The following is a 57,671-nucleotide window of genomic DNA, read 5'->3' as shown; positions in this document are numbered from 1 at the left end:
AGAGATTAATAAAAGCAAGCTGGAATTCTTTACCAATATTTCCCACGAGTTTAGAACGCCGTTATCGCTAATCCTTGGGCCACTGAAACAAATAATAGAAAACTACCAGGGAAGCAGTAAAATGTACAAAAAGCTCCTTGTTGTTGAAAACAATGCTGGCCACTTATTAAAATTGATTAACAGGCTAATGGATTTCAGGAAGTACGAAAACAATTTGTACAAATTAAATGCGGCCGAGGGCAACATTGTCAAATTCTTGCGGGAAATATTCCTTTCCTTCAGCGAATATGCTAAAAATGGCCATTACAATTTCGAGTTTGTTTGTGCTGAGAAGGAAATCTTGGTGTATTACGACCGCCATAAATTGGAACGTGTGTTTTACAATTTGATATCCAACGCTTTTCGCTATACCCCAAAGGGAGGTAGTATTGTAGTACGGATAGAAGCGTTGGAAGATGCAATTAGGATTAACATCGAAGATTCTGGAGTAGGTGTAGCAAAGGAGTTTCAGGATAAAATATTTGAGCGCTTTTTTGAGGCATCAAACCAAAATAAGCAGGACAATGATTATACGAAGGGGACAGGAATAGGCCTTGCCATTGCAAAAAGTATTATCCAATTGCACAAAGGCACTATTAAAGTTGAGGATAACCCAACTGGGCAAGGTTCTATATTTTCGGTAACACTGCCATTAGGAAATGTGCATCTAGAGGCATCGGAGATCATTGAGGATTTTAAGTTTAGTGAAGACATATCCCAATATGTTTCTCAATTAGAGGCCTTAAATGCAACCAATGGAGATGAAATAAATGTAAAAGACCCGAATAAAAAAGAAACCATATTGGTTGTTGAAGATAATGCAGAGCTTAGACAATTTATCAGGGATGTACTAATACAAACGTATAACGTCATAGAGGCCGAAAACGGAAAGAAAGCGTTTAATCGAGCGAAAAAAGAGGCTGTAGACATAATAGTAAGTGATGTCATAATGCCTGAAATGACAGGGACAGAATTATGTTCAAAGATTAAAGGAGATTTAAAAACAAGCCATATACCAATTATACTTCTAACGTCAAGAACATCCTTAGTTTATAAATTGGACGGGCTCGAGAGAGGTGCCGATGACTATATAAGTAAGCCTTTCGATATTTCCGAATTTAAATTGCGTGTCCATAATTTGTTGAAGGCTAGGGCAAAATTAAGAGAGAAATTTACAACCAATGATGTTTTAAAACCTAACGACGTTATAATTTCATCACACGACGAAAACTTATTTAAGAAAGCCTTACACATAGTAAACGAAAATATAGGTAATGAAGACTTTGATGTTAGGCTTTTTTGTTCAGAACTGGGTGTAAGTAGGACGATGTTGTTTACAAAAATTAAAGCGTGGTCCAATTTTACCCCTAACGAGTTTATTCTACATTTTAGAATGAAACGCGCCGCTCAGTTAATGGAACAGGGAAAACTCAATATTTCTCAAATAAGTTATCAAGTTGGATACAAGGATCCCAAGTATTTTAGCAAGTCTTTTCAAAAAAAGTTCGGTGTAGCGCCTTCAAAATATACCGATAAATTTCATGAATAGTATTTTTTTGATATGTTAAAATATTGGTAATCAATAATCTGTATTTTTTTACCCCCTTTTTTGTATTTCTGTATCTGCGTTTTGTTTTAGTTTTAGGCTCATGAAAAACGAGAGGCTAAAATCTAAATACATTGAGATTATACTAATACTAGTAATAGTTGTATTTGGGTTGATTATTATTTATTTGATTTAATATTAAGTAGTGAACATTTACAGGAAACAACATAAGAATTTTTAAATTCAATAATAGTTGAATTCTCATCTGTCCAAGCGATATATACTCATATAGATATGAATTTTTAGCTTTTCATTTTTAAGTTTTAAATATTTGTTTATATTTGGTGAACCAATTTGGAAAACCAATTTGGTTCACCAAAAAATCAAATGTACAACATTTAGAATATTGAACTGCATAACACTCAAATCTATTCGATGGGGTATATGGATTTAATAACCATTTTAACTAAGATTAACTTAAAATTAAACTAATGAGGAAAACTAAGCATTTGAAAAACGCATTCTTACTTTTATTGAGTTTGTGTTTTGTACTCAGCGCCAACGCGCAGGAGAAAACAGTGAAGGGAACTGTAACATCCAAGTCGGATGGGTCAGCATTACCGGGAGTAAATGTTATTGTTAAAGGTACTACCACCGGTACATCAACAGATTTTGATGGTAATTATACCATTGATGTTAATGATGATGTAGTGCTCGTCTTTAGCTATGTAGGGTATGTAACTCTTGAAGCTAAAGTAGGTAGCTCGAATAAACTGGATGTACAATTAACAGAAGATTTAGCTGCTCTAGATGAAGTAGTAGTGGTAGGTTACGGCTCTCGAAGAAAAAGTGATGTAACCGGAGCCGTATCTTCGGTAAAAACAGAGGAACTTAATGCTTTTCCAGTGTTAGATGCAGCACAAGCGCTTCAAGGTCGGGCAGCTGGGGTAGTTGTTCAATCTAATAATGGAGGTGAGCCAGGAGCGCCTATCAATATCAAAATTAGAGGTAATACTTCTATTAATGCTAGTAGCGCACCTCTTATTGTAGTGGATGGTTTTGTTGGGGCGGTTATGCCACAACCAAATGATATCCAGTCCATAGAGATTTTGAAAGATGCATCTGCAACAGCTATATATGGTTCTCGTGGCTCAAACGGGGTGGTTATGGTTACCACAAAGAAAGGTAGAAGTGGTAGATTATCGGTTGAAGTCAATTCAAACTACTCTGTACAGAATACTGCCAATGAATTGGATTTGCTTAATGCCACCCAATTTGCTACTTATCAAACAGCAGTAAACCCAGGTTATTCTCCAGGAACAGCAAATACTGATTGGCAAGATTTGTTATATAGAACTGGAAGTACCCAAAACCACCAATTTTCTTTTTCTGGAGGAACTGATAAATTGAATTTTTATGCTTCTGCTACATATTTTAAACAAGATGGTGTTATTGTGAACTCTGAGTTTGAGAGAGTATCCTTCTTATCAAATATTGATGCCCAGGTTACTGATAAATTAAAATTAGGCATGAACCTTTTTGGTAGTAGAGGCGCTCAAGATGGTGTGCCAACACAATCTACAGGTGATACGGCAAATGGAGGTGGAGATGATGTTGTTTCGTTAATGTTCAGATTTGCACCAGATTTACCTCGATTTGATTCAAATGGTCAAAATACCATCAATAGTGTTGGTGATGACGTTGATAATCCATACGCCGTTGCTCTTGAATCCGTAAACGAAAGAAAAACAGATAATTACCGAGCTAATTTATATGCAAACTATGATATTTTAGAAAACCTTACGTTTAAAACGACTTTTGGTTTAAGTTCGACAAATGAAACTTTTGGTGTATTTAGACCATCTACATTAACAATTACTGCTGGTGGAATTGGTGGGTTAGCAATAATCGAGAATTTTAAAAGAACTAGTTTGCTAAGTGAAAATTACTTAACATACAAAAAAGAAATTGGTAAGGGAGATTTAACGCTTTTGGCTGGTTATTCTTATCAAAAAAATACCACGCAAAGATTTGATACAGGTGTGCAGGGTTTAACTTCTGATTCTTTTTCCTATCATAATTTATCAGGCAGCTCAGTCTCATTGATTCCTACCTCATCTTTAACACCCTCTGAAGTTCAATCCCAGTTTGGAAGATTAAATTTTGATTATGATGACAAGTACTTAATAACAGCAACAGTAAGGCGAGATGGTGCATCAAATTTTGCTGCAAACGAAAAATATGCCATTTTTCCATCAGGAGCTATTGGTTGGAAAATATCAAATGAAAACTTTTTAAAGGATCACGAAAAGATTTCTAATTTAAAGCTAAGAGCTAGTTACGGCTTAACAGGTAATCAAGCTATTACACCTTTCCAATCCTTGGCTCGTTTTGATAATGTCTATGCAGTTCTTAATGGAGAGTCTGTAAACAATGTAACACCTGATCAAGCAGCTAATCCAGATTTAAAATGGGAAACATCATATCAAACTAATATTGGTTTGGATTTAGGGCTTTTCAATAATGCAATTTCACTATCACTAGACTATTATAATATTGATACAAAAGATCTTATTATAGAGGATACCAGTCAGCCAGAGTACTTAGGCTTTTTAACACCTGCTAGTTTAAGAAATGTGGGAGAGGTGAACAATAAGGGTTTTGAAATTAACCTAAATACAAGAAACATAAGTAATGAAAACTTTACTTGGACAACAGATTTTAATTGGTCTACAAATAAGAATGAGTTTGTTGCCTTATTAGATGGTGAAGACATATTTGCCGATGCCTCTCCGGGTTATTTCAATATCGATCGTACTCATGTATTAAGAGAAGGTGAATCTGTTGGTACATTTTGGGGCTTTGAATACCGAGGCGTTTATCAAGGTGGTGCACTACCAGAAGGAACGGCACTTTTGGAAGGTGCTGAAGCTGGAGATCAATTGTTTACAGATTTAGATGGCAGTGGTGATATTACAACCGCCGATCAGCAAATAATCGGAGATCCCAATCCAGATTGGACAATGGGTATAACTAATAACTTTACTTATAAAAACTTTGATTTAAACATCTTTTTTCAAGGCGTGCAAGGAGGTGATATAATGAATCTTACTGCTGTTCAATTATTCAATGGAGATTCCAATGCTACAACGGATATATTAAACTCTTGGACACCATCAAATACAAATACCAATATTCCTCGTGCAAAGCTTAGAGGGAAACAAATTTCTTCTCGATTTGTAGAAGACGGTAGCTATATTAGACTTAAAAATATTGCAATAGGTTATACATTACCTTCAGATATTACTGAAAAAATAGGGATGCAAAGCGTAAGGCTTTCAATTAGTGCGCAGAATTTGTTGACTTTCACAGATTATTCTGGTCTTGATCCTGAAGTAAGTTATTTTGGAGCAGGAGGTGGAGACAACGCTGACAGCAATACTGTTAACGGATTTGATTTTGGAAATTACCCAACTGTTAAATCAGTTAATTTTAGTGCAAGTTTAAGATTTTAAAAGTAAATTAAAAGAAAAATATAATTATGAAAACATACAAAATTTTGTTCTTATTGGTAGGATTATCAATACTAGGATGTTCAGATTTAGAAGAAGACCCAGTAGGTGTGCTTGCTCCGGAAGGCTTTTTTCAATCAACAAGAGATATACAAACAGCAGTGAACAGTACCTATGGGCACATGGCTCATGAAGACTTTTGGGGGCGAAAAATGTCTTTAACAATTATGCTGCGCAGCGATATGGTAGATATTGGAGACCCAACTACATCTTCAAGAAGAATAGAACATAATGATTTTAATGTGCCTGATGATAATGGAATGATTTCGGGTTATTGGAATAGACTTTACCAAATTATAGCAGCCGCCAATAACGCCATTGCTGGAGCTGAACAAGTGGATGCGGCAGAGGGTATTAAAAACCCAATTACTGCACAGGCCTATTTTGTTAGAGCTTTTATCTATTTTCATTTGGTAAGACAATTTGGAGACATTCCTTATATTGATGCTCCAGTAACAGATGTAGATGCAGCAAGTTCTATAAGTAAAACTTCAGTAGCTGATGTGTACACAAACATTATCGCGGATTTAGAATTTGCTAAAACGTGGTTGCCTAATACGCAATCTGCAAGATCCATACCTGCAAAATCTGCAGCACACTCCTATTTAGCCTTGGTCTATTTAACAATGGGTGAGTATCAAAAAGCTTATGATGAAGCAAAGGGTGTTATTGATAATGAAGCAACCTACGGACTAGCTTTAGAGCCAGATTTTCAAGAATTATTTAATTCAGCAACTATAGACGGTTCAAAAGAGCCCATATTTGCTTTAGACTTTAATGGGTTTACTGATGGGGACGATGGTAGAGATTATCAACCGCCTTTAACTGGTCTGAGAAATGACGAACAATATGCTCCAGATATTGTTGGTGGAGGTTGGTCAGTAGCTGTGCCCTCTCTTGAAGTATTTAATACTTGGGATGACCAAGATTATAGAAAATGGGTAAGTTTTGACGATACAGCGGTTTTTAAATTTACAGATCCAGTTACAGAAGAGGTAACATTTGAAGAAAGGCCATATACTGTTTTTAAAGAAAGTGGAAGTAGTGGTAGAGGTGTAAACCGTCCTCATATAGCTAAATATACGCGTATGACAGGACCAACTGCAACAGGAAACGGTAGAGGTTCTAATCATAATTATTCTATGATGCGTTATGCGGAAGTATTGTTAATTGCGGCAGAGGCTCTTAATGAAGTTAATGGTGGTAGCGCGGAAGCTCATGGCTATGTAAATAGAGTTAGGGAAAGGGCAAGAAATGGAGCATTAGGCTCAATGCCTTCCTCATTTCCTGCTGATGTTGCTGGATTGTCTCAAGATGAATTCAGAACTATGGTGCTGGACGAGCGAAGATTAGAGTTGGCCTTTGAGTTTAAAAGATGGTATGACATTGCTAGAAGAAAAATGGGGTCTCAAGTGTTTAGTGCTTCTGGATTAGAGGGAGAAAAACCAAATTTTGACCCTAATCAAGATTACTTATTGCCATTGCCTGCAGATGAATTAGCAAGAAATTCTAATTTATTACCACAAAACCCTGGGTATTAAGTCAACGAATAGTTTAATGTTTAGAGTTTGGTTTTTATTAATTATCCTTGGATTTACATGTTTCTCATGTAAATCTGAGGATAAAAAAAATAAGGATACTTCAAAACTAACCATAGATGAGTTGCTTGAAGTTAGATATTCTAAATTTCTTGATTATGATCTAGATTCATTAGCCTTTGCCAGAAGTTATTCCCATAAAGAAAAGGCTATCAATAAACGACCTTCAAAAGATTGGACTAGTGGTTTTTTTGCTGGTAATTTTTGGCAAATCTATAAACTCAGTGGTGACGAAGCGTTTAAAGAGCGAGCTAAGGCATGGACGGCCTTTATGGAGCGTGAAAAGTTTAATGCCGGCACACACGATATGGGCTTTAAGATTTATTGCTCATTTGGGGAAGGTTTAAGTGTTGAAGATAATCCAGTCTATAAAGATATTATTGTCCAAAGTGCAAAAACATTGAGCACCCGATATAATCCGCATATTAAAAGTATCCGTTCCTGGGATTTTAATAAGGAAAAATGGCAATTCCCAGTGATTATTGATAATATGATGAATTTAGAATTGCTCTTTGAAGCCACTAAAATTTCTGGAGATAGTACTTACCACAACATTGCAGTAAATCATGCCAATACCACATTGAAAAATCATTTTAGGCCGGACCATAGTACATGGCATGTACTGGATTATGATACGATTTCGGGGCAAGTTAGGGGTCGCGTTACCCATCAAGGTTTTGGTGATGAGACGGCTTGGGCCAGAGGGCAAGGTTGGGCGATAAATGGTTTTACAATGGCCTATCGGTACACAAAGGATAAAAAATATTTGGATCGTGCAGAAAAAACGGCCAATTATTTTATTCACCATAAAAATATGCCAGAAGATGGGATTCCGTATTGGGATTTTGACCATCCCGACATTCCGAATACCTCGCGTGACGTGTCGGCAGCGACCATTGTAGCTTCGGCTTTAGTAGAACTATACGGATACACCAAAAATGAGGACTACAAGGATTATAGTAAAAAAGTGGTGAATAGTTTAAAATCCAAAAACTACATTCTTCCAAAAGATCTGGATGTTCCATTTATTTTAGACCACAGCTTTGGGGATTGGTCCCAACGTCATGAAATGGACGTGCCCATCGTTTACGGCGACTATTACTTCTTGCAAACCATGTTAAGGTTACAAGCTTTAAATTAGAACAATGAAAGAAAGGATTGCCTATATAGCTCTTATTGTCTTGTGTGTTTTGTCAATAGGGTGTAATTCGTCAACAGATGGGTTAGCAAAATCACGTTCCAAAATAAATATCAATAATGATTGGCTTTATTTAGAAAACAATTCCAATACTATTAATGATGTTTTGCCTGAAAATAATTGGCAAGAAATTAATTTGCCACATACTTGGAACGCACTTGATGCAACCGACATTGTCCCTGGATATAGAAGAAGCGCAAGCTGGTATAAAAAAGGCCTTACCATAGAGAATGTTGATTCAGGCTATTACTATCAACTTTATTTTGAGGGTGCTAACATAGAAAGTGAGGTATTTGTTAACGGTAATAAAGTTGGAGGTCATATTGGGGGCTATATGGGTTTTTCTGTTGATATTACGGATGTAATAAAAAGTGGAAGCAATGAAGTTTTGGTTAGAGTTGATAATAGTTATAATCCAGAGGTGATTCCTTCTCAAAAAAGCGATTTTTTCATTTTTGGAGGTATTACAAGGGATGTTTGGCTAGAAATGCTTCCAAAGCAACATCTTTCGAATTTAAAAATTTCAACCCCTAAAGTTTCTCAGGCTAATGCCGAATTATTGGCTGAAGTATCGGTGAATAATTCAGGTCTAAATTCAAAAGTAAAAGCTTCAATATTTGATAATGAAGGCAATGAAGTGTCATCCTCGTTTTTTGATGTTGTAGAGAGTAGGTCAAAAATTATGTTTAAAAATATTCTAAATCCCAAACTTTGGCATACATCTTCCCCAAATTTATATACCCTTAAAGTGGAATTGATGGATGGCAATGACACAAAGGATCAATTGTCTGAAAAAGTCGGTTTTAGATGGTTTGAATTTAAAGACCATGGAGCTTTTTACCTAAATGGTGAACGTTTGCTGCTAAGAGGTACTCACAGGCATGAGGAGCATGCAGGTGTTGGTGCAGCTATGAGTAACGCTCAGCATAAGGCGGACATGCAACTTATAAAAAGCATGGGCGCCAATTTTGTGAGGTTGGCGCATTACCCGCAGGACCCTGAGGTTTATAAGGCCTGTGACGAGTTAGGTTTATTGGTATGGGACGAACTACCATGGTGCCGTGGTGGTGTTGGCAATGAGGCCTGGAAAACCAATACCAAAACCATGCTAAAAGAAATCATTGAGCAGAATTACAATCACCCCAGTATCATATTATGGTCTTTGGGCAACGAGATTTATTGGTTGCCCGATTTTGAAGACGGAGACAATCCTGAAAAAATCAACACTTTTTTGAAGGAACTGAACGATTATGCCCACGAATTAGATCCTTCGAGAAAAACAGCGATTAGAAAATACTATGAGGGCGCAGATATTGTGGATGTGTTTTCTCCCTCGATATGGTCTGGATGGTATTCAGGTAGTTATAAAAGTTATCAAAAGGCCATTGATCAATATAAAAAGCAATATCCACATTTTTTACATGCCGAATACGGCGGATCCAGTCATGTAGGCAGGCATTCCGAAAACCCAATAACAGGCGAAGGTAAAATACAATCCGATGGCTGGGAAGAGGCTATAGTTCAGACTGATGTAGCCAATATTGCCCAAATTGGGGATTGGAGCGAAAATTATATTGTGGACCTGTTCGACTGGCATTTGAGGATTTCGGAGAACGATTCAACATTTGTCGGGAACATCCAATGGGCATTTAAGGATTTTGGAACACCTTTAAGACCCGAAAATGCCATTCCTTATATGAATCAAAAAGGCCTAGTCGATCGAGCGGGGAAACCAAAGGATGCCTTTTATGTCTTTAAGAGCTATTGGAGCGATGAACCCTTTGCCTATATAGAATCCCATACTTGGAAAGAAAGACAGGGGCCAAAGGGAAAGGCAAGAAATATCAGTGTTTATAGTAATTGCGACGAAGTTGAACTTTTACAAAACGGTAAAAGTTTGGGAGCTAGGAAAAGGAATACGCTCGAATTTCCGGCATCGGGGCTGAATTGGGACGTCAGCTTTGTTAATGGTTCAAACGGCTTTAAAGCAATAGGTAAGACTAGGGCAGGGGACACTGTTAGTGATACAATTAATATAAACTATAGGTACGTAAAAAACAGCAAAGCACGATCCTTAAAGCTAGATTATAAAGTCATGGATAACGGAAACTATCTCATTACCGCCACAGCAATAGACGGGCAGGGTCTAAGATGTTTGGATTATGAGGAAAAAGTATATTTTCAGTGCCTAAACGGCGGAGAGGCAAAAGTCAGTCAAGGCACCCCTACGGGGAGCGAAGTTATTGAAATGGCAAATGGGCAGGCGTCTATCGAAATCCTAAGACATTCAGAAGATAAGCAGATGCAGGTTATGGTGCTTAATCAAAGCTTTAAAGGGACTTATCTGAATATTGAATAAAAAAAATCAACTTTAGGCCCGAAGACTGAATTCCTTGTTTATTCCCTATCTTGTTATGGTATTTCGCCTTGAGTCCGTTTTATTTCATTTGCACTGGCTATTTCGAAACGTTTTGGAGCATTCTTGGAGAGCACTCACATCATTTAAAAGAAATTATTTGTATGCTACCAATAAGCTAAAGGTTGAAATAGACCTATCGACAATCCAGTTAAATCAAACTTAAAGAGTTGTTTTAGATATGAAACTGACCTCTACTCTTTTTACCTTTTCTTATTAAAGGGAGGGGATCGTTCTTTTAATCCTCACGACCAATAGTGGGGATTATCTGTTTTATTTTCTAAACTAAAGTTTTGCGGATTCTTCTCAGCCAATTTTTAGAGCTCCTAATTCTACAGCTTTCGTAACTACAAAGTACGTGTTTTTATCCAAGGGAATATCCAGTTTTTGTCGCACCCTTCGCATATAAGTAGAGATGGTTTTCTCGTTTAGCGGGTTACCATTTTTGTCAGTCATCTGTTTAGCAATGTCCTTGTTTTTTAATCCTTTAGCAGTTAGGCTGAGGGCCAATTGCTCGTTTTTGCTTAACTTTTTCATAGTGTTTTTTAAATATTTAATTCAGCTAAGTTAATCAACTTTTACTCGAGTTTCGCGATTTGCCAGTTCCCAAGCGGTATAAAAAATAAGTTGCGCCCTTTTTTCAAGTAAATCGTACCTGATTTTATCCGGGGTATCGGTCGGCTTATGGTAATCCTCGTGTACTCCGTTAAAATAAAAAATCACTGGGATATTGTGTTTCGCAAAGTTATAATGATCCGACCTGTAATAGAAACGGTTGGGGTCGTTTTCATCATTAAAGGTATAGTCCAGCTCCATATTTACCGTAACCTTGTTGATGGAGTCAGATACCCAGTGTAATTCTTTACTCAGTCTGTCCGAGCCGATAAGGTATACATAATTTGGTTGCTCGTTGTGCTTTTCATCCACCCGACCAATCATATCAATATTCAGATTAGCAATGGTGTTTTTTAATGGAAAAATGGGATCTTCATCAGCATAGTACCTCGATCCGAACAATCCGATTTCCTCACCAGTTACGTGAAGAAATGCAATGGAGCGCTTGGGGCCGTTACCATCATCTTTTGCTTTTTTAAATGCTTCGGCAATTTCCAAAATGGCAACTGTCCCTGACCCATCGTCATCAGCACCGTTATTGATTTGTCCATCTTCGGATGCCCCAATATGATCAAGATGTGCGGAAATAATAAGAACTTCGTCCGGTTTTTCACTCCCCTTTATAAAGGCAATCACATTTTCAGAATCCCCATCAGCCCGGCCTTCAAAGTAATCCTTGGGTATTTCCTGAAAATAGTCATCTTCGGAAATCGGTGATGGTATGTCATTACTTTTATAAGAGTCCTTTATGTAATTGATTGCTTTTTTTTGCCCGGACTCCCCAGTTTTTCTGCCTTCAAATTCATCCGAGGCATAAATATACAAGGCATCCTTTAACTCCTCTGCCGTAATGGTTTTAGCATAGCCTTCTGGATTGACAATCTTCTTTGCCTTTTTGTTTTGTGAATTACTACAGGTTAAGATTAGAGCCGACAAAGCCAGCAAACTGGTTAATTTTTTCATCTTTGGTAAATCTTATTTAATTCAAAAATACGTTATTTTCATCAAGAACCACTCTTTGTTCTTGATTTGCAATCTGCCAAGCGGTTGCAAAAATAAGTTTGGCACGTTTAGTAAGTAACTCGTAATCAATCTTGTCAGGAGTGTCAGTGGACTTACCGTAATCTTCATGTTCTCCACTAAAATAGAAAATTACCGGAACGCCTTCTCTTGCAAAATTGTAGTGGTCTGATCTGGAGTAATAGTGATTTCTGTCGTTTAAAGCATTATATTTATAATCCAAATCAATATCTACATATGTGTCGCGTATAGCTTCAGAAGTAAAATGTAGTTCTTTGCTATGTCTGTCAGAACCAATGATATATATATAGTCCTTGTTGTCAGCATGTCTTTCATCGCTTCTCCCGATCATGTCAATATTTAAGTTAGCGATAGTATTTTCCAAGGGGAAGACAGGGTTTTGAACATAGAACTCAGAGCCAAGTTTGCCCAGTTCTTCGGCAGTAAAATGTGTAAATAAAATACTTCGCTTTGGTGGATGCCCATTTTTAGAGGCTATTTTAAACGCTTCGGCAATTTCTAGGAGTACCACAGTTCCAGAACCATTATCGTCTGCGCCATAAAAAACTTCACCATCTTCGATGCCTTCATGATCCAAATGTGCGGATAAGACTAATATTTCGTTTGGTTTTTCCGAACCTTCAATATAGGCTAGAACATTTTCTGAGGCGCCAATGTCATCCGGGAAATAGGATTTCGAAATACCTTGGAAATAGTTGTCCCCACCAAAGGGAGATTTAATACCTTGGTCGATGTAATAGGATTTCAAAAATTCTGAGGCTTGTCTTTGCCCTGGTTCTCCAGTCTTTCTACCTTGAAATTCTTCAGAAGCAAAACTGTAGAGCAATCGTTTTAATTCATCCGCAGTAATAGTTTCAGAATAACGTTCTACTTCCGCACTGTCTATTACGGTAATATTATTTTTGATATTTTCTACCCTTTCGGAATACCGAGGGGACGCACATGTACCAACAAGTGATAATAGGAATAAAATGCCAAAGGTCTTCATGTGTAGTCAGTTTTAGTCACATGTAACTCGCAATTGTCCGGATTTGGGCCAATGAAAACTTATGCTCGTTTCATTTTAAAACGACGCAAAGATATGAAAAAGTGTAAAAAAGAGACTACTCATCAAGATTAATATCGTCCAGCTCAAGTTCTTCCAATTCTTCAATAGCTTCTTCTTTGGAGGCTTCTTCTTTTTCAACCAGAGCCTCGGTATTTCCAATTTCGGTCTTTGTGAAAATGGATTTGTAGGTTGTGAGGGCAAGTGCAATTATCGTGAGGAAAAATGTAAATTGAATGATTTTTTTTACTTTTCCGGTCTTCTTAGAAAAATAAAATGCCAGTAACCCAAAAACTAAGGCCGCTACTGCTGGGAAAATAGCCAAATTGGAAACAGGCAGAACCGATAAAATGATGGCCAAAATTGAGGTAATCAGTGCCAGAATTGTAAATAATTGTCTCATAATGTCAGTCTATTAATGTTTTAAGCCAGAGGCGGATTTAATCTTAAGTTCGCCATTTCCCACCGGAATTTTAAATTTTCCGTACACCATAATTTTGTTGGCATCGGCCGTCAGCCAGACTAAATTATCCCTGTTGCCTTTAAGAACATCAGACTCGTTACTACTTACAGCCAGTTTGTAGCAGGTTTTTTGTCCAATGGCTGTATTGATAGTTTCCTTCCCCAGATAAGTGATTTGAGCCTTGGTTTCCTTTCGGTCAAAAAGAATTGTAAAGGTCTTTTTGCTTCCAATTTGCATGGTTTCGTAGTCAAATAAGCGTATGTTGTATAGCGTAGAAACAATGTCTTTAGTGCCTGAATTGATATTTACTGTTTTGTTCTCCACCCAGTTATTTCGTTTGGTCTGCACCGATTTTACAGTTTTGGTTTTGTGGCTAAAGGTGTATTTCATCGCTTTAGAATAACCGCCCTCATTAATATCACGTTTATATAAATACGGTGTTAGGGTTTTGGGGTTTACGTAGCTTTCGTATAAATCCCTAATCTTAAAAAAGTTGTCCCATTTGCTGTATGTTGCCGCTGTGCATTTAAGACGGAGCAAAGTGGCTTTAGAGGTTTTAATATTGCTGGTTTCCATGGTCACTTGAGCAATGTCATTCAAAATCCCCGACATATTATAAGATGCAGTGTATACCAGTTTTTCGCCTGATGCAATGGCATTGTTTTGTGCTTGAAGAGCTAATGTGGCCAAAAAGAAGAGCGCCAAAAAAATTCGCTTCATAAAACTTGATTTAGAGTTTATAACGAACAGTTAATCATTTATTGTGCCGAAAATACGATGCTTTGTCATTTTGAACTAATATTTTTTGATTTACATTTTAACGCTTAACTTTAGCAAACTAACGGTCAACCAACCCTCTAAGATTGATGAAATATGTCTTTTGCATACTGGTATTGTTCTCTCTCAACTGTAAAATTCACAGTCAAACAAAAAAAATAGATAGCCTAGTATCCGTTTTTCGAAACACCACTTCCGATTCACTTAAGGCGCAAATGTTGAAAGATATTTCATGGGAATATCTGAATTCCAGAGCGGATAACGAGGAGGCGGAAAAAAGGATCGATAGTTTTCACAATTTTAGTTTGAGGCACGATCTGCAACGGTATGTTGCCATGTCCAAGTATCAATATGGGGTTTTGGAACGTCAAAGGGGTGATTATACCAAAGCGCTGGCGTATTTTGAGGAGTTTATTCAACATGCAAAAAATAGTAATGAAATTCTTGCGCAGGCCGATGGGCTCTATCAAAAGGCTATTATTCTAGATGATCAAGGGGAGTCGGAGGAAAGTTTAAAGATTTACTATGATATTTTAAAGATTTACGAGGAGCAAAACCATGCATTCGGAAAAGGTTTCACACTCAACGCTATTGGTGAAAATTTAAAAAAAGCTGGTAAATACGATACGGCGCTTGAAACTTACCGAAGTGCGATTGAGATTTATACCGAATTGGATGATACAATGCAACTGGCCAATTGTAACTATAATATCGGTGATACTTATTTGATTCTCAAGGAATACGATAAAGCTACCACATATTTTGAAAATGCCTTTGAACTTGATAAAGCGGTTGGTAGTCAGTGGGGAATGGCCTATGACCTCGAGGCTATGGGGAAAGTCGCTAGTATTAAGGGGGATTACCACAAAGCACTGAATTATCATTTTCAGGCCCTTAAGATTAGGGAGGAGTTGCAACAAAAACGGGAACTCTCCATGAGTTATACAGAACTGGGTAAAAACTACACTCAATTAAAAAATTATGATGAAGCTGAAAAGTTCCTAAAAATGTCTACAGAAATAGCTAAGAATTTAGGTGACAAGGAACGTTTAATGTTGAACTATGATATTTTCTTCAAACTATTCAAAGCGCAAAGTGATTATGAGAATGCCCTAGAATACAGCATAAAATTGGCTCAGGTAAAGGACAGTTTGTACAACGAGACTAAATCCCAACAAATTGAGGAACTTCAGACACGGTTTGATACAGAAAAAAAGCAAAACGCCATTATCGCTCTTGAAAAGGACGCGGAAATAAAAAACTTGAAGTTAAAACGGCAAACCACATTTAGAAATATAGCCATTGCCATAGTAGTGTTGGTATTGTTGATTGCTTTCATAGTGTATAAACGATTTCAATATCGGCGATCGCTTGAGCAAAAGGAGATAGAAAACGCACGCATGGTAGCCAAAGCCAAAGCGGAGCAGGAGCGACGGCTAGAACTAGAAAAGATCGATAAATTGAAAGACGAATTCCTGGCCAATACCTCTCACGAATTGCGTACACCGTTAAACGGAATTATCGGTTTATCGGAATCCTTAAAAGATGGAGCGGGAGGGAAATTATCGAAAAAAGCAACTGAAAGCTTGGATATGATTACAAGTAGTGGGAGGCGTCTATCCAACTTGGTCAACGATATTTTGGATTTTTCAAAATTGAAGAACCAAGATTTAAAATTGTCGCCAAAACCAATGCATATTCATGCCGTGGCGGATTTGGTTTTAAAAATATCCAAAACCTTAATAGGAGGAAAGGACATAACCTTAGTAAACAATATTCCGGCTTCGGCACCATTGGTGGAAGCCGATGAAAACAGGCTAGAACAGATACTATATAATCTGATAGGGAATGCCATTAAGTTTACTGAAAGTGGATTTATAACAATAGATGCTGAGGAACAAGAAGATAAACTCCTGATATTCATTTCGGATACTGGAATCGGCATCGCAAAAGAAAAACTCAAGGATATTTTTAAATCTTTTGAGCAAGTGGATGGTTCGGAAGCTAGAGCATATTCAGGCACAGGGTTGGGGCTTTCCGTCACAAAACAATTGGTAGAATTACACGGTGGCGAAATCAAGGTAGATTCTGAACTTGGAGTGGGCTCTACATTCAGTTTCACATTACCGATTAGTGATGCTGACGAAGCGGATATAATTGAAATAAAAGAAGAAATCATTCAAGAAGTTGTGCCTGATGATTTGGATAATACTATCGTTGAGACTCCGGCAGGCGCGGAGCTCGATGCATCCCAAATCAAAATCTTAATTGTTGATGATGAGCCAATTAACCGGCGTGTGTTGGAAAGCCATTTAACATTGACAGGCTACGGCGTTAAGGAGGTTAGCAGCGGCAGTGAGGCTCTGGCATTATTGGACAAAGGTTTAAAATTTGATTTGGTTTTGTTGGATATTATGATGCCCTATATGTCCGGTTACGAGGTCTGTGAAACCATCAGAAAAACCTACCTAGCCAGCGAATTGCCTATTATTCTTTTAACCGCAAAAAATAGGGTGAGCGATTTGGTTACTGGGTTTAACGCAGGGGCTAACGATTACCTCACCAAACCGATTTCAAAAAATGAGTTGTTAAGCCGAATTAAAACCCATCTTAACCTTTACGGCATCCACAAGGCAACGAGCAAATTTGTGCCATCGGAATTTTTAAAATCCATCGGAAGGGAGTCCATCACGGAAGCCAAGCTTGGAGATCATCGCAAGAAAGAAATCACTGTATTGTTTACAGACGTACGAGACTATACTTCCCTTTCTGAATCCATGACGCCGAAGCAAAATTTTAAATTCGTGAGCGCTTATGTACGCCGAATGGGTCCTCACATTAATAATAATAAGGGCTTTGTCAACCAGTATATTGGCGATGGTATTATGGCACTGTTTCCAGAGGATGCCACACATGCGCTCAAAGCATCCATTGAAATGCAAAAAGCGATTTCAGAATATAATAAAAGACGGCTTTTGGAAGGGTATCGGGAAATTTCGGTAGGTATGGGATTTCATACCGGCCCTTTGGTAATGGGCATCATTGGAGATGACACAAGAAATGATCCTGCTATAATTTCGGATACGGTCAATACGGCGTCTCGGGTGGAAGGCGTTTCAAAATACTACGGAGCTAAAATTGTGTTAAGCGAAAACAGTTTGGAAACCGTAAAAGGCAAAGCCAATTTTAATTTTAGGTTCCTCGGAAAAGTGATGGCCAAAGGCAAAAATGATGTTATCGGTATTTATGAGTGTTTTGATGGTGACGAAGAAGAAAGCATTGCCTTAAAAAAGAAAACCTTAACCGATTTTGATAAAGGTTTTGAATGCTTTTTGCAAAAGGAATTTAAAAAAGCATCAAAACATTTTCAGAAGGTATTGACTAAAAATCCAAAAGACGGGGTTGCCAATTATTTTATGGGCTTATCCTTGAAATATGTCGATTCCGGTGCTCCGGAAGATTGGGAAACCTTTAATCGAATGAAGGTCAAATAACCATTATTTATAAGTCAATTGCCTTTTGATGCGGTTATCTTGAATCAGTTTATTTCTGTTGACTTTGCTTTCTAAGGAGGCCATTGCCAAATACTTGTCAAATCGATCACCCACCTGTTTTTGAGCTATTTTCATTAGGGTTTTGAATTGTGCCTCGTCCTTTTGAAACAATTTTGAAAACCGTTTTTCTAGCTTCAAATACTCCTGTATTTTTATAGAAGGAACACCTGAATCCAATTGCATTGGGTTTAATCTTTTTTCCATTCGGCGAGGATCGTTTCGATATAACAACCATTGTCCGGAAGCCACAGCCAATTTGTGGTATTGACTTGGGTGTTTCACGTCAATGCCATGTGAAGCACTGTGGCAATACGCAATAATTATCGACGGCCCATTAAAACTTTCGGCTTCGTTGAAAGCTTTTAGGGTTTGCTCTTGGTCTACACCGATGGCAACCGATGCCACATAAACATTGTCGTAGGTCATCGCTAAGCGCCCTAAATCCTTTTTCTGCTTTTGTTTTCCATTGAAAGCAAATTTAGCCTGTGCTCCGAATGGTGTGGCTTTTGAAGCCTGTGCTCCTGTATTGTCGTAAACCTCGTTGTCCAAAACCAAAATATTTACATTCTCGCCCGAAGCTAAAACGTGGTCAATACCGCCGTAGCCAATATCGTAGGCCCACCCGTCACCACCAACGAGCCAAACACTTTTTTTGATTAAATTTTCAGAAATATCCAAAAGTTGTAAAGCTTCCTTTGATTTTAGCTTTGCCAATTCTAGATTAAGCAAGTCTATATTTTTTCGTTGTTCCTGAATTTCCAACTCGGTGGTTTGCTTTGCGTTTAGGATTTTGTCAATCAAATCATTGTCCAATGCTTCGCGCAAAGAATCCAAAAGATATTTCGCCTCTTTTTCCTTTTGGTTGATAGACATTCTAAAGCCCAAACCAAATTCCGCGTTGTCTTCAAAAAGTGAATTTGACCAAGCTGGCCCGTGTCCATCTTTATTTTTGGCCCAAGGTGTTGTGGGTAAAGCGCCCCCGAAAATTGAACTGGCTCCGGTTGCATTCGCTATTAACAGTCTGTCCCCAAACAATTGGGACATCAATTTTTGGTAAGGCGCCTCACCACAACCTTCAACACCACTTGAATATTTAAATAAAGGTTCTTGCAATTGTTGCTGGCTTACTTTCGCAACATCAATTTTTGTGCGGTCAAATTCTGGAATCGTTTCAAAATAGTTCCAATTCTTTTTGGCTTCTTCTAATTCGTCTTGGGTTTTCAAGGTCAATGCTTTAACAGGACAGGCATCCACACAATTATTGCATCCATTACACTGTTCTGGATTAATTTGAATGGTGTATTGCATCAAGTCGAAATCAGCCGAAGGAATATGCTTAAAGGCTTTTGGAGTGTCATTAAAATTCTCTTCGTTATAAACCTTGATTCGAAGTGCAGATTGAGGGCAGGCCATACTACATGCGCCACATTGAGTACAAAAATCTGTATCCCAATTGGGTAAATAACTATTATTTTGTACTGGATTGAATCTAGAAGTGTCTGTTGGGTAGGTGCCATCCGCAGGCATTAAACTTACTGGGATGTCATCGCCTTTTCCGGATAAAAGTTGACCCAAAAGGCTTTCGTTAAAGGTTTTGTCAAATGCTTCATTTGATGAAACTTTTTTAGAAGTTGAAGCAATATCCACTTTATAAATCCATTCGCCTAAATCCGCAACGTTATCATCATAGTAAAGGTCTTTTTTCATTGCTAAAAGACAGCCAAAAAACTCTGATAGGTCATTAGGTTTTAAAGTTTGATTTGCTTTTAATTCATCAATGTTGACAATAAAAAGATTGATTTGTTTTTTAATAATTAACTCTTGATTTTCAGCCGAAAGCGACTGCCAAAATGCTTTTGACGTTTGTGAAGTGTTGACCAAAAGCGTGCCCTCTGGTTTTAAGTTGTGAAAAATTGTATCGTTTTTAGTGAAGTGTGCATTTTGACAGCCAATAAAGTCGGCATCCTCGATTAAATAGGGTGACTTTATGGGTGCATCACCTATTCTTAAATGAGATATATTGTATGAATTCGATTTTTTATAATTGATTTGAGTATAGCCCTGAACAAAAGTATTGTCCTTTGCTCCGACGAGTTTTAGGGCGTTTACAAAATCAGGGGTAGCTTCTTTTTCATGATAAAAGATGGCTTGATATTTATTTGTATTGATGTTGATGGATTCTGAAATATCGAGGCTTAAATGAGTGACATCGTCTTTTATTCCAACGGTAAAATTGCGTTTAGGATTTTCGCTTTTTAGATTTTGAAAAATGGCGTTCACCATGGATGGGGTAAATTCCTTTGAAGACAGTCCGTAACGGCCTCCAATAACTTCAGGGAAAGTGGATAGTTTTTTATTTTGGTAGGCTTCAAAAATGGATTGGAGCGTATCCAAATATAAAGGTTCGCCTGATGTTCCAGGCTCTTTGGTGCGGTCTAAAACGGCTATGGATTTTACCGATTTTGGCAAAGCCGAAATCAAATGTTTTGTGCTGAAAGGCCTAAACAGTCTAACTTTAATCAACCCGTATTTTTCACCTTTTTTGTTGAAATGATTGATAGTGCTTTCAATGGTTTCTGTGGATGATGCCATGGAAATAATAAGGTGTTCAGCTTCGGGATGACCGAAATATTCAAAAAGCTGATAATGTCTTCCCGTTAATTCGCCAAACTTATCCATTGCATTTTGAACAATATCTGGGCAGGCATTATAAAACGGATTGATAGCTTCCCTACTTTGGAAAAATACATCTTCCGCTTGTGAGGTGCCTCTTAAAACAGGGTTGTTTGGAGTTAAGGCATTTTCGGCATGACGTTTAATATGGTTTGGATTGATTAACGAAAGAATGGTTTCATCATCCATTAGTTCGATGTTGTTAATTTCATGCGAGGTTCTAAAGCCATCGAAAAAATGCACAAATGGAATGCGGGATTCCAGTGAAGCTGATTGTGAAATTAAGGCAAAATCATGCGCCTCCTGAACCGTTGCACTGGCCAACATAGCATATCCCGACTGGCGAACGGCCATCACATCACTATGGTCCCCAAAAATGGACAAGGCGTGGGTGGCAATGCTTCTCGTGGCAACGTGAATCACATTTGGGGTCAATTCCCCGGCTATTTTATACATATTGGGCAACATCAAAAGTAAACCTTGTGATGCTGTAAATGTTGTAGATAAACTTCCTGTTTGCAAGGCACCGTGCATGGCTCCGGCAACGCCGGCTTCACTTTGCATTTGAAACGCCGAAGGGATTTGCCCAAAAACATTTTGTTTGTTTTCCGCACTCCATTGCTCTGCCAGTTCACTCATTTCAGAAGCCGGTGTAATGGGATAAATTGGGAAAACCGCATTAGTTTTATAAGCCATTAAAGCAACTGCTTGGTTAGCGTTTACTATGTTATGGGTAGAAGTTTTCATTTTATGGTGGTGTTTGAAGAAGAAAAAAATGGCTACGCTTAATCGGTAGCCATTTTTTTATGATGGATGTTACTCCTTTACAATTTCGATAGAAACTGGAGTAGGGTTTGAAATCATATCAAATACTGGAGAGAACTTGGCTAGTCTTTCCAACTGCTCAGCAGAAGCATCAGATTTTACTTTTAATTGCATAGTGATGCCATTAAAACCGGTTCTCACTTCAGGATCCAATCCTAAAAATCCGTGTAAATCTGCATCACCTTTTATGGTAGATTCTGCACCTTCAATGTCAATACCATTAGCAGCGGCATGGTACACCATTGCAGCGGTTAAACAAGAGCTTAAAGCGTGCAATACAACCTCTGGTGGCGTAGCACCTTTATCGTCTCCCAAAAGTACATGTGGATGCCCACATTCCATAGTAAAAGTTTCTTGACGCGTAGTGTCTTCCTGACCTGCACCGTAGAATCCTTTAATGTCAGACACACAGTGTCCGCCTTCGATCCAGTTGTTTTTCGCTCTGAATTCAAATTTTGCTAATTCTGGTTGTTCTTGGATGTGTCCAATAGTTTCTACTAATTGATCAACGTTAACTCCGTTTTTTACATTTGCTGTAGTAATCATGTTTTCTAATTTTTAATTTGATTAATAATTGATTTTTTTAAATGTTTGATTGGTTTAATGCGATTGGCGTGCCAAACTAAATAAGTAATTGATAATCAATTATATAAATCAAAATAGGGAAATAAAATCAATCGCGATAATTCGAATATTAACGAAATATCGTAATTAAATCAACGAAATATCGTGAAGTTATATGGGTCTTTCGATGCCCAAGGCTTTAATCCGAGAGGCTAGGGTAGTGGGTGGTAAATCCAAAAGTTCGGCTGCTCCATTTTTACCAGAAATTTTCCACTTGGTTTGCCGGAGGGCCTTCAATATATTTTCCCTTTCTAAATTAACAAGCTCTTTAGAAGTCAAAATGTTTTTGGTGGGAATTTTTTCGTTTTCATTTTTAGAAATTGAATTTCCGGGAAGCACCGATTTCCAGTCTATTTTGCCATTATTGGAGATGATAACCGCCCGTTCGATAAGATTTTGAAGCTCACGGACATTACCGGGCCAGTGGTAGGAGTTTAGGAGGGACTTATCCTTTTCGGACAGAGCGACTATGGGTTTGTTCAGTTTTTTTGAAAATTGAGACACCATTTCCTCAGCTATCAAACAAATATCGTTACCACGTTCCCTGAGTGCTGGAACGGAAATGGGGAAAACATTTAATCGGTAAAACAAATCTTCCCTAAACTTGCCTTCTTTTGAAAACTCGAATAGGTTTCTGTGGGTAGCAGCGATAATCCGAACATCTACTTTTACTGTTTCTGAGCTCCCTACGGGGTCAAACTCCCCTTCTTGGATAACGCGAAGCAATTTGGGTTGCAATTCTAGAGGCATTTCGCCAATTTCATCCAAAAAGATGGTGCCTTTGTCCGCTAACAAAAATCGCCCCTTGCGGTCAACTGTGGCTCCAGTAAATGCTCCTTTTTTATGCCCAAATAATTCACTTTCAATTAAATTGGCTGGTATGGCTCCACAATTGATGCGTATAAGTGGCTTATCGTTTCTGTTGCTTTCCTTGTGGATGGCGCGCGCCACCAATTCCTTACCTGTCCCCGTTTCGCCATGGATCAGTACGGTGGCATCTGTTTTGGCCACTTGATGCACCAAATTTAAAGTATTTTGCATCTTGGCATCCTCGGCAATAATCCCATAACTGCTGGTTAATTCCTTGATTTCTTCTTCAAGGTATTCGGTTTGTTTAGTGAGCAAATTTATTTTGTCTTCGGCAATTAACCGGTCTTCGATATTTCTAAGGATCAAAGTGTAAAAGGGATTATCGCTCGGACCATATTTGCTAATTGTTCCTTCATTTAAAGTTTCCGTGCCATTGGAGCCTATCACTTTCACAATACTTGGCAAATATCTATTAACTTCTTTATTGTCTTCTGATTTTACAATCTTCTCAATAATAGTAGCGCTGTTTTCATCAAAAAAGAACAGCACGTTACGTTGCAAAATATCATCATTCTCCAGTAGTTTATTAGCAGAAGTATTGGTTAGTACGACTCTTAAACTGCTATTAAACATAATAATGGCATCCATCGCGCCATTAATCAACCCGCTTAATTTACTGTTGGCGTTTTCAAGCTCAGTTTTGGAAGTCGCCAAACGTTCCTGGATTGTATCCAATTCGCGATGCCGTTTTATCATTACCGACAAAATGCCCTGGGCAAATCCGCTATCCTGTTGCAACAAATCCAAAAAATCATCACGTTCAATTTTTAATACTTTAATTTTTTCCAATGCCGTAACCGAGGCCGAACGTGTTTCATTGTCAATTAGGGCGTATTCCCCAAAGCAATCACCTACCGAAAGGGTGTCATAAATGTGGCTTTTATCATGGACTTTTACGGAGCCTTCCAAAATGGCGTACATGGCTTGTCCTATTGTGTTTTTTTCAAAAACCACTTCATTTTTGATAAAGGTCTCTTTAGCGACATTATCGCATAAATGTTTAAGTGATTTATTCGAAACTTCAGAAAAAAACGGAATATCCGCCAAAAATTGAATAAGATTTATGGAAACCTCTTCTGCCATAATTGAAATGTAATCCATGTTAAAGATATTAATTACATTTTATTGAGACATACTGGAGGACTTAAAATATCATGTATGCGCGGCATGAGCCAACTTTGGATGACAATTGTCATAGTTTAAATGTTTGTAAGGCTCTAACTTTAGATACTATCAAATTCTAAGGTCATGAAAGCAATATTACTACCAACGGATTTCTCTAGCAATTCATTGAATGCCATTGAATATGCAGTTGCAATGTTCCAAGACCAGCCTTGTAATTTTTACCTTTTAAATGTACAGAAGGCTTCGGCATTTATTTCGGACGACATGTTGGTGGTGGATTCTTCGGCCACTATTTATAAGACTTTGGTGGATGCAGCCAAAAAATCAATTGAAAATATTATAACGACACAGCAACAGAAAAACCCTAACAAAAAGCATCATTTTTTCTCCATTGTGGATTATGACAATTTTGTGGATGCCATTAATCAAGCTGTGGAAAAATACCAAATCGATTTGATAGTGATGGGTACTAAAGGAGCAACAGGTTTGGATAGAATATTATTTGGGAGTAACACTGTACACGTCATTAATCGTTGCAAAACCCCCATTTTGGCCATCCCCAAAAACTGTAGGTACGAAGGCTTGCGCAAAGTGGCATTTACCGCCAATCATATTGCTTTGTACAATAGCGAAACCCTTTTGGCTATGAAGTCGATTTTGAAGAAACATGACGCCAATCTTACCATTTTGCATTTGGCAGATAAGCATAGCATAGCCAGTAAACAATCCATCAATCTCGCTTTCTTTGATGAGCATTTTAGTGATGCCAGGCACGAATATATTGATGCAGAAGATCAAGATATAGTTAGTGCAATTACGGAATACATGTACATGAACAACTTTAAAATGTTGGGCATGGTAAAAAAACAGCATTCCTTTTTTGAGCGTTTGCTAAAAACCTATCCAGAAGAGCAGATTGCCTACAATTTTAACTTTCCGTTTTTAGTGATGACCAATTTTGATCCCTAAGTCGTAAAGCCCTAAAGCTCTTGTAACATTTTTGGAATTGATGCGTCAAATAGGTGTCAATCAAAACAATATCAATCAAAAACAACCATCATGAGACAAGACAATCAACTAATAGTTATCACCCATTTAAGCCAACTGATTTCATTGGCCACCGGTTTCGGCAGTTTAATCGTGCCGCTAATTTTGTGGGTCACCCAAAAAGAAAAAGTATATCAAATGGACGCACACGGGAAAAACATTTTAAACTTCCAGTTAAGTTTAATCGTGTACTGCCTGTTGTGTATCCCGCTTATCCTTTTGTTCGGCCTCGGCCTACTGGGTTTTGTTGTGCTGGGTATTATTTCAGTAGTGTTTCCAATAATCAATGCCATAAAAGCCAGTAACGGCGAGACCCCAACATATCCACTGTCCATTAATTTTATAAACTAATGGTCAGTCAAACTAAAAATTAAAAAACACTCTTTATCTCTTAATTTTATTAGTTAGTTTATGTTAGTATGAGATAAATTAGGACGCTCACCTTTTGGTGGGCGTTTTTAGTTTTTAATATTTGGGCGTTACCCTATCGGGTCGGGCTTTTCGTTCCAAGTCCTCGCGCCCTTTTAGTGGGACGCTGTGGGCTTTCCTCTGCAATCCCTAACGCGAGTTTATTTGCCAACATCTGTTTTTAGCCCGAAAGCAATGTCCTTCTTGGAAATCAGTAGGCTAATGCTTTTCACGCAAGTATAATCCAGGAGGATGATGCGCGATATCTATCCTTAAGTTAATTAGGTAAAAGTATTTTAATTCTATTTTTTAGAGCCATTAACCAATTTGTAAATAAAAAACAACGGGATCAAGGTGAGAAATCCCCAAGTGTTTTTAGCAACGCTATAAATGATGACACCTGCGAAAAATCCAATAAGGAAGGCATTGATTATTTTGGTTCTTTTCATTTTCTATTTAGGCAAAGTACTGCAAGTAAATTACTTCATACGAAGAATATTTACAACAAATGAAACATTTTTTTTTAGTATCTTTCTGATAATGAAAATATTATTGCTATTAATCATGAAAACAATCCAAAAATTAGAAGCGAAATCATTTTTAAGTCGCACACCATCAAAGTTGTCCGTAACGTTTGTGGCAACACTCTTTTTGTTAGGTTTAACCGCCTTTATGCCAAGTCCTGAAACAGCATCAAATATAGTGCTGATGCCCGGGGTGGTATTTGAAATAGAGGTAAAAGATCACGAACAATCACCACCCGAGGTTGATATTATGGAGGCGTCCATTGAAGGAAAGAATTTAAAAATCGGAATTCCTGCAGGGGCCGATGGAAGAGGCAAAGGGCAAATGATTTTTCGTGGCGATAGAGGGAAAAATGGCGAAATGATTATTGTGGATGACGATTCAAAAGGCTACTATGTAATGGACGATGCTACATTAGAGTCCATTATGGGAGGCGTGGATCAGTCCAAAAAAATGATGGAGGAAGCCATGAAGGGCCTAACCAAGGAACAGCGTGATATGATAGAAAAAATGCAGAAGGAACATGGCACTACCATTCCCGGAATGACACCCCCAGTAACCAAACCCGAATTGACCAAAACTGGTGAAAAAGACACCAAAAAGGGATATCCTTGCGTGAAATATGAGGTACATGTCAACGGTAAGAAAACAAGGGAAATTTGGACAACGGATTGGAAGAATATCGATGGCGGGGATGAAGCGAGGGATGCCTTTAACTCCATGAAGAATTTTTATGAAGGCATTAAGGAAAGGGTAGGTAACATGTCCGGATCCAAGGATATGTTTACCGATTTAAATTTTGAAAACGGTTTCCCTGTGCTAGCCCAAGAGTTTGATGAAAATACAGGCGCGTTGGAAGGCGAATCTACTCTAAGAAGTACCAGACGCCAAGCGATTGACCCAGATGCTTTTGAGCCACCTTCAGGCTACAAAAGGCAGGAAATGTTTGGTCCACGGAATTAAACATCGCTGTCCTAGGAATAAACCATATAATTTGGACGCTCCTCTCATGGGGGGAGGTTAAGACAAGGTTATTGCTTTAAATAAACGCTATTTTCCCTCCAAGAGATTACTTGGTCGTCCCGATAGCCATAGGGGCCTCCTGGCAGTGAGGGACTTTTTACTTTGACATAAAAGTAGTCTGCTACGGTCTCTTTCTAACGTTGCACAAGAAAGTAAGTATTCTTAATTTGAAGGTTGTTTTATTTTTGGGGAGTTTCGTTTGATGTTTTGGTGTTTGTTTCAGTTGCGTGGTTTGAGCACTAAAATTAGCAAATAATTACTGAATGGAAAATCCGAGAGTATTTTCCCAAGTAGGCAAGAAGCAAGAAATTGAATATACACGTTTTTAGCACCAGTTTTTATTTTTTTAAACTCTTTCACTGATAGATGAAGTTCATTTCTGAATCATTGTTTTACTATTTTTTTAATAATAAGGTTTGAGTTTAATTCAATATATCCAAAATAAATTCCTGAGGGAATGGTTGCTACATCGATGTAATTTTGGTTAAAAGAGTTGACTTGATATACTATACGTCCATTTACATCCATTAAGTAAAAGTTCTTTATTAATGTACCACTTGCTACTTTATAGAACAATTTATTATCATTTACTGGATTTGGAAATAATTGAATTTTATCTAAATACAAATCTTGAATACCTAGGGAGGCATAATATTCATCGGCACCAACATCGTATAATCCACCTGTAGGTCTATCTTCACCATCCAAATCTTTGGTAACTTCACTAACTTCTACTCCAACATCTATTGCTGGTGAATTACTTTCGATACGATAATTGTGTTGACTTACATCAACAAATTTTGCATCTGCTACATTTGCAATAACAAGGTTTCCTTCTCCACCTAATTGATCATTTTCAAAACTAGTACCATTCCCAACATAAAAATTGTTCTTATTAGCACCTGTTATATTATTAGACTGAAAACGAACATGCCTTACCCCATTGTTTATAAATGTGTTGTTGTAGACACGAAGATTAAAACCAACTCGTGCATTAAGACCATGTTCAACGTTATCATGAAAAACGTTATTTCTTATAACAACATTTTCTGTATCACCTGCATTTTCAATTTCAATACCATCTATACAATCAGTAAATCGATTGCCTTCTATTATGACATTTTTTGTGCCTAAATGCATCACAAGTCCTTCTCCTGAACTTCCTGTACATCCAAGTTGAGTATCTTTCTCACAAGGTCTAAATCCTTTAAACACATTATTACGAACATAGATTGGTCCAGTTGTTTGCTTTAAATCAACACCATTTTCACCAGTTCGAGGTTTAGTAACTTCAAAGAGATTATTTTCAATGGTGATGTTTGTAATGTTTCCTCCAGAATGACCACATTGGAATCCATCTGCTCCAATGTCACGAAATGTACAATTACGAATGATTATGTCATGTCCTTCACTGCCTATGTTAATGGCATGTATATCTCTATCTAATAATTTTCCAGGAGCATCAATGAACCTGCAGTTATCAATAATAACATCTGTTGCGCCAATTATTGTGATGATTGGATCCTTATAATTGATAAAAGTACAGTCGGTAATTCGTGAACCGTTATTGTTAGAATCTATTCTTATAGTTCCTGCCCCTGAGTTTGCATCAAAAGTTATACCTGTGTGAATAATGGCTTGCGAATGAGTGGTTGCTGTTATTGATAGCAAACAAATAGCAATTATTATTTTTAATTCTCTTCTGTTAAACTTAGATATGTAATATATCATGTTTTTACATTTGTTATAAGTTGATAATGCTGTATTGGATTTATTTTTTTCATTACTTCTTATTACGGTAAACTATATTCTGAATTTTAAGTATGTAAATATACTATTTTGAAATGATGATATATTCATTATATAGTCAGTATACTCATGAGAAATTTATCATTCTAATGTTTTTACAAAAGAACATCGATAAAAATGTATTGAGTTTTTTTAGTGGGGGGAATGAATTGTGAACTGATAATTTTTTTCTGTAAAGTAATTGAATAAACCAATTTCGTTTCACATTGGAGCTAATGTTGCCACAGATATCCGCAGTATTAATGACTTGTATTCGACGTTAAACGAATTTCGTTATTTTTTCTGATAAAGTCAAGAATAAAAAAGCAGTAACCAAACCGATTACTGCTTTATCACTATATCTAGATTCTGAAAAAATCCCGATAGTCATCGGGACAGAATGACAGGTCTCTTTTTACCTGTGACTAGTTATTCAACATCACCGGCATCACCAACATCGTAATCTGCTCCCCATCATCCAATCCATCCACGGGCGTTAAAATACCGGCGCGGTTGGGCATACTCATTTCCAAGCTCACCTCATCAGAACTTAAATTACCTAGCATTTCTGTTAAAAAGCGGGAGTTAAAGCCTATCTGCATATCGTCGCCTTGATAATCACAGGTTAAACGTTCTTCGGCCTTGTTGCTGTAATCCACATCTTCGGCTGAAATATTTAATTCTGCACCTGCGATTTTCAAACGTATTTGGTGGGTTGTTTTATTTGAGAAAATACTAACCCGGCGTACAGAATTTAAAAACTGATTGCGGTCAATCGATAATTTATTCGGATTTTCCTTGGGAATCACAGCTTCGTAATTCGGGTATTTCCCGTCGATCAAACGGCAAATCAATTCGGAGTTTTCAAAAGTGAATTTAGCATTAGAGTCGTTGTATTCAATTGTCACTTCGTCCTCACTACCTGCTAAAATACCCTTCAACAAATTCAAAGGTTTTTTGGGCATGATAAATTCGGCAACTTGGCTGGCATTTACGTCCTCTCTGGTGTATTTTACCAATTTATGGGCATCCGTAGCCACAAAAGTCAAGCCTTCCGTTGAAAACTGAAAAAATACACCGCTCATTACCGGACGTAAATCGTCATTACCTGCAGCAAAAATGGTCTTACTGATAGCCGTGGCCAAAATATCTCCTAAAATCACAGTTTTACTTGGGTCTTCTAAAGCCACAGCTTTAGGAAATTCTTCACCACTCGCATAGGCCAAGGCATATTTTCCGTGGTTGGAGCTGATTTCAACCGTGTTGTTGTCCTCAACAACAAAGGTCAAGGGTTGCTCCGGAAAGGTTTTTAAGGTATCAAGCAATAAACGAGCAGGAATGGCCACGCTACCTTCGCTGTCACTTTCCACATCGAGGGTAGAGGACATGGTGGTTTCCAAATCGCTAGCGGAAACCGTAAGTTTGGAGTTGTCCAATTCAAACAAAAAGTTGTCCAAAATCGGTAATGTGTTTGAACTGTTGATCACACCGCCTAAAACCTGTAATTGCTTTAACAAATAAGTACTTGATACTATAAATTTCATTATGAATAAATGCGTTTAATTTTGAAAATCGCTATCTACAAATATATCCTAAACCTCTGTTTTATCGAAACAAACTTATCAACAGCTAGGTAGCGTATTTTTTCTTTCTGAAGTAGTTGAAAACGAAACCGAAAATGGCAAGCAAAGCTATTGGTAATCCAATGTTTAGGAGCCTCCAGTACGTTTTTTCAGAGGCGATTTTTTCCTGATTTAAAAAGGCAACTTCAATTTCCTTGGAACGAATGTTTATAAGTCCATTATCATCCAAAAGGTAATTCACCGCGTTAAGCAAAAATTCTTTATTGCCGTACTGTTTTCCCGTCCATCTATCAAAGCCAAGTTCCTGTGGTTGATTGCGTACTACGTCGTTTTTAATCACGTCGCCATCGGCGATTACAATCATTTTGGTATCTGCGCTTTTGTCTCTAACGTTCTCAATTTTGAAAGGTTTTACAATGTTAGCAAAGGCTGATTTTAATTCACCTTCCAATAGTACAGCAAGTGTTTGGGTTTCGTTTTTAAAGGTTTTTGGGTCAATAGGTTTGGTTACTAAATCCAAACTAATTTCCCGAGGTGTGCCTTCAGCCCTTGAAATAGGTGCTGTTTCTAAAAGAATGGTCTTTTTTGTGTTGTTTTTAAGTGTATCAATTGCATTTGCAAAGTCAAAACGTACCAAATTTAAGTTATCGGTAATAGGATGGTTGTTTCCTGAATTTGCCAATGGCGAATACGGCCATTGTAAATGCTGAAATTGCGAATCACTACCGCCACCAATGGCCAGGGTGATAGGCGCAGAATAGGGCGTGGTGGCCATGACTGGATTGATGCGCACGCCGTAATTGAAGAAAAAACCCGTGAGGTTTAAATCTCTGGCGACTGCATAGTTTTTACCGGTATCGTTATAAAGGCTGTCCTTTTCTATAGCCACGGCATCGATTAACCAAAGGCTTTTTCCTCCATGCATGGTGTATTGGTCCAAAGTAAATTTTTCTTCTTCGGAAAAGGCTTCTGTGGGCTTGCAGGAAATGAGGAGGTCAAATTCTGATAGCTCCTTCAAAGTTTTTTGAGGATTGGAGCCAACGCTATCCAAGGTGAAAGGCGCTATAAAATAGTATTCTCCCAAAGTTTTAGCAAAGTCTGCAATGTATTTGTCATCCAGTTGTGCATTCCCTTTTAACACTGCAATTTTCTTGGCTTTTGGAGTGAGCAATTTTTTAAATCCATCGGCAAAGGCATATTCCAAATGTTGCACGGAATTCCTTACTAGCTCTTGCTGGGACATGCCAATTTTGGTTTTTACCAAAGGAATACTTACAGTCTGATTATTGTAGCTTGCCAAAGCCCATGGAAAGATAACTTCCCGCGAGGATTTTCCATTTTCTTTTACTTCCAACTGCATGGGAATCAATCCTCTTTGGGTCATCACCTGAATAGTTTGTTGCCTTGAATTTTCATCCTCCAATGGGTTGATAAAGTCGAAAACAATATTGGAGTTGACATCGGAAAACTCTTCAAGTATTTGGCGTGTTTCATCTTGAAGCCGTCTGAATTCCGATGGGAATTCCTCGCCTTTTAAAAACACATCGATAACAAGGGGTGATTCGGCCAGATTTGCAATATCTTTTGCAGAAGTGCTTAAGGTATAACGTTTGTCTTTGGTAAGATCGAAACGCTTGTAAAACTGATGTCCCACAAAATTTACTGCCAATATTACAATACCCGCAATGCCAATATGTTTTATCAATTTACTCAAACTTTTTTTCAATTTGGTATTGTTCTACCTCGATTACCTTGTCGCTCTTAAAAGCAATTTTTAAGCACTCCTGCAGCGTATTAAAAGCCCCTGGCTTGAAACCTAAATTGAAATTCCAAATTTCAGGGGAATTGGCTTTCAAAGTATCATCCCAGCCAAACCATTCACTTTCCCCTAAAAGCGACTCAACCTCGGATTTAGATTTACCAATGAGCAACTTTTCATCGAGCAAATTACCGCTCATTTCATAGCGCAAGGCTGGTTTGTCCTCCCATGCCTGCGCATCAAAATATTTCTGGTGATGAAAACTAAAAAAGATATTTATTAACGGGTAAAAAATAAAAAAGTAGAAGATAGGTGCACCTACGACAGTAATCAAAAAACTTACCCATTTACGTTTATCTATAGTTGTTGCAAATATCCAAACAGCAATGAAAATAATACAGAAAGCGATAATAAATTTAGGCGTAAAAATCATTTCTTATGGTTGTTTAAGTTGAGTTTGGTAACGTACACAAAAAAGACAATAACGCTTAAAAAATAAAGAATGTCCCGAGTGTCAATCACGCCACGACTCATACTTTTATAATGATAATTCATGCCGAACTGCTCTATAGTAGTACTTGAAGTAAAATCCGTAACTCCTTCAAATCCAATAAAAAATAAAATACATAGAAAAGCAGAAATGATAAACGCGACTATTTGGTTACTCGATAACGTCGAACCGAAAACTCCAATGGCAGTGTAAGCCCCGGCCAACAAAATCAGGCCAAAAAAGGAGCCAAAAGTACTGCCCAAATCTAAATTACCAATAGGGTCCCCAAGCTGATGTATCGAGTAAGCGTACAAGAGGGTTGGCAACAAAGCCAGAATAATGAGGATAAATGCTCCAAAATATTTTCCTAAAACAATCTGGGTTTTAGAAACAGGTTTGGTCATTAGCAGTTCCAAAGTGCCCTGTTTTTTTTCATCCGAAAAACTACGCATGGTTACTGCTGGAATCAGAAATAATAAAATCCAAGGCGACAATAAAAAGAATGCCGACAAATCCGCAAACCCATAATCTAGGATGTTAAAATCTCCTTTAAAGACCCAAAGAAACAATCCGTTCAAAACCAAAAACATGGCTATCACCAGATATCCGATAGGCGAGGCAAAAAATGTATTGATTTCTTTTTTTAGGATGGACAGCATCGGGAAGGTTTAAGGTTTCAAGTTTTTAGTTCCAGGTTACGGTTTTGAATTTTGTAATACTATGTTGTTAAGTTTTTCATTCAGGTCGGCTAATTTAAAAAAATAGTATTTCTTTTACTGCGACTGCGACTGCCTACTTCATCGTTTCCAATTTATCCAAGCTCCAAGCCTCAGGTTTCGCATTAAAAACTGCTTTGGTTTGGGCCCAAACAGATTTAAACAACTCTGAGTTTCGATAGCGTTCCAAATCGCTTTCGTCATTCCAATAGCTATAAGTAAAAAAAATATTGGGGTTAGTTTTGTCTCTGTAAAGTTCCAAAAACTCACAGCCTTCAAAACCTCTAATCTTAGTTTTACTGCTTTCAAAAATATTCAAGAATGTTTCTATGGACTGTGGCTCAAAGCTCATTTTTACGATTCGTACCAGCATAAAATTCTATTTTAAAATACGTCCTCTTTTTGTGGCACAACGGGAACCGTAATGAAATCAATGCCAATAGCGTCGCGGATTTGTAGACCCATCAGTGTAGCGGCACTACCGTGCTTTTTGGAATCACTTTTATACATTGCAATTTCCAAAAACCCTCCGGAATTAAATACAACCAAACCTTTGCCTTCATCTTGGCGCTTTTCCTTTGGAATGTCAAAATTGATAAAATCGCTGTACTTTTTGTGAATGGTTTTGAACTTGTATTGGCGTGCGGTAATTTCAAATTTACGGCCTTTTTGAATCGTTTCGAAAAAGGGCTTTCTGATGTTGGTCACCACATTGCCATAGGCGTCAATGTAAATCACGCGACCGATAATTTTGGTCTTGTCCTCATTCACATAGGGCTTTAAATTATTGATAGGCTTGATGTTGTTGATCGGCTTTCCAATTACCTCTAAAGTCCCACCACGGGCAATGTGGCAAGCTACTTTTACAAAAACGTCCAAAACAGGAAAACTGCTCTGGATTTTATCATGGATATTGATTTCCACAATTTTTCGTGGTGCGATTTCCGAACAAATCATACTCATGATGCCGTTGTTGGCACAGATAAAATAGTGGTCGTCCAACTCAATCGCAATATGTTGGTTTTCAGGATTAAGTTCCGCATCAATGCCAATAATATGAATCGTGCCTTTTGGGAAGCTACTGTATGCATTTTGAATAATATATGCCGCTTCTGGAATGTTAAACGGCGAAACCCCATGCGAGATATCAACAATATTTACATCGGGCAGTTCACTGAATATGGCACCTTTGGTAGCCCCAGTAAAATGGTCTTTTTCACCGAAATCGGTAGTTAATGTGATGATAGCCATGGGCAAAAAATTGTTGATATGTTTTTAATGTTGGCTCACCCAAATTTATGTATTTTTGGATGCATTAAAACAGTTTAGCAAAGCTAATAAATCATTTCAATTTATTAACCTGTAAACCATTAAACTAATAACATACTTTTGAACGAAATTATTATTGAACTTGAAGAAATAAGTCCAAAAGAATTTTTTGGGTCGCAAAATGCGAATATAGAACTTCTTAAAAAGTATTTCCCTAAGTTAAAAATTGTAGCGCGTGGCAATAAGATAAAGGCCTTTGGTGACGAAGAGTTGCTTGAGGAGTTTGATAGGCGCATTACGATGTTGCTAAAACACTTTGGAAAATATAACAAGCTGGACGAAAATGTTATTGAACGGGTTTTGACAAGCCAAAGTAGCGAAGATTATAAAACATCTCAGCAAAGCGGAGAGGTTATCGTACACGGGGTAGGAGGTCGATTGATAAAGGCACAAACCGTAAACCAGCGGAAATTAGTGGAGCTGATGCGCAAAAATGATATGGTATTCGCCATTGGTCCAGCTGGAACGGGTAAAACATACACGGGAGTAGCACTGGCGGTTCAAGCCTTAAAAAATAAGGAGGTAAAGCGCATCATTTTAACGCGACCTGCAGTGGAGGCAGGCGAGAATCTTGGGTTCTTACCAGGGGATTTAAAGGAAAAGTTGGATCCCTACATGCAGCCGCTTTACGATGCCCTTCGTGACATGATTGCCCCAGAAAAACTGGCGAACTATATAGAAAAGGGCACCATTCAAATTGCCCCATTGGCATTTATGAGAGGGCGGACCCTGGATAATGCTTTTGTGATTTTGGATGAAGGGCAAAACACAACACATGCCCAAATGAAGATGTTTTTAACCCGGATGGGGAAAAACGCTAAGTTTTTGCTGACGGGCGACCCTGGACAAATCGATTTGCCCCGGAGGACTATTTCGGGTTTAAAGGAAGCACTATTAATTTTGAAAAATGTAGATGGCGTCGGCATCGTATTTTTGGACGATAAAGATGTGATTCGCCATAAATTGGTAAAGAAAATCATTTCAGCATATAAAAGCATAGAAAATAGGGATTAGCAGGTTTGCAGTCGCAGTTTCAGTAGGGCAAAAAAATAAACGGATGCTATAGCTGGGAATGGTCGTCGAGCGGAGTCGAAACGCAGTCGAAGCATCTGAAATTAAATCATTATAAAATTATTCGCGAATTCGTGGCAGAAAAAAACAACACCTTAACCGATACCAATTTTAATTTTCCAGGCCAAAAAAACGTCTATAAAGGAAAAGTGCGGGAAGTTTATAACATTAATGACGAGCAACTGGTCATGATTGCAACGGACCGCCTTTCGGCATTCGATGTGGTAATGCCAAAAGGGATTCCCTACAAAGGCCAAATCTTGAACCAGATAGCGACAAAAATGATGGCGGCTACTGAAGATTTGGTGCCAAATTGGTTAACCGCAACCCCCGACCCCAACGTAGCTGTTGGGCATTTGTGTGAGCCTTTTAAGGTGGAAATGGTAATCCGAGGCTATATGTCTGGTCATGCGGCACGGGAGTATAAAGCAGGTAGGCGATTACTCTGCGGGGTGCCAATGCCTGATGGTATGAGAGAAAACGATGCATTCCCTGAGCCAATAATTACACCAGCCACCAAAGCAGAGCAGGGCGACCATGACGAGGATATTTCACGAAAGGATATTCTAAAACGAGGTATCGTTTCGGAGGAAGACTATTTGGTTTTAGAAGATTATACACGCAAATTGTTCCAAAGAGGTTCGGAAATTGCCTCCTCTAGGGGTTTAATTTTAGTGGATACGAAATATGAATTCGGGAAAACCAAAGACGGCAAAATCGTTTTAATCGATGAAATCCACACGCCTGATTCTTCGCGCTATTTTTACGCTGAAGGTTACGAAGAACGTCAGGCAAAGGGTGAGCTACAAAAACAGCTATCGAAAGAGTTTGTGCGCCAATGGTTGATTTCCAATAACTTCCAAGGCTTGGAAGGGCAAACCGTGCCTTTTATGAGCGATGCGTATATAGAAACAGTTAGCGAACGCTATATCGAACTATACGAAAACATTACTGGTGAAAAATTTGTAAAAGCAGATGTGTCCAATATTCAAGAGCGTATTGAAAGGAACATTTTAGATTTTCTGAAATAGAAAAACTATAAGATTTTTAGTAAATCGGCGGGGGAATCCAATATATAGTCGGCACCAGCTTCTATTAGCTCTTCTTTGGCCCTAAACCCCCAGCTTACACCAACGGCAAGCATTTTGGCGTTTTTGGCTACTTTAATGTCAACAGAAGTATCCCCTACATATATACTTTCTGAGGGAGTAACCCCAAGTGAGCTACAGATTTCCAATAAGACTTTGGGGTTGGGCTTTTTTAAATGCTCTTCTTTTAATCCAATAGTTGGTGAAACGTAACCGGGAAGAAGGCTTGAAGCTACTTTTTTGGTCAAAGAATCTTCCTTGTTGGATAATACACTAAGCTTTATGCCATTGGAGTTTAGAGTGTCCAAAAGTTCCAGAGTGCCTTCGTAGGTCACTGTTTTATGGGTACAGTTCCTGCTGTATATTGTCATCATATCATGAAGGCATTCTTTAATAAGATGTTCATCTGCTTCGGGAATTGCCTTGACAACTAAGCTCCGTACCCCGTGACCGACAAACGTTTTGTAAGTCTCATAGTCGAAGGTTTCATAATTACGTTTTGCAAGTACCATGTTCATGGCGTCGGCTATATCGTAAATCGAATTTACTAACGTGCCGTCAAGGTCAAAAATTACTGCTTTATACTTCATCCGTGAAATCTAATAATAATATTTGACTGACCGGTTATTTATGGGCTGTTCATTCCTGTAATTGTTCAGGGGCATGTTATTTCTCAATTTAATAACCTCCTCCACCGATAAAACAATAGGCTCCTTAAACACAATCCAATTAACACCCTCGCTACATGGAGGGGTGGTCAATGAACCGCCATAGGAATAATAATGTTTGTTCTCTAAAAACAATCCGGAAAGATCAATTTTTTGATGGATATCCTTTATTTCGCCATTTTTTAAAGGCAAAAAGCTTTCAAAGAATTCGAACAGTTGGCTTTCTTCGCCTTCTTCTCCCAATAATCCTAAAACGGTAATGCTTCCTGTTTTACTGATATGCACCAAATGCATTTCAATTGGATAAATTAACCCATTTATTTTATGCTCTGATGGTTCGTGAAAATGGATTTGCTTCAAATAATAAGTCTCGTTTTTATAATTAATGGAGTCACCAGCTTCAAAATCAAACTGCACGGAATGTCCATTATTTTCAACTTCTTTTAGAAGTGTTTTAGGGGAGTATAGAATTTTCAGCTCATCCGACATCTGGATGGAGTCAGCCCTTCGATGGATAATATTTATAGGGGATTGATGGTTGCCATCGCAGTCTGAATTTTTCTCAATTTCAGCCCAGTTTTCAGGTGAGGTTTCACCAGAATAACTCCAGTGTGCATTGGCCAAATGCGATTTGTGTTTTTCCTTATCGTATTGTACGCAGGATAGCAGTAACAATAATTGGACAAAGCAGATAAAACCGATTTTTGCTTTCATGGGTTTGCAGTTGTTAGTTTAGACTACAAAATTAAAACGAAATAAAATCCCAATGCCTTACATTTGTCAGTTTTCATAAAAAAACCACCCCAAAATGGGGTGGCTTCAATAAATAATTTGAGTTAGTCGCTCTATTAAGCTTTTTTAGCCGAAAGATTTACTTTTAGCTCGATATCGTCATTGATAAATTTATCACCTAAGTTGTCGAAGAAGGATTTAGACCCATATTTTACCTCCCATTTTGAACGGTCGATAGTGAAACTCTCGCTAGTCAGTGTCAACATATCTCCATTTTGGGAAACTGAAACCGGGAAAGTAATATTTTGCTGGATCCCTTTTATGGTTAAATTTCCGGAAAGCATAGTTTTGCCTTCAGATTCTTCAATTCCAGTAACTTCAAATGCGGCATTAGGATGATTTTCAGCATCAAAAAAGTCTGCACTCTTAAGGTGTCCTGTAAGCTTCGAGTTCATTTTGTCATCTGCTGGCATATCCAAAACGGTAATGGAGTTCATGTTTACAAGGAACGATCCGCTTTCAATAGCCCCTTCATTTACCTTCAGTACTCCAGAGTCCAATTTAATTGTGCCGTTATGAGTTCCAGTTGGCTTGAAGCCTTTCCATTCTATAGTTGACGAATCGATATCCGCCACGTATTTTGTAGCCTCAACCTTAGCTTCGGCAACTGTTTCCGCATCCGATGTCTCTGCTTCTTTAGCTTTATTTTTACAACCCACTACCACAAGGGCAATAGCGCAAATTCCAAGAAGATTTAGAAAATTCTTTTTCATTTTGTAGTGTTTTTTAGTGTTAGACATGCAAATCTAATAATTTGTTTCACAAATGAAAATAAAAATTAAACAAAATACGTGATTTTTTTTGATGACAATATGGCATTTTAGCAATAATGGCAGTACTTTTGCCAACCGAAATAGAGTAGTATTAAAATGATACATCATGGCTAAAAAGAGTAAAGCAAAAGATATTGAAAAGGAGCAGGTTAATGGCTTGGAAAACGAAGCGGTAGCAGTTGAGGAGCAGGAGCAAAACTCTTCCGAAAAGGAAGAACTGACTGCGGAACAGAAGTTGGAAGCCGAGCTTAAACGGGAAAAAGATAAGTATTTAAGGCTTTTTGCAGAGTTTGAAAACTACAGAAAGCGTACATCTCGAGAGCGTGTGGAGTTGTTTGCTACTGCAAGTGAGGATGTGATGAAAACTTTGTTGCCGGTATTGGATGATTTTGAGCGCGCACTAACGCATATTGAAGAAGACAAAGAGGCCGAGGAATTAAGAAAGGGCGTATTGCTTATTTATAAAAAATTGTTGTCCACTTTGGAACAAAAAGGACTGAAGGCCATCGCTATTGAAAAAGGGGATACTTTTGATGCCGATATTCACGAGGCTGTCACACAAATTCCAGCACCATCTGATGGTTTGAAGGGCAACATTATTGACGTTATTGAAAAAGGGTACACGCTGGGCGAAAAAATTATCCGTTATCCAAAAGTGGTAATAGGCTTATAAGAAAATATCATGGCAAAAAGAGATTATTACGAGGTATTAGGAGTTGGCAAGGGTGCGAGTGCTGGTGAAATAAAGAAAGCTTACAGGAAAAAAGCTATCGAGTTTCACCCGGACAAAAATCCAGACAATAAGGAGGCTGAGGCAAAATTTAAGGAGGCGGCAGAGGCTTATGAGGTCTTGAGTGACCCTGATAAAAAAGCACGATACGACCAATTTGGACACCAAGCGTTTGATGGAGCAGGCGGTTTTGGTGGTGGAGGTATGAATATGGATGATATCTTCAGCCAGTTTGGTGATATTTTTGGGGGTGCTTTTGGTGGTGGATTTTCCGGTTTCGGTGGAGGCGGAGGCCAACGCCGTATGAAGGGGAGCAATCTTCGTATCCGGGTTAAATTGACCTTGGAGGAAATTGCCAATGGCGTGGAAAAGAAAATTAAAGTAAAACGCAAAGTCCAGGCACCGGGAACTACCTACAAAACCTGTTCTACATGTAATGGAACGGGGCAGGTTACCCGCATTACCAATACTATTCTGGGGCGCATGCAAACTTCAGCACCATGTAATGTTTGTGGTGGTGCAGGACAGACCATAGATAAAAAACCGGCTGATGCTGACGGTCAGGGCTTAAAGGTGGCTGAGGAAACAGTTTCCATCAAGATTCCAGCAGGCGTTGTTGATGGCATGCAATTGAAAGTCACGGGTAAAGGAAATGAAGCCCCCGGCAATGGCATTTCTGGCGATTTATTGGTAGCCATTGAGGAATTGGACCATGAGGCCCTACAGCGCGAAGGTGATAATCTGCATTATGATTTATATGTAAGTTTTCCAGAGGCCGTTTTGGGGACTTCAAAAGAGATTGATACCGTAACCGGTAAGGTTCGGATTAAGGTGGAAGCTGGTGTTCAATCAGGAAAAATACTGCGTTTGCGAGGCAAAGGTATTCCAAGTATCAACGGCTATGGCAAGGGAGATTTGTTGGTCCACGTTAACGTTTGGACGCCAAAGACTTTAAATAAGCAACAACGTGAATTTTTCGAAAATATGCTGGAAGACGACCACTTTTCGCCAAAACCGGAAAGCTCGGATAAATCCTTTTTTGAAAAAGTGAAGGATATGTTTTCATAGCTGAGAATAATGTAAAAGAATTCTGAAATTTCTTTATTTCAAATAAATTTTCGTGCATAAAATAACTTATCTTAATAGTTTTGCTATTAGTTGAGAAAAAAAAACTATATTTGATTATCGCTAATTAACATTAGTGATAATTTTTCTTTTTCATAGCAATTTTTTTCCCATCCTTAATTTCGATTGAGGGTGGGTTTTGTTTTTGGGAGTGTTCTGATTGAACAGGTGCCCGAATTCTTTTGCAGTTTTGCGTTTATTTTTTGAAGCTATTAGCCTTATTTGACTCACCAACATTTAATATCTTTACATCCGCTTAACAAAAAACGATGAATGAATAACCTATTGGAAGTTAATGGTGTTAGTAAAAAATTTGGAGGTTTTACTGCACTCAACAACGTGTCTATTTCTGTTCCCAAAGGCAGTATTTATGGCCTTTTGGGCCCAAATGGTGCCGGAAAGACGACCTTGATTAGAATCATCAATCAGATTACTATACCGGATTCAGGCTCTGTCTTTTTAGATGGAGAGCCATTAAAGGCCTCCCATGTAAAGGATATTGGCTATCTACCAGAAGAAAGAGGCTTGTACAAGTCCATGAAGGTTGGGGAGCAGGCCTTGTATCTAGCACAACTGAAGGGCTTGAGCAAAACCGAAGCAAAAGAACGCTTGAAGTACTGGTTCGACCGATTGGAGATCGGAGATTGGTGGAATAAAAAAATTCAAGAACTTTCCAAAGGGATGGCACAAAAAATACAATTTGTAGTTACTGTATTGCACCAACCTAAACTTTTGATTTTTGACGAGCCATTTTCGGGTTTTGACCCCATAAATGCCAATTTGATCAAGGATGAAATTTTGAACCTGCGGAACAATGGTGCCACGGTAATTTTTTCCACTCACCGGATGGAGTCGGTAGAGGAGCTGTGCGATGATATCGCTCTCATTCACAAATCAAACAAGATATTGGATGGCAAGATATTGGATGTTAAACGCAGTTATAAGGCCAATATATATGAGATAGGTGTCAAAAACTCAGATCCAGAAGCATTGCATCAACATTTGGGGAAGCAATTTGAAACTGCTCCTGCACATTTTAAAAGCCTGGATGATGTGTTAAAATTGAATATTAAACTCAACGGAAATCAAACCCCCAACGATTTATTGAAGTATCTAACATCAAAAGGGGAGGTGTCTCATTTCGTGGAGCGAATTCCGAGTGTCAACGATATTTTTATTCAAACGGTAACCCAAAATAACCTATGAACCACTTACCACTTATCATAAAGCGGGAATATCTCTCCAAAGTAAAGAACAGGTCGTTCATTATTATGACCATTTTAAGTCCAGTGATTATGATTGCCCTGATCACAGTAGTCGCCTATTTGTCTCAATTGAATAATGACAAGATACGCAGTATTATGGTTTTGGACGAATCGGGAATGGTCTCTGATGTTTTTAAGGATACTGAGCAAACTAAATTTACTCCATTAGAACAAATGTCTTTAAAAGATGCCAAGGATTTGGTGGCTGAGGCTTCTTCCTATGGGTTGTTGCATATTCAGAATGAGTCATCGATTGAAAAAATTTCACAAAGCGTAAAATTTTATTCCGAGGAATCACCGTCCTTGACGGTGATTTCAAATTTGGAACGCATTTTAGGGAGGCATCTCACAGATATAAATCGTAAAAACGCCAATTTAGATGTGGCTCAAATTGAAGCCTCGAAGGTGTGGGTGGATATCAACCAAGAAACCTTTGCTGGCGAAACTTCTTCAAAATTAGATAGTTATTTAAAGTTGGGTTTTGGTGGCGCTGCGGGGTATTTACTCTTCATGTTCATCATTATATATGGTAATATGATTATGCGTAGTGTCATAGAGGAGAAAACGAGCCGTATTATCGAGGTCATAATTTCCTCGGTAAAACCGGTCCAGTTGATGTTAGGGAAAATTATTGGCACCTCTTTGGCAGGGCTGACCCAATTTGGTATTTGGATTTTTCTTGGGAGTATTTTACTGGTTATCGTCTCCATCATTTTTGATATTGACATGACCCAAATGCGCACCCCGCAACAAGCGATGCTGGAACAAACTTTAGAAAATCCTGAGATCAATGCGCATATTCAGGAGGGAATGGCAGCCTTTTTTAACTTGCCATTGGCCAATTTGATCATCGCATTTGTGCTATTTTTTATTGGCGGGTACCTGTTATACAGTTCGTTGTATGCGGCTATTGGTGCTGCCGTGGACAATGAAACAGACACGCAGCAGTTTATGATGCCCATCATTATGCCTTTAATTTTAGCCGTTTATATTGGTATATTTACGGTAATTGAGGATCCGCACGGTACGGTGTCCACGGTGTTTTCGTTTATACCTTTTACCTCCTCGGTAGTAATGCTAATGCGAATCCCCTTTGGTGTGCCAGTCTGGCAACAGTTGCTTTCGTTGGCGTTGTTGATCGGTACGTTTATGTTCACGGTGTGGTTTGCGGCCAAAATTTATAGGGTAGGCATATTGATGTATGGCAAGAAACCAAGTTATAAAGAGTTAATGAAATGGATAAAATATTGATATGCCTTTTCAATTAAAAGAAATAGAAGAAAAGATTACAGACAGTTCCGCTTGGGAGAAAATCAATACTGTACTTAATGCACATTATGATTTTAGTGATGGTATCAGTATTTCTGTCAAGGATGTGCTGGTTATCATAACTGTAATATTCTTGACTACTTTACTATTAAAGCTTATTTTTAGAATACTTACCAAGAAATTACCCGAGGCGGATAAGACTAAGTTTAATGTTGTATTTGGGTATTTCAGATGGTTGGTCTATGTGGTCATACTACTGATCACCCTTCATGCGGTAGGGGTTAATGTGACGGCGGTATTCGCGGCCTCAGCGGCGTTATTAATTGGAATTGGGCTGGCGCTTCAAACTCTTTTTCAAGATATTATTGCTGGGGTTTTAATCTTATTGGATCAGACTATCCATGTAGGTGATATAATAGAAATAGATGGAAAAATCGGTAGAGTTGAGGAAGTGAAACTGCGCACCACCAGAGCAGTAACGCGAGATAATCGGGTACTTATTATACCCCATCATTTATATCTAACAAATAGCTTATACAACTGGACTCAAAATGGTTCTACCACTCGGGAGGGTGTCTCTGTTGGGGTGGCGTATGGAAGTGATGTTCAGTTGGTCAAAAAATTATTGTTGCAGGCCGCATTATCGCACGACATGGTTTTAAAGCACCCCGCTCCGACTGTTTTTTTTGATGATTTTGGAGAAAGTTCCTTGGATTTCAGGGTGATGTTTACCACAAATGATAGTTTTCAAGCCGTTTTTCCGAAGAGCGATATTCGTTTTGAAATCGATAGGCTTTTTCGAGAACATAATATCAGTATTCCATTTCCGCAAAGAGATATTCATATTATTCAAAATACTTCAGAAGCAAATCCAAAGGAATAATATGTTTCAAAAACTAAAAGGGTTGATTTTTGCAGTGTTTGTTTTCGCAGGACTGACTGAGGTGGAAGCGCAATTGACCGATTTAGTAAGAGTGGAATATTCCTTTATTCCACAAAGTAGATCTGAAGACCGATACACCCGCTTGAGGGCACTTTTAAATTATCCGATTAAAGTAAAAGAAGGCAATTATTTTGTGGTCGGTGCAGAATATAACAACATCTTATTAGAGCTCGAGGAGGACTATCCCTTTAATACCAGCAGAATAAATAAAATTCATGTGATAGACCTCAATTTGGCCTATACCTTTAAATGGAACGCCCATTGGCGTGTAGGGATGAAATTCAATCCAAGGATTGCCTCAACCCTTACAAGAAGTTTGGTGTCCGACGACTATTTTATGAATGGAGGCCTGTTTTTGATTCACGACCGCAAGGACGATGAAAGCTTGAAGCGTCCGTATCGTTTGGTTTTAGGGCTCACTTATAATGCCACCACAGGATTACCTTTTCCTTTGCCCTTTATAAGTTATTTTCGGCAGATAAATGACAAATGGAGTTATAATGCCGGTGTGCCTAAATCAAATTTAAAATATGCCATAAATGGCAAAAGTAATGTGCAGGCTTTTTCAGCTTTGGATGGATACCTTGCTCATTTACAAGAGGTTTCAGTGGTGAATGGGCAGAATGTTGACCATATTTCACTATCGGTTATCGTAGGAGGATTTGGTTACGAATATTTGTTCACTAAACATTTGGTAGGGTATTTGTATACAGGTTACACTTTTAGGCTAAATAACGTTTTAAGGAATTCAAATCGAGATGAAATTTTTAAATTGAACCGCCTAAATGCTTTTTATTTAAGAACTGGAATAAAATTTAAAATTTAAGAATATGCCAAAAATATTGATTATTGAAGATGAAGCCGCTATTAGGCGTGTGTTGGTCAAAATACTATCAGAAGAAAATGATACCTACCAAGTTTCCGAAGCAGAAGACGGATTGAGTGGTGTGGACAAAATCAAAAAAGAGGATTTTGATTTGGTATTGTGTGATATCAAAATGCCAAAAATGGATGGTGTTGAAGTTTTGGAAGCCACAAAAAAAATAAAGCCTGAAGTACCCATGGTGATGATTTCTGGTCATGGTGATTTAGATACGGCCGTGAATACCATGCGTTTGGGGGCGTTTGATTATATTTCAAAACCGCCAGATTTAAACCGACTGTTGAACACAGTTAGGAATGCATTGGATAGAAAGGAACTTGTAGTTGAAAACAAAATTCTTAAAAAGAAGGTCAGCAAGAAATATGAAATGATTGGTGAGAGCGATTCCATTTCCCAGATTAAGGAAATGATCGATAAGGTGGCTCCAACCGACGCCAGGGTTTTGATCACTGGACCCAATGGAACGGGCAAGGAATTGGTAGCCCACTGGCTTCACGAAAAAAGTGAGCGAGTGAAAGGCCCGATGATTGAAGTAAACTGTGCGGCCATTCCAAGCGAATTGATTGAAAGTGAATTGTTCGGGCATGTAAAAGGGGCTTTTACCAGTGCGAATAAAGATCGTGCGGGGAAGTTTGAAGCGGCTAACGGAGGCACAATTTTTTTGGATGAGGTCGGTGATATGAGTTTGTCTGCCCAGGCAAAGGTGCTAAGAGCTCTGCAGGAAAGCCGGGTGCAAAGAGTCGGTAGCGATAAGGATATAAAAGTGGACGTTCGCGTGGTTGCTGCCACCAATAAAGACCTGAAGAAGGAAATCGAAGAAGGTAAGTTTAGAGAGGATTTATACCATCGCCTCGCTGTTATTTTAATAAAAGTGCCTGCATTAAACGACAGGCGTGAGGACATTCCGTTGCTGGTAAAACATTTTTCAAAGAAAATTGCAGACGAGCAGGGTACGGCTCAGAAGAACTTTTCTGATAAAGCTATCAAATTACTCCAAGATTATGATTGGACCGGAAATATCAGGGAACTGCGTAATGTTATCGAGCGTTTGATTATCTTAGGAGGCAAGGAAGTTAGCGAACAGGACGTAAAATTGTTTGCTTCAAAGTAAAAATCCAAAATTTCTGTCATTCCGAATGAGTCTCGATAGCAATCGGGACGAAGAGGAATTTCATAATTTTGGAAATGATGATGTGATTTCTCACTTTGTTCGAAATGACAAACAGAATAAAAAAAGCTCATAGAAATTAAATTAACTGCAATGAAATTGCAGGGGTTGACTTCTAACTAGATAATTAATAACTACTTTTATTCCTGTGAAGGCAGGAATCCATTAAAATATTACCGTGAAAAAAATTACCGAATCAGATTTCAAAATCACCTCAAAAATCAATATTAAGGATTTGCCGACGGCTTTAGATTTAGGTGCGGACGAGAAAGCCGTTGAAAAGGCACTCAAAAAAACCAGAAAAAAACTGGCTGAAATCCAAAACACCATGTATGCTCATGACAAATATGCGGTGTTGATTTGTATACAAGGGATGGATACTGCCGGAAAGGACAGTATGATTCGCGAGGTGTTCAAGAGTTTTAATGTAAGGGGCGTAGAGGTGCATAGTTTTAAAGTTCCTACGGATTTGGAATTGAGCCATGATTATTTATGGCGACACTACATAGCCTTGCCGCAAAGGGGTAAGTTTGGGGTATTCAACAGGACGCATTATGAAAATGTATTGGTCACTCGGGTGCATCCAGGGTACATTATGGCAGAAAATATTCCAGGAGTAGATTCGGTGGATGATATTGACGATGCCTTTTGGGACAAGCGTTTTGAGCAAATCAACAATTTTGAAAAGCACGTGGCCGAAAATGGCACCATTATTTTTAAGTTCTTTTTAAATCTGTCCAAAGATGAGCAAAAGTACCGTTTGTTAAGACGGCTGAACAAACAGGAAAAAAACTGGAAATTTTCATCAGGGGATTTAAAGGAACGTAAACTTTGGGATAAATATCAGGAATGTTATGAAGATGTTTTAAACCGTTCCTCAAAAGCACATGCGCCCTGGTACAACATTCCTGCGGATGACAAGCCCACGGCTCGGTATATTGTTGCAAAAATCATGTATGACGTGCTAAGCCAATATACCGATATTGTGGAGCCCGAATTGGATGAAGAAACCAAGGCTAATTTGGATTTGTATAAGGCTCAGTTGGAGGGGGAGTGATTTGAGTTGCACGTTTTGAATTTCAGTTTTTGTTTTTAAAGATCATTCTCAAATCCGAAATTAAGTAAAGCCCAACAAATATAAATATTCCAATTGCTGGAATGTATCCCTGATTTGGAATAATGAGAAAGATATTAAGTCCGATTAAAAAGAGACAAAAGGGGTAGGTAAATAGTCTTATTAATATGTTTTTGGCAGACCACTCTTTTTCAGGTTCCTTTTCCTCGACTTCTATATCTAATAATTCAAATATTTCATCAAGCTGGTTCTGTTTTTCAAACCTATAAATCATTCGTGCAAACAAAATAAAAATTGAAGAAAAAGCCGATAAGAAAAGAATTATTGGCCAACTGCCAATAAAATTAAATTCTGTCGGGTTTTTTGGAAACACGAAATACAGAAACCCAAAAACTAAAATTCCGATTAGCATTTTTCCAACAGGATTAAGTCGGTCACTAATTTTTATCAGGTGATTGCTAGCATTGAATTCAAATTTGAAAATCGGATAAAAAGATGCATTCCAAAGGTTTTGATTCCAAACTTTTATTTCATGTCTATTAATTTCTCCCGCTGATCTCAAATCTCGGGAAAAGACGTTCCATAAATGATTAAAAAAAGTGTCTTTTCTTTTCAGTTCAATTAGTTTTTCAACATCTTTTTTGGTGACTTCCAATATAACTTTTGAAATTACTGGTAACTAGTAAAGTAACTTATTTATTGCTCCTCAGGAAAGGTAATGTGTTGATAAGCCCCCAAATCTGGGCTTGTTGTTCTACTCACCCCTAAAATATCATTGGGTACTTGGCTTGCAAAAGACGCATTTCCTCGTCCATTAGCTGCCGAATCCTCCCCAATAATCAATAGGTTTTTATTGGTATCCAAAAAGTTGGGGTCTCGGTTAAAAATCATGCCTTCGTAATGGTCGGTATTATCGAAGTTATAATTGGGGCCTTCAAAATTATCGTTGCGGTCTTCAAATCGTACTAGGCAGTTGGTAAATTTAAAATTGAACTCCACGGCCTCATCTTCAATTTCATCCAGAAGAAATTCAGGGTTGTCATTGCCGTAAATGACACAGTTATTGAAATTGGCTTCGATTAAATCGGTTACTGTGGCATTGTTTTCCTCATCCAAAATAAAATTATTAATCAATAGCGCAGGCAGTGGCCTAAAGCTATTATTCCAATAATTAGCAATGGTACAGTGGGTAAAATTATACTTACCTCCTAAAGTAGCAGCCAAAGAAGATTGCCCGGCGTTGTTCAATACGAGGTTTTCACCTGAAATAGAAGTACCTCGGCCCAAAATGCCAAAACTCCCCGAGTTGTAAATTTGGGAATTGGTAATGGTCAATTTATTGTTTGGTCCAGTGGCATTGCCGTCACTTAAAATACCGACCAATGCATTCTTAATGGTCGCATAATTGAAGACATTGTTCACACTACCCTCCAAAAGCCAAATCGTGCCCCACTGTCCTGGACGTTCTGCGAATCCCGGTTCCAAACGATCTCCCTCGAAAATCACTTCATTATCCAATGTTTCCTGGTCTGGACTGTAAGCACCGTTCACATTTATTGAGGCACCCGCCTGTACTATAATGCCCGAGTTTTCATGGAAATGTAGTCTTGCTCCCGCTTCAATGGTCAGGGTTTGTCCAGTCGGTACGGCCATGAAACCGTAAATAACATAGGGTTTTTCATTGGTCAAGGTTAATTGGTTTGCTTCCAATTCACGCCCTGGAAGGTCGGTTTCAATTAATTCGCCTCCAATATTCAAGGTTAGGGTTTCAATAATTTTTGTATCACCATCTCTTTCAGGAAACAAAAAAATCGCATCTTTAATCAAAGTGACTAGTTCAACTTTTTGCAAATTGCCACCAGAATCAAACTCAATCGCATCCGTATGAAGCATTTCATTTGATGTGATAGGAGTGATGTCAGTGTTAAAGGTAGTTTCCACAAAAATGAACATGCTATCTTTTGCCAGTAACTCTATATTCTCAAACGTTTTGCCGGCAATTCCGTCAACATTCAATCTATATTGAGAGTCTTCGCCACGTCCTAATTTTAAGGTGGGAATTAGGATATCCTCATCGCTTCGATTGTAAACCTTGAGGTTATAAGTACTTGAGCCGATATTTTTAAAGATGGTATCCAGATATACTGTGTCCTTTGAAAACTCCAGGCTACCGGTACTAGGTGAAAATTCAAAATCTTTACGGCAAGAACTCCAAAGGATTAAGAAACCAATGGTGATTAAAAAGTAGAAATGGCGTTTCATTAAAACAGCTGTTTTTGATGGCTAAAAATATAACTTTTGAAACGAAGAAATAGTATAAAATGCTAAAAAACAAAAACCTGATGGGGTTTATCAGGTTTTCGCTTGGGGTGTTTTTAGTTTTAATCAATCAACTCCCGAATACGTTGTACGGCAGTTTCCGCTGTAATATCCCGTTGTGGTGAGCCAAACATTTCGTAGCCAACCATAAATTTTTTAACCGTTGCACTACGCAATAATGGCGGGTAGAAGCTCATATGCCAATGCCAGTGCTTGTTGTCATTGCCATCTGTTGGAGATTGGTGTATCCCTGCAGAATAGGGGAATGAGGTTTTAAATAGTTTGTCGTAAGCTTTGGTCAACACCGCGATAGCCTCGGCGTATTGTAAAGCTTCCTTATCCGTCATCTCTAAAATATTGGATTGGTGTTTTTTGGGTACTATCATCGCTTCAAAAGGCCAAACCGCCCAAAACGGTGCCAGTACCACATATCCGTCATTTTCATAAATGAGGCGTTCCTGCTTTTCCAGTTCCTGAGCCAAATAGTCGCCTAGTAAACTGCTCTTATTTTTGGAATAGTAGTTCAGTTGCTGGGTGTTCTTTTTGTCCACTTCATTAGGTAATGTGGATTGGCTCCAAATCTGTCCGTGCGGATGCGGATTGCTACAGCCCATTACGGCACCTTTGTTCTCAAAGATTTGAACATAATTGATTTTTGGGTTGCTCCCCAATTCCTTGTACTGTTCCTTCCAAGCGAAAACGACTTTTTGGATTTCGTTGGGAGACATATCGGCCAAACTCTTGGAGTGGTCAGGGCTAAAGCAAATCACTTTGCAGATACCTGTTTCGCTTTCGGCCACTAAAAGACCATCATTTACCGAAAACGATGGTGAATCGCTTTGTAGGGCTGCAAAATCGTTAGTAAAAACAAATACATCGGTGTATTTCGGGTTGACTTCACCGTTTATTCTGGTGTTTCCTGCACATAAATAGCAACTCTCATCGTATACTGGACGCTTTTCATTGTTAACTGCTTCATTTTGCCCCTGCCAAGGACGCTTGGCGCGATGGGGGGATACTAGCACCCATTCGCCTGTAAGAATGTTAAAGCGTTTATGTGAATAATCTTGTAAATTGGTATTTTCCATTTTAAAATATATTTCAGTTAGGATTGGTTTATTTAACTACATGAGTTCCATTGGAAAGTTGAATAAAATAGACGGAGCATTCCTTGCCAAATTTCTTTCTGTAGGCTTTTGAAGCCGTTTCGGCAAAAGCTTTGGCTTCGCTTTTAGAGATAAGATTTATGGTACAGCCACCAAAACCACCGCCCATCATCCGCGCGCCCAAAACATGTTTGTTTTTCTTGGCCTGTTCTACCAGAAAATCCAATTCCTCACAGCTTACCTTGTATTGTGTGGACAGCCCCATGTGAGATTGATAGATCAGTGAGCCTAAGGTTTCCAAATCTCCTTTTTTTATAGCCTTTGCTGCCTTTTCGGTTCGCGCTATTTCTTGAATAATATAGAGCGCCTTTTGATAATTTGCAGGTGTAACCTTGTCAATTACTGTGTCCAAATCAGCCTCGGTAGCATCCCTAAGAGCTTTAACCCCAAGTAACTCAGCGATGCTTTCACACGCCGAGCGTCTGTCATTATATGCGCTATCCGATAAGCTGTGCTTTACGTTGGTATTGATCAATATTAATTGATGGTCTTTAAAGTCAATTTTGTACGGCTTGGATTTTATCGTCCTACAATCTAAATGTAATGCATGGTCTTTAATCCCAAACATACTTGCATACTGATCCATAATACCACAGTTTACACCAACATAGTTGTGCTCGGCTTTTTGCGAAATCAGGATCATTTCTTCTTTTGAAAGCCCTAGCTCAAAGAGTTCGTTTAAACCAAAAACCACACTGTTCTCCAAAGCGGCAGAGGAGGACATGCCGGCACCGCCCGGGATATTTCCCTTAAAAATAATATTAAAATCACCAACTACTTTATTTCTGTTTTGTATTTCGGCTACAACACCAAACACATAGTTTTCCCAACTGCCTTCTTTTGAGGGACTTAGTTTGTCCAATTCAAATTCGATGGTACTGTCCAAATCCAACGCTATTGCTGTACAATGGCCATTATCGCTTTTTTGGATGGCTGCGGCTATGCCTTTGTCAACAGCTGCCGGAAATACATAGCCGTCATTATAGTCCGTATGCTCCCCAATAATATTTATTCGCCCGGGCGAATAAATAAGTATGGGCTCTACTTTAAACGTTTTAATAAACGTTGTTTTTACGTCTTTTATTAATGCCTCGCTCATGATATTGTTTAATTTAGATATCTAGTTTATACTCAAATTCCAAGTTATTTCATAGGATTCGTTGGGTTGTAAAATTTCTAACCCTATTTTATTATTAAAACTATCCGAAACACCCGTTGTTGGCTCAATCGCAATGGTGTTGGCCTTTGGAGGGGTATAGGCCTGCAGAAAATTATTTTTGGATGATGAGCTAAAACGCAGACTGTACTTTGGGGTTTCAAATACGACTTTGTCCGAGTTCAAAATCCAGCAATCATCAAGTTGTTGGTCTTTTATTGGAAAGGACTTTACGTTGTCAATATTAGCTACGCCAGTAGTAATATTCCTGTCGCCAAGAATTAATTTTTGGGTGCTATCCATCAAAATTTTGCTGTCATATAGATTGTTGCTTACAAAATAGGGGTGCCATCCCAAGGTAAAGGGAAAGGCATTGGAATGTGAATTGGTTACGGTAACACCCAAACTAATGCGATCCTCAAAAAACTCGTAGTCCAAACGGATTTTATAAGTATAGGGAAAACCTTGGGTTTCTTCAGTTTCAACATAAATCAAGGCTATTTTTACGGAATCATCGGATATTTGCTCGTCTATCAATTTAAAGGTTTTATTGTAAACAAACCCATGCAATGCATTTTGTTCTTCAGTTTGATTCTTATTTAGTTGATAGGCTTGGCCTTTAAAACTGTATTGGCCATCTTTGATACGATTGGCAAATGGAAACAAAATAGACGAGGCGTAAGTGTCGCCATATTTTAACGGGGCTAAATCCTGAATAATGGGATGGCTCTTAAGTGTTAGTTCTTGAAGGCTACCTCCATCATTTAAAAATAGTTTGGCCTTTAGCGTTTCTTTAGAGTTTGATATTTCTAAAATGTTTTGCTCTGAATGTAAGTGTGTTGTGTACAATTGGTTTTATTTAGAGTGATTGTCTTAAAATTAAATGATTTGGGTTTTCAATTTGAAAATTTTCATTATTGGAAATCATTTTCGCCAAACGTTCGCCCATGGCCTTAAAATCTGTTGAAATAGTGGTAATGCCACCTTCCACGATTTCCTTTAGCAAAGCATCATTATAGGAAATAACACCAATGTCTTTGGCCAAAACAAGTTCGTTGTTTCTCATTCTTTTAATAATTCTTAATAAGTTTTTATCGTCGGGAATTATATAAAGTTCGCCTTTTTCTGGGGTTTTATTTTGAAGTGAATCTAAAACACTATAAGCTAGACTTTTGTGTTCGCAAAACATGATAAACCCATCAAGCATTCCTTTGGGTTGCTTTTTAGGCTCAAAAGCAAGGACCAATTTTTGATATTTTTTGATATGCTCATAAGCTCTGTTGAGGTTGTTGAACATATCTTGTTTAAAGTTTTGGTATATGCCGGGATATTTTTTCAATTCTTCTGGCATTTGATCTAGAATATAAACCTTGTCATCTGGCAGTTTTTTCAGAATGGCATCCGTGTTTTCTAAATTCGCAGGCATTATAATGTAGTGGTTGTAATTGCCGTTATTATCCTCTATTATCTTATTGAAAACATGAAGGTTAAAATGATGAAAATAAATATCTACTTCAATGCCCTCTCCCAGGTTGTTAATGAAAGCATTGTGCAAATCCTCCTTAAAGGCATTCAATTCATCAAACAATAAAAGTACTTTTTGCTTAACATCTATATTTTCGCTAGTAACGTAATAACCTTTGCCGACAACAGACTGAATAATGCCCCTGGTTTTTAGCTCATTAAAGGCCATCAACACCGTATCCCTCGAAAGACCATTCGCCTCCCTTATACTGTTAATAGAGGGGATTTGATCTCCCTTTTTCAATTTACCACGAATAATTGCCTTTTCAATAGAAAATACAATCTGCTGATATTTTGGAACCCCTATTTTGTTTTTAACCTTAATCATTTGAAACGCAAAGATATGAAAAAACACATTAAAAAACCTACTAGACCCTACTAGTTTGGTTTTTTTCTGAATTCACACCTATATTTAGTTAAATTAAAAACATATATTTGGAAATCATTTATAATAACCAACTAAATAAATTTTTATGTCAGCAGGATTCGGTACTTGGGATTATGTGGTGTTTGTGGCCTATGCCATTTTAATTCTGGGAGTAGGACTTTGGGTGTCCAGGGACAAGAAAGGGCACCAAAAAAATGCAGAGGACTATTTTCTAGCAAGTAAATCTTTACCATGGTGGGCCATTGGTGCTTCACTGATTGCAGCAAATATTTCAGCAGAACAATTTATAGGTATGTCTGGTTCTGGTTTCGCATCTGGTTTGGCCATTGCCTCCTATGAATGGATGGCGGCACTAACTTTAATAATTGTAGGGAAATATTTTCTTCCGATTTTTATTGAAAAGGGGTTATACACTATTCCAGAATTTGTTGAAAAGCGGTTTTCTACCAATTTAAAGACCATTCTTGCTGTTTTTTGGATAGGTCTCTACGTGTTTGTTAATCTTGCTTCCGTACTATATTTAGGAGCTTTGGCATTGCAGACTATTATGGGAATCTCTTTGATTTATGGTATTATGGGGTTGGCTATGTTTGCAGCAGCATACTCTTTGTATGGAGGGTTGTCCGCAGTAGCCTGGACGGATGTTATTCAAGTAGTATTCTTGGTGCTGGGCGGATTGGTAACAACTTACTTGGCATTAAATACAGTTTCGGGTGGCGAAGGTTTTGTTGCTGGTTTAACAACTGTTTATGAAACTGTTCCTGAAAGATTTGAAATGATTTTGGATGAGTCCAATCCGGAATATAAAAACTTGCCTGGTATCGCCGTTCTTGTAGGGGGCATGTGGGTTGCAAACTTGTATTATTGGGGATTCAACCAATACATCATACAAAGAACCCTTGCTGCCAAATCTTTGGAAGAATCTCAAAAGGGCATTTTATTTGCAGCATTTTTGAAATTACTAATTCCGCTAATAGTTGTTATACCCGGTATAGCGGCCTATGTCATCATAAACGACCCAGAACTAATGGCAGGCTTGGGTGATATCGCCCTACAAAACTCTCCTCTTGAAAAGAAGGATAACGCCTATCCGTGGCTATTACAGTTTTTGCCAACAGGTCTCAAAGGAGTAGCATTTGCCGCCCTTGCAGCCGCCATTGTGTCATCTCTTGCTTCAATGCTTAATTCTACTTCTACCATCTTTACTATGGATATTTACAAGGAGTATTTTAATAAAGAAGCGGATGATAGGAAAACTGTAAATGTTGGTAGAATCTCAGCCGCAATTGCTTTGGTTATTGCATGTATTATGGCCCCTCTTTTAGGCGGGATAGACCAAGCATTCCAATTTATACAGGAATATACCGGTATTGTTAGCCCAGGTATTTTGGCCGTATTTTTACTGGGTCTTTTTTGGAAGAAAACTACCAATAAGGCGGCAATTACAGGAGCTTTGACGTCCATTCCAATGGCGATGTATTTTAAGGTGGCGCCCAAAGGATGGTCGTCTTTACCAATTTTTGTGGACGTACCCTTTATGGATCAAATGGGCTATACTCTGTTGCTTACTATGGGCGTAATCGCTTTGGTAAGTTATATACAGCATAAGGGAGCGGATGACGAAAAAGGCATCCCAATTACCAAACAGTTGTTCAAAACCTCACCTTTGTTTAACATTGGGGCGTTTGCCGTAATGCTAGTATTAACGGTACTCTATGCCTTGTTCTGGTAAATGGTTTCTGAACAGATAAACTAGTAGCTTCGACCCTTATGTTGGAGCTTTTTTTGTGCGTATTAAGGGCGATCCTATTTATAGTTGAAAGTTAGGGTTAAAGTCAATGAATCATAAAGTGATACGATTGGCTGAATAATTCCTTTAAATCTATCATAAACTATTTTCCTCTTTTTTCTAAAAGTAGTATTTTGGCACGGTTATTAGTTATTTACTTATAATCGAATTGCTTAAGTATTCCCCTATGCGCCATATCTATTTTATTTTAATTACTCTCACCTGCCTTTCTTCGTATGCACAGAATACCTTAAGTCCACTTTTATCTCAGGACGAGGAAGCTCAAAAAAAATGGGTAGATAGTGTTTACAATTCGCTTTCACTTAAAGAAAAAGTTGGGCAGTTATATATGGTTCAGGTAATGTCTAATCAAGATGTTGCAACCAAGAATAAAATTGTCAAACTGATACAGGAACATCATATTGGAGGTATCATCTATTCCAATGGAGGCCCAAAGCGACAGGCTAGTTTAAACAATGAATTACAGGCAATTTCTAAAACCCCAATGCTAATAGGGATGGACGCCGAATGGGGCCTGAGTATGCGTTTGGATTCCACTTATGCTTTTCCTTGGAATATGACTCTTGGAGCCATAAAGGATAATAAATTGGTGGAAAAAACGGGGCGATACATTGGGGAACATTGCAAGCGTTTGGGTGTTCATTTTAATTTTGCCCCTGTGGTGGACATCAATACGAATCCAAAGAACCCCATAATAGGCAATCGTTCCTTTGGCGAGGATAGAGATAACGTAACCGAAAAAGCGTTGGCCTTTATGAAAGGGATGCAGAGTGCCGGGGTTTTGGCCAATGCCAAGCATTTTCCTGGGCACGGAGATACTGAACAAGATTCGCATTTAACGTTGCCAACTATTAATTTTGACGCAAAGCGAATCGATTCAATAGAGCTATATCCTTACAAGAAACTGATTTCAAAAGGCTTATCCAGCGTTATGGTAGCCCATCTAAATGTGCCTAGTTTGGAGCCAACGGGCTATCCATCTTCGCTTTCCAGACATATAGTTGCCGATATTTTAAAAGATTCACTTGGGTTTCAGGGACTCATTTTTACAGACGCCCTCACTATGAAAGGTGCTGCGGATTTTAGTGATACGGGTGATATCGATTTGGCCGCCTTCAAAGCTGGGAATGATGTGATGTTGATGTCCGAAGATGTTGCTATAGGTGTTGAAAAGCTATTGGGGGCTATTAATAGTGGAGACATTTCGGAAGAGCGTTTGGCGCATTCCGTTAAAAAGGTTTTAAAGGCAAAATACAAAGTCGGTTTGCACAATTATGAGCCTATCGGATTGTATAATTTAGATAAAGATTTGAATCGATTAAAGGACGATATCCTTTATGAGGAGCTAATGGAAAACGCCATTACGGTGGTGAAAAATGAAGGGAGTTTGGTACCCCTAACGCGATTGGAAACCAAAAGTATTGCCTATGTACAAATGGGAGATGATGATGGAAGTGTATTTCTGAAGGAATTGAAAAAATATGCCAAAGTCCACCAGATTACTGATGACAATCTGTACACATTGATGAAGAAATTGCAACCTTACAATACAGTGATAGTTGGGTTTCACCGGTCCAATGCAAATCCTTGGAAAGCACATAAATTCAGTAGTAGGGAATTGGTGTGGCTTTATGAAATCGCGAGGGTTCATGACGTTATCTTGGATGTGTTTACTAAGCCTTATGCTCTGGATGATTTAAAAACCTTCGAAAATTTCGAAAGTGTTATTGTCAGCTATCAAAACAGCAAAATAGCTCAGGAAAAATCAGCGCAATTGATATTTGGGGCTATCCCTGCAAAAGGATGTTT

General features: G+C 38.2%; 44 protein-coding genes (2 of these 44 cut by a window edge). 21 read left to right on the top strand and 23 right to left on the bottom strand.

What is annotated here, in order from left to right; all coding sequences use genetic code 11:
• From H7U19_RS14385 to H7U19_RS14365, 5 genes are all read left to right on the top strand, one after another.
• Positions 1-1,588: the 3' end of a hybrid sensor histidine kinase/response regulator transcription factor gene (locus H7U19_RS14385; RefSeq protein WP_186563574.1), read on the top strand. Its footprint begins 2,462 nt before the window's first position; the window shows 1,588 of its 4,050 coding nt (coding positions 2,463-4,050); the start codon falls outside the window, past its left edge; the stop codon is at positions 1,586-1,588.
• A 488-nt stretch (positions 1,589-2,076) separates the two neighbouring features.
• Positions 2,077-5,100 carry a SusC/RagA family TonB-linked outer membrane protein gene (locus H7U19_RS14380; protein WP_186563573.1) on the top strand — a complete coding sequence of 1,008 codons (3,024 nt, stop codon included), beginning with the start codon at positions 2,077-2,079 and terminating at the stop codon, positions 5,098-5,100.
• Between the two features lie 26 nt (positions 5,101-5,126).
• Positions 5,127-6,698: a RagB/SusD family nutrient uptake outer membrane protein gene (locus tag H7U19_RS14375; RefSeq protein WP_186563572.1), complete on the top strand. Its 1,572-nt coding sequence runs from the start codon at positions 5,127-5,129 to the stop codon at positions 6,696-6,698.
• Between the two features lie 16 nt (positions 6,699-6,714).
• Entirely contained in the window at positions 6,715-7,896 is a 1,182-nt protein-coding gene (locus tag H7U19_RS14370) for a glycoside hydrolase family 88 protein (protein WP_186563571.1), read from the top strand.
• Between the two features lie 4 nt (positions 7,897-7,900).
• A complete protein-coding gene (locus H7U19_RS14365) occupies positions 7,901-10,312 on the top strand; it encodes a glycoside hydrolase family 2 protein (protein ID WP_186563570.1) in 2,412 nt (803 codons plus the stop codon).
• A gap of 363 nt (positions 10,313-10,675) precedes the next feature.
• On the opposite strand, the gene H7U19_RS14360 is transcribed toward H7U19_RS14365, so the two are convergent.
• From H7U19_RS14360 to H7U19_RS14340, 5 genes are all read right to left on the bottom strand, one after another.
• Complete coding sequence (locus H7U19_RS14360) at positions 10,676-10,906, bottom strand: LuxR C-terminal-related transcriptional regulator (RefSeq protein ID WP_186563569.1); 231 nt, start codon at positions 10,904-10,906, stop codon at positions 10,676-10,678.
• Positions 10,907-10,936: 30 nt separating this feature from the next.
• Positions 10,937-11,947: a M28 family metallopeptidase gene (locus H7U19_RS14355; RefSeq protein WP_186563568.1), complete on the bottom strand. Its 1,011-nt coding sequence runs from the start codon at positions 11,945-11,947 to the stop codon at positions 10,937-10,939.
• Positions 11,948-11,963: 16 nt separating this feature from the next.
• Positions 11,964-13,013 carry a M28 family peptidase gene (locus tag H7U19_RS14350; protein WP_186563567.1) on the bottom strand — a complete coding sequence of 350 codons (1,050 nt, stop codon included), beginning with the start codon at positions 13,011-13,013 and terminating at the stop codon, positions 11,964-11,966.
• Positions 13,014-13,128: 115 nt separating this feature from the next.
• A complete protein-coding gene (locus H7U19_RS14345; RefSeq protein WP_186563566.1) occupies positions 13,129-13,473 on the bottom strand; it encodes an FUSC family protein in 345 nt (114 codons plus the stop codon).
• 12 nt (positions 13,474-13,485) lie between these two features.
• Positions 13,486-14,253 (bottom strand): DUF3108 domain-containing protein, encoded by a 768-nt coding sequence (locus tag H7U19_RS14340; RefSeq protein ID WP_186563565.1) that lies wholly within the window; start codon positions 14,251-14,253, stop codon positions 13,486-13,488.
• A 272-nt stretch (positions 14,254-14,525) separates the two neighbouring features.
• Here H7U19_RS14340 and H7U19_RS14335 point away from each other — a divergent pair, with 272 nt between their 5' ends.
• The gene (locus H7U19_RS14335; protein WP_186563564.1) at positions 14,526-17,804 is read left to right on the top strand and encodes a response regulator; all 3,279 of its coding nucleotides are present in this window, start codon (positions 14,526-14,528) and stop codon (positions 17,802-17,804) included.
• A 3-nt stretch (positions 17,805-17,807) separates the two neighbouring features.
• On the opposite strand, the gene H7U19_RS14330 is transcribed toward H7U19_RS14335, so the two are convergent.
• The 3 genes from H7U19_RS14330 to H7U19_RS14320 all read right to left on the bottom strand — a co-directional run bounded on the left by H7U19_RS14330 (position 17,808) and on the right by H7U19_RS14320 (position 23,957).
• Complete coding sequence (locus H7U19_RS14330) at positions 17,808-21,284, bottom strand: 4Fe-4S binding protein (protein ID WP_186563563.1); 3,477 nt, start codon at positions 21,282-21,284, stop codon at positions 17,808-17,810.
• A gap of 69 nt (positions 21,285-21,353) precedes the next feature.
• A complete protein-coding gene (locus H7U19_RS14325; RefSeq protein WP_186563562.1) occupies positions 21,354-21,908 on the bottom strand; it encodes an OsmC family protein in 555 nt (184 codons plus the stop codon).
• A gap of 189 nt (positions 21,909-22,097) precedes the next feature.
• Positions 22,098-23,957: a sigma 54-interacting transcriptional regulator gene (locus H7U19_RS14320; RefSeq protein ID WP_186563561.1), complete on the bottom strand. Its 1,860-nt coding sequence runs from the start codon at positions 23,955-23,957 to the stop codon at positions 22,098-22,100.
• Between the two features lie 147 nt (positions 23,958-24,104).
• Between H7U19_RS14320 and H7U19_RS14315 the strand changes: the two genes are divergently transcribed.
• The 3 genes from H7U19_RS14315 (at position 24,105) to H7U19_RS14305 (ending at position 26,924) form a co-directional block, all read left to right on the top strand.
• Positions 24,105-24,950, top strand: a complete 846-nt coding sequence (locus H7U19_RS14315; RefSeq protein ID WP_186563560.1) for a universal stress protein — start codon at positions 24,105-24,107, stop codon at positions 24,948-24,950.
• 90 nt (positions 24,951-25,040) lie between these two features.
• Positions 25,041-25,379: a DUF4870 domain-containing protein gene (locus H7U19_RS14310; RefSeq protein ID WP_186563559.1), complete on the top strand. Its 339-nt coding sequence runs from the start codon at positions 25,041-25,043 to the stop codon at positions 25,377-25,379.
• Between the two features lie 621 nt (positions 25,380-26,000).
• Positions 26,001-26,924 (top strand): hypothetical protein, encoded by a 924-nt coding sequence (locus H7U19_RS14305; RefSeq protein WP_186563558.1) that lies wholly within the window; start codon positions 26,001-26,003, stop codon positions 26,922-26,924.
• 444 nt (positions 26,925-27,368) lie between these two features.
• Here the strand turns inward: H7U19_RS14305 and H7U19_RS14300 are convergent, their stop codons facing one another.
• The 7 genes from H7U19_RS14300 to H7U19_RS14270 all read right to left on the bottom strand — a co-directional run bounded on the left by H7U19_RS14300 (position 27,369) and on the right by H7U19_RS14270 (position 34,571).
• Positions 27,369-28,715 (bottom strand): right-handed parallel beta-helix repeat-containing protein, encoded by a 1,347-nt coding sequence (locus tag H7U19_RS14300; protein WP_186563557.1) that lies wholly within the window; start codon positions 28,713-28,715, stop codon positions 27,369-27,371.
• A 482-nt stretch (positions 28,716-29,197) separates the two neighbouring features.
• The gene (gene dnaN / locus H7U19_RS14295) at positions 29,198-30,316 is read right to left on the bottom strand and encodes a DNA polymerase III subunit beta (protein ID WP_186563556.1); all 1,119 of its coding nucleotides are present in this window, start codon (positions 30,314-30,316) and stop codon (positions 29,198-29,200) included.
• An 85-nt stretch (positions 30,317-30,401) separates the two neighbouring features.
• Entirely contained in the window at positions 30,402-32,069 is a 1,668-nt protein-coding gene (gldG, locus tag H7U19_RS14290) for a gliding motility-associated ABC transporter substrate-binding protein GldG (protein ID WP_186563555.1), read from the bottom strand.
• Complete coding sequence (locus H7U19_RS14285) at positions 32,062-32,547, bottom strand: hypothetical protein (protein WP_186563554.1); 486 nt, start codon at positions 32,545-32,547, stop codon at positions 32,062-32,064. The genes gldG and H7U19_RS14285 overlap by 8 nt, the downstream gene beginning before the upstream one ends.
• Positions 32,544-33,263 (bottom strand): gliding motility-associated ABC transporter permease subunit GldF, encoded by a 720-nt coding sequence (gldF, locus tag H7U19_RS14280; protein ID WP_186563553.1) that lies wholly within the window; start codon positions 33,261-33,263, stop codon positions 32,544-32,546. Before gldF ends, H7U19_RS14285 begins: the two co-directional genes overlap by 4 nt.
• 133 nt (positions 33,264-33,396) lie before the next feature.
• A complete protein-coding gene (locus H7U19_RS14275; protein ID WP_186563552.1) occupies positions 33,397-33,693 on the bottom strand; it encodes a putative quinol monooxygenase in 297 nt (98 codons plus the stop codon).
• 11 nt (positions 33,694-33,704) lie between these two features.
• Positions 33,705-34,571, bottom strand: coding sequence for an SAM hydrolase/SAM-dependent halogenase family protein (locus H7U19_RS14270; RefSeq protein ID WP_186563551.1), 867 nt, complete (start codon positions 34,569-34,571; stop codon positions 33,705-33,707).
• Positions 34,572-34,709: 138 nt separating this feature from the next.
• On the opposite strand from H7U19_RS14270, the gene H7U19_RS14265 reads away from it, so the two are divergent.
• Positions 34,710-35,663: a PhoH family protein gene (locus tag H7U19_RS14265; RefSeq protein ID WP_186563550.1), complete on the top strand. Its 954-nt coding sequence runs from the start codon at positions 34,710-34,712 to the stop codon at positions 35,661-35,663.
• 131 nt (positions 35,664-35,794) lie between these two features.
• Complete coding sequence (locus H7U19_RS14260) at positions 35,795-36,751, top strand: phosphoribosylaminoimidazolesuccinocarboxamide synthase (protein WP_186563549.1); 957 nt, start codon at positions 35,795-35,797, stop codon at positions 36,749-36,751.
• 5 nt (positions 36,752-36,756) lie between these two features.
• Here the strand turns inward: H7U19_RS14260 and H7U19_RS14255 are convergent, their stop codons facing one another.
• The 3 genes from H7U19_RS14255 to H7U19_RS14245 form a co-directional block, all read right to left on the bottom strand.
• Positions 36,757-37,398 (bottom strand): HAD family hydrolase, encoded by a 642-nt coding sequence (locus H7U19_RS14255; RefSeq protein WP_186563548.1) that lies wholly within the window; start codon positions 37,396-37,398, stop codon positions 36,757-36,759.
• Positions 37,399-37,407: 9 nt separating this feature from the next.
• Positions 37,408-38,190: a carbonic anhydrase gene (locus tag H7U19_RS14250; protein ID WP_186563547.1), complete on the bottom strand. Its 783-nt coding sequence runs from the start codon at positions 38,188-38,190 to the stop codon at positions 37,408-37,410.
• A 134-nt stretch (positions 38,191-38,324) separates the two neighbouring features.
• On the bottom strand, positions 38,325-38,981 hold the full coding sequence (locus tag H7U19_RS14245; RefSeq protein WP_186563546.1) for a YceI family protein: 657 nt from the start codon (positions 38,979-38,981) through the stop codon (positions 38,325-38,327).
• Between the two features lie 166 nt (positions 38,982-39,147).
• On the opposite strand from H7U19_RS14245, the gene H7U19_RS14240 reads away from it, so the two are divergent.
• The 8 genes from H7U19_RS14240 to H7U19_RS14205 all read left to right on the top strand — a co-directional run bounded on the left by H7U19_RS14240 (position 39,148) and on the right by H7U19_RS14205 (position 47,481).
• Entirely contained in the window at positions 39,148-39,714 is a 567-nt protein-coding gene (locus tag H7U19_RS14240) for a nucleotide exchange factor GrpE (protein WP_186563545.1), read from the top strand.
• A 9-nt stretch (positions 39,715-39,723) separates the two neighbouring features.
• On the top strand, positions 39,724-40,839 hold the full coding sequence (gene dnaJ, locus H7U19_RS14235) for a molecular chaperone DnaJ (RefSeq protein ID WP_186563544.1): 1,116 nt from the start codon (positions 39,724-39,726) through the stop codon (positions 40,837-40,839).
• A gap of 330 nt (positions 40,840-41,169) precedes the next feature.
• Positions 41,170-42,102 (top strand): ABC transporter ATP-binding protein, encoded by a 933-nt coding sequence (locus tag H7U19_RS14230; RefSeq protein WP_186563543.1) that lies wholly within the window; start codon positions 41,170-41,172, stop codon positions 42,100-42,102.
• The gene (locus H7U19_RS14225) at positions 42,099-43,412 is read left to right on the top strand and encodes an ABC transporter permease (protein ID WP_186563542.1); all 1,314 of its coding nucleotides are present in this window, start codon (positions 42,099-42,101) and stop codon (positions 43,410-43,412) included. Before H7U19_RS14230 ends, H7U19_RS14225 begins: the two co-directional genes overlap by 4 nt.
• A gap of 1 nt (position 43,413) precedes the next feature.
• A complete protein-coding gene (locus H7U19_RS14220) occupies positions 43,414-44,313 on the top strand; it encodes a mechanosensitive ion channel family protein (protein ID WP_186563541.1) in 900 nt (299 codons plus the stop codon).
• Between the two features lies 1 nt (position 44,314).
• A complete protein-coding gene (locus H7U19_RS14215; protein ID WP_222597446.1) occupies positions 44,315-45,199 on the top strand; it encodes a DUF6268 family outer membrane beta-barrel protein in 885 nt (294 codons plus the stop codon).
• Between the two features lie 4 nt (positions 45,200-45,203).
• Positions 45,204-46,367 (top strand): sigma-54-dependent transcriptional regulator, encoded by a 1,164-nt coding sequence (locus H7U19_RS14210; RefSeq protein ID WP_186563540.1) that lies wholly within the window; start codon positions 45,204-45,206, stop codon positions 46,365-46,367.
• Between the two features lie 244 nt (positions 46,368-46,611).
• On the top strand, positions 46,612-47,481 hold the full coding sequence (locus H7U19_RS14205; RefSeq protein WP_425489562.1) for a PPK2 family polyphosphate kinase: 870 nt from the start codon (positions 46,612-46,614) through the stop codon (positions 47,479-47,481).
• A gap of 714 nt (positions 47,482-48,195) precedes the next feature.
• Here H7U19_RS14205 and H7U19_RS14200 read toward each other — a convergent pair.
• The 5 genes from H7U19_RS14200 to H7U19_RS14180 form a co-directional block, all read right to left on the bottom strand.
• On the bottom strand, positions 48,196-49,761 hold the full coding sequence (locus H7U19_RS14200; RefSeq protein WP_186563538.1) for a hypothetical protein: 1,566 nt from the start codon (positions 49,759-49,761) through the stop codon (positions 48,196-48,198).
• Between the two features lie 119 nt (positions 49,762-49,880).
• Positions 49,881-50,906, bottom strand: a complete 1,026-nt coding sequence (locus H7U19_RS14195; protein WP_186563537.1) for a UDP-glucose--hexose-1-phosphate uridylyltransferase — start codon at positions 50,904-50,906, stop codon at positions 49,881-49,883.
• A gap of 28 nt (positions 50,907-50,934) precedes the next feature.
• Entirely contained in the window at positions 50,935-52,083 is a 1,149-nt protein-coding gene (gene galK, locus H7U19_RS14190) for a galactokinase (protein ID WP_186563536.1), read from the bottom strand.
• Positions 52,084-52,104: 21 nt separating this feature from the next.
• Positions 52,105-52,989: an aldose 1-epimerase gene (locus H7U19_RS14185; protein ID WP_186563535.1), complete on the bottom strand. Its 885-nt coding sequence runs from the start codon at positions 52,987-52,989 to the stop codon at positions 52,105-52,107.
• A 10-nt stretch (positions 52,990-52,999) separates the two neighbouring features.
• The gene (locus H7U19_RS14180; protein ID WP_186563534.1) at positions 53,000-53,992 is read right to left on the bottom strand and encodes a GntR family transcriptional regulator; all 993 of its coding nucleotides are present in this window, start codon (positions 53,990-53,992) and stop codon (positions 53,000-53,002) included.
• Between the two features lie 145 nt (positions 53,993-54,137).
• Between H7U19_RS14180 and H7U19_RS14175 the strand changes: the two genes are divergently transcribed.
• Positions 54,138-55,784, top strand: a complete 1,647-nt coding sequence (locus H7U19_RS14175) for a sodium/sugar symporter (RefSeq protein ID WP_186563533.1) — start codon at positions 54,138-54,140, stop codon at positions 55,782-55,784.
• A gap of 244 nt (positions 55,785-56,028) precedes the next feature.
• Positions 56,029-57,671: the 5' portion of a serine hydrolase domain-containing protein gene (locus tag H7U19_RS14170; protein WP_186563532.1), read on the top strand. It continues 1,270 nt past the right edge of the window; only the first 1,643 of its 2,913 coding nucleotides appear in the window; the start codon lies at positions 56,029-56,031; its stop codon lies beyond the right edge, outside the window.

It is taken from the genome of Hyunsoonleella aquatilis, assembly GCF_014270105.1.
Lineage (GTDB): Bacteria > Bacteroidota > Bacteroidia > Flavobacteriales > Flavobacteriaceae > Jejuia > Jejuia aquatilis.
Note: the sequence above shows the minus strand (reverse complement) of the source record. Positions and strands in the feature narration are given on the sequence as shown.

Coding starts and splice junctions, on each gene's coding strand:
- H7U19_RS14270 (WP_186563551.1), bottom strand. CDS start 34,571: ATGGCTATCATCACATTAACTACCGATTTCGGTGAAAAAGACCATTTT.
- H7U19_RS14220 (WP_186563541.1), top strand. CDS start 43,414: ATGCCTTTTCAATTAAAAGAAATAGAAGAAAAGATTACAGACAGTTCC.
- H7U19_RS14195 (WP_186563537.1), bottom strand. CDS start 50,906: ATGGAAAATACCAATTTACAAGATTATTCACATAAACGCTTTAACATT.
- H7U19_RS14360 (WP_186563569.1), bottom strand. CDS start 10,906: ATGAAAAAGTTAAGCAAAAACGAGCAATTGGCCCTCAGCCTAACTGCT.
- H7U19_RS14175 (WP_186563533.1), top strand. CDS start 54,138: ATGTCAGCAGGATTCGGTACTTGGGATTATGTGGTGTTTGTGGCCTAT.
- H7U19_RS14215 (WP_222597446.1), top strand. CDS start 44,315: ATGTTTCAAAAACTAAAAGGGTTGATTTTTGCAGTGTTTGTTTTCGCA.
- H7U19_RS14320 (WP_186563561.1), bottom strand. CDS start 23,957: ATGGATTACATTTCAATTATGGCAGAAGAGGTTTCCATAAATCTTATT.
- H7U19_RS14325 (WP_186563562.1), bottom strand. CDS start 21,908: ATGATTACTACAGCAAATGTAAAAAACGGAGTTAACGTTGATCAATTA.
- H7U19_RS14250 (WP_186563547.1), bottom strand. CDS start 38,190: ATGAAAGCAAAAATCGGTTTTATCTGCTTTGTCCAATTATTGTTACTG.
- H7U19_RS14240 (WP_186563545.1), top strand. CDS start 39,148: ATGGCTAAAAAGAGTAAAGCAAAAGATATTGAAAAGGAGCAGGTTAAT.
- H7U19_RS14230 (WP_186563543.1), top strand. CDS start 41,170: ATGAATAACCTATTGGAAGTTAATGGTGTTAGTAAAAAATTTGGAGGT.
- H7U19_RS14255 (WP_186563548.1), bottom strand. CDS start 37,398: ATGAAGTATAAAGCAGTAATTTTTGACCTTGACGGCACGTTAGTAAAT.
- H7U19_RS14275 (WP_186563552.1), bottom strand. CDS start 33,693: ATGCTGGTACGAATCGTAAAAATGAGCTTTGAGCCACAGTCCATAGAA.
- H7U19_RS14245 (WP_186563546.1), bottom strand. CDS start 38,981: ATGAAAAAGAATTTTCTAAATCTTCTTGGAATTTGCGCTATTGCCCTT.
- H7U19_RS14315 (WP_186563560.1), top strand. CDS start 24,105: ATGAAAGCAATATTACTACCAACGGATTTCTCTAGCAATTCATTGAAT.
- dnaN (WP_186563556.1), bottom strand. CDS start 30,316: ATGAAATTTATAGTATCAAGTACTTATTTGTTAAAGCAATTACAGGTT.
- H7U19_RS14200 (WP_186563538.1), bottom strand. CDS start 49,761: ATGAAACGCCATTTCTACTTTTTAATCACCATTGGTTTCTTAATCCTT.
- H7U19_RS14375 (WP_186563572.1), top strand. CDS start 5,127: ATGAAAACATACAAAATTTTGTTCTTATTGGTAGGATTATCAATACTA.
- H7U19_RS14285 (WP_186563554.1), bottom strand. CDS start 32,547: ATGATTTTTACGCCTAAATTTATTATCGCTTTCTGTATTATTTTCATT.
- gldF (WP_186563553.1), bottom strand. CDS start 33,263: ATGCTGTCCATCCTAAAAAAAGAAATCAATACATTTTTTGCCTCGCCT.
- H7U19_RS14310 (WP_186563559.1), top strand. CDS start 25,041: ATGAGACAAGACAATCAACTAATAGTTATCACCCATTTAAGCCAACTG.
- H7U19_RS14300 (WP_186563557.1), bottom strand. CDS start 28,715: ATGATATATTACATATCTAAGTTTAACAGAAGAGAATTAAAAATAATA.
- dnaJ (WP_186563544.1), top strand. CDS start 39,724: ATGGCAAAAAGAGATTATTACGAGGTATTAGGAGTTGGCAAGGGTGCG.
- H7U19_RS14225 (WP_186563542.1), top strand. CDS start 42,099: ATGAACCACTTACCACTTATCATAAAGCGGGAATATCTCTCCAAAGTA.
- galK (WP_186563536.1), bottom strand. CDS start 52,083: ATGAGCGAGGCATTAATAAAAGACGTAAAAACAACGTTTATTAAAACG.
- H7U19_RS14340 (WP_186563565.1), bottom strand. CDS start 14,253: ATGAAGCGAATTTTTTTGGCGCTCTTCTTTTTGGCCACATTAGCTCTT.
- H7U19_RS14380 (WP_186563573.1), top strand. CDS start 2,077: ATGAGGAAAACTAAGCATTTGAAAAACGCATTCTTACTTTTATTGAGT.
- H7U19_RS14370 (WP_186563571.1), top strand. CDS start 6,715: ATGTTTAGAGTTTGGTTTTTATTAATTATCCTTGGATTTACATGTTTC.
- H7U19_RS14345 (WP_186563566.1), bottom strand. CDS start 13,473: ATGAGACAATTATTTACAATTCTGGCACTGATTACCTCAATTTTGGCC.
- H7U19_RS14305 (WP_186563558.1), top strand. CDS start 26,001: ATGAAAACAATCCAAAAATTAGAAGCGAAATCATTTTTAAGTCGCACA.
- H7U19_RS14365 (WP_186563570.1), top strand. CDS start 7,901: ATGAAAGAAAGGATTGCCTATATAGCTCTTATTGTCTTGTGTGTTTTG.
- H7U19_RS14180 (WP_186563534.1), bottom strand. CDS start 53,992: ATGATTAAGGTTAAAAACAAAATAGGGGTTCCAAAATATCAGCAGATT.
- H7U19_RS14350 (WP_186563567.1), bottom strand. CDS start 13,013: ATGAAGACCTTTGGCATTTTATTCCTATTATCACTTGTTGGTACATGT.
- H7U19_RS14355 (WP_186563568.1), bottom strand. CDS start 11,947: ATGAAAAAATTAACCAGTTTGCTGGCTTTGTCGGCTCTAATCTTAACC.
- H7U19_RS14210 (WP_186563540.1), top strand. CDS start 45,204: ATGCCAAAAATATTGATTATTGAAGATGAAGCCGCTATTAGGCGTGTG.
- H7U19_RS14330 (WP_186563563.1), bottom strand. CDS start 21,284: ATGAAAACTTCTACCCATAACATAGTAAACGCTAACCAAGCAGTTGCT.
- H7U19_RS14335 (WP_186563564.1), top strand. CDS start 14,526: ATGTTGAAAGATATTTCATGGGAATATCTGAATTCCAGAGCGGATAAC.